Raw genomic sequence first — 57671 nt, 5'->3', positions numbered from 1 at the left:
GTCCTTATCTCAATCAGTTTAGTATTTTAGGGCTAATTCTATTTTTCACCTTTTTAAAGAGTATTTTAAACAATATCATCATTTCAGGGCCTGCACCAGTATCTATCATTCTGATCTCCAGTTTTGCACCAGTAGTCATGTCTTTGGGCTATAATCCAGTTGCCATCTTTATGCCGGCATTGATCCTGTCGCATCCTGCGACGATCTTGGGATCCAGCGCTTCATATCAGACCACCTATCAGTACGGTTACTGGGATATTACAGAGACCATACGCCCAGGTGCCGCGATGATGCTTCTCGGCCCCATCGTCGTCTCAGTGGTGTGTTATCTGCTCTATCCACTGCTCGGCATAAGCCTCATGCTCTAAGCAGACACACCTCTTTAAACGATGGCGCTATATTTCAATCACAGCGTTAGCAGCCCCACGCTTACTGACGCTATGGTGATGCTTTATCACATAACCTTAAACAAAAGAACTCGACAGCATCATTCGTCTTGAATCGCTGAAGGGTTCTTCGCTTTATATTGCGATCATTGTTTCCAAAAATGCCACATCAAAAACCGATTAGATCAACCACCTTTCACAGCGTGGCATTTCTCTGAATATTACGATAAAATAATGTGAGTGCATTAAGTTTCAGCAATCCTGGAGGTCATCATGGGAAACAATCGGTATTTTCATTTATCCAACATCAATTTAAATATCAACCAACTCAGTTACTTTATTACCGTTGCTGAAACGTTAAGCTTCAGCAAGGCTGCAAAACAGCTTTTCGTTCCGCAATCTGCCGTCAGTCAAAAAATCATGCAGTTGGAAGAAAGATTGCAAATGAAACTCTTTATTCGCACCAATCGCATGGTAAAATTGACAAGTGCCGGCAAACATTTCTATGAAATCGCTACGAAAATGCTCGCAGAGACCGAAGAGGCCATTAGTGTTATGAAAGCCGCAGATGCCGGCTCGCTCGGCACCGTTAACATTGGTTTCTTAGCAGGTCCTGTCATCAACTTTCTGCCCGATCTCCTCAATCATTTTAAACGGCGCTACCCGCAGATCGTCATTAACTTAAAACATTTAACATTGCCCGAATTAATCGAAGGTATCAAGGAAGAAAAACTCGATATTGTATTTGCAGTTCCCTTTGGGTTCAATGCAGTCGATGGAATCAATTCTGCACTTATTTACGGATCCGATATCGGTGTCTACATGAGTTCTGAAAATCCGCTGGCAAGCAAGACTTCACTTCGCATCCACGAGCTTGAAACCTCAGCTTTTATAATGCGTGAACGCTCAGAATTTCCACAATGGTATGACCACGTTATTAAACTCTGCGTCGAAGAAGGGTTTCATCCTCAAATCACTCACCAAGTAAAAAGACTCGAACCTTTGATGATCTTTATCGCTTCAGGAATGGGCATTACCATTATGCCGAGGTACCTGCATTACTATGCTCCCAATACTGTTCGGTTCGTACCGCTTACACTACCAAATGCGCAAATTGAAATACGTCTTTATCAAAATGCAGACTGTCACAATCCAGCCGCCAATGTTTTTTACGAGGAGGCCTTGCTTATGATTGAAAAACAAAGCGCCGCCGGTATTCTCGGCAGTTGAGCATCATGCTTTTTCGTTGACCATCGTATCACGGCTATCAGCGTTATTGTCAAACGATTGAAAAACCGCCGACATTTTGATCGATCCCTCATATGCATCAGTTTTCATTGGCGTCATTTGCGGGAAATCTCTATGCGGGCGGTTTTTTACTCTATAACACACATCTGAATAGTCAGCGTTTAATTGAAAGTTTCCTTTGTTTTCCTTTTGCGATTAAACAGTGTATCATAAATGACTGGAATCAGAATCAATGTTAATAACGTCGAAATAATCAGACCACTCATCAGAGCAATGGACATCGGCATAAACAGCGGCGATTTACTCGCAACCAGTGGCACAAGTCCCATAATCGTCGTAATAGAACTAAGCATAATCGGTCTAAAACGCTTCGCCATTGCATCTTTGACGGCGACATCTACCGCACTGCCGCTTCTTACTTCGGCACTGATAAAGTCCAGCAGGACAATTGCATTATTAACCACGATGCCAAAAAGGCTCACAATCCCAAATAGTGCCGTAAAAGAAAGCGGCTGATTAAACAGGTAAAGCCCTATAATCGAACCAATAGATGACAGTGGAATTGATGCAAAGATAATAAATGGATAGAGAAACGACCTAAACTGCAAAAGCAATATTAAATAGATCAGGAAAAGTGCAAAGACTGCCGACACGCCAATACTGCCGAAGTTCTTGCTGATACTCTGCTCTTCGCCATCAAAGACATAATGAACATTTTCAGTGTGCAACTGTGCAATGCGATCTCCTATAGCATGTTGAATATCGATGGAACTGTATCCATCGAGCACATCAGAGGTCACTTGGATTTCAACATCACCCATATAGGTTCTAATGACACTGTTCTTCTCTTTTAGCCGAACCGTCGCCACTTCTTTCAACGGAATCTTTTTATCTGTGAATGACGACTTGATTGATATATTTTCAAGTTCGGCCAAACTTTCGATGCCGCCGTCTACCATAATATTGTATGTGTCATCTGCCATTCTGAGTTCTGTCGCTTCGCGTCCTCTCAGTGCAATACTCACTTCATTTTGAATATCGTATTTTGTCAAGCCGTAATAACCGGCTTTCACATCATCTACTTCAACATAATAACCATAAGACTTGTCTTTGAGATTACTTTCAACATTAGTTGTCCCGGGAATACTGCTAAATATTTCAACGAGTTCATTGCTCACGCTTCTCAGTTCGTCAATACTGTCCCCCGTTACTCTGAGCTTAACAGGAGATCCAATTGGTTCTGCCTGTTCCAATTCCTTAACGAGGACTTTGCCACCTGAAATGCGGCTATCCATCTCCTTTTGAAGCATCGAAACAAAGGCCTTATTACTTACAAAGGCTTTATTGGTCGCATCCAGTTTTACAATGATCTGAGAAAAATCAGTCGATGCCGCATTAACCGGCAGTGTATAATAAAATTTTGGAAACGCTTCACCGATGGCAGCACTGTATGACAACACCAGCGGCTGCTCTGCAATAACAGCCTCCACGTGCTCAACGAGCTTTTCTGTATCTTCAATTGACGTATTGACATCATTGGTGACGTTGATATAAACCAAATCTGATTCTGCCGCTGGGAAAAACTGTAGTCCCAATGTCGATGCCAGCCTGACACCGCCTGTCACGGCCAAAATGACAACAGCTAGAATCACGAGTTTGTGTCCAAGCGCATACTTCAAAATGTTTTCAAAGATATGTCGTACACGGAATTTTGACTGCTTCTCTTTTGACTTCCTAAAAAAGATAAAGCCAAGTGTCGGTGTGACAAATATCGCAACCAAATAGGAAGCCGATAATGCCACCATGACAATAATCGGTAAACTCTTTACAAATTCGCCTGCAATGGAATCGAGCATCATGAGCGGTGTGAATACGGCAACTGTCGTCAAAGTCGACGTTAACACGGGGATGGCAACTTCTTTTACCCCATTGATACATGCATCCAGTTTGGGTTCATCATTATCAATATGTGCCTGGATAGCGTCGGAAACAACGATGGCGTTATCCACCAGCATGCCCAATGAAATAATAAGCGCGGCAATTGAAATCTGATGAATATCAATATCGAATAGTGTCATCGATGTAAATGTTATAATCACAGATAATGGAATGGCAAAGGAAACCACCAGCGCATTTCGAAGCCCCATCCCGATAAAGACGACGACGATTACAAATAAAATACCTTGGAGTAAACTCATCATAAAGCTGCTGACGCGGTTGTGAACATCCTGTGGCTGAAACATGATCTCATCAAAACTGACAGCTGACGGCAGTGATGCCTGGTAGTCGTCAATAAGCGCTTTCACTTCTTCTCCAATGGTTACAACATTTAAATCCTGCTTGAAATAACCAGCCAGAATAATGGCATTATCGCCATTCTGCTTGTACATAACAGCATCGTCATCCAATGCAAGTGCCACTGTCGCAATATCTTTCAGCCTTACGACAGCACCTGTTTCTTCACTAACGGCAACGATGACATTCCCCACTTCATCAACATCTTCAAAGCTGCCTTTTGTGGTCACACTGATCTTATTGAGCATTCCGTCTAATTTGCCGGACGGAATATCAATGTTCTGTGCTTTCAGCAAATTGATTACGTCACTGTATGAAATGTTGTATTGGTTGATATCTTCAGGTTTCAAAGTAATTTTAAGATTGTAGTCACGTTTGCCAACCAAGTCAACACGTGAAATACCGTCTACTTTTGAAAGTATATTTCGAAGTTCTTCACCAAATTGACCCAAGGTATCATAATCGAATTCATCGGAAGAAATACTAATGAGCATACCCGCCGTTTCCATGAGGTCGCTGTCTATGGTAATCTTGTCACAGGCATCTGGGAGATCCACTTGAATATCTTCCATTTTTGTACGCAGCGTGGCAATCCCTTCATCCATATTGGCATTGAACTCGAAATAGACAACCGTTACCGAAGCGTTTTCCATCGCCGTTGAATTGTACTCTTCAATACTTGGGATCTCTTTAATTTCATCTTCAATGACACTGGTAACACGACTCATTACTTCATCTGGTGAAGCACCAGGGTATTGACAGGTGACAATGACAACCGGTGCACTGACATCAGGAGATTCCTGTCTTGGAATAAGGCCAAAATTATAAATGCCATAGATGAACAACAGTGCGATAATAAAAATGAGAATACGTCGGTTGTTAATCACACCACATAAGAGCTTGTTCATTTTGCCTCCTCATTCAGTATATTGACATGATCACCGTCATTAAGGCGGTTAAAGCCTTTGACTACAAGTTGGTCTCCATCTTGAAGACCTGAAACAATCAGTTCATTTTTAATACGCTTTTCAATGGAAATCGACTGCTTAACAGCAATTCCGTCGCGTATGGTATAAACATAGTCTGTGTCGCCTTTTATAACGGCCTCCATCGGAATTTTGATGCCTTTATATGAATCGATGACAAACGTCCCTTCACCAACGCTGCCCAATGGTACGTCTCCGTTGATAGATACTTCAATTTCATACGTATGAGTCGCTGTATCCGGTGTATTGCCAATGGCCGTAATTTCGCCTTCATAGGTTTCCGAAGTAAACCTCATCGTTACCGGCTGACCAATACTGAGATGTTTTAAATCCCGTTGCGCAACACTGGCCTTAAAAACAGAATCTTCACTGCGAATAACAATAACAGGATACCCGGCTGCAACGGCTTCATTGGCTTCATACAGTGTCTCGACGACAACCCCTTCAATGCTTGCTGTCATTTTAAGTTCATTGACGGATTTTGATAGTGCCTCTAAATTATGCTGTGCCTGCTGATAACCTTCTCTCGCCGCATTGAGATCCTGTTCAGAGACATTGAAGTTAAGTTTTGCCTTTTCCAGCGCCGCTTGTGAAATACTGCCGGCGGCAAAGAGTTTTTCATAATCCTCGTAATCGCTTTTCGCATCGTTATAAGCTTGTGTTGCTTTATTCAAAGTCGCATAGATTGATTGAACACCAGCCTGTGCTGCCAACAGCTGAATATTGTAATCTGAATCATCCAATGCCGCTAGGGCCTCGCCTTTTTCGACGTAATCCCCCTTCTCAACGTACAGCGCCTCTAAAACACCTGCACTTTTAAAACTGAGTTTTGTCATTGAGCCAGATTCAACATAGCCGTAATAAACCATCTGTTCCTCTGTTATCGAAGTGGCCACTGCCTGCGTCTCCACTGTTTTAACACGTGATACGTCTTCAGACGCCGATTCTCTCCCACAGCCTGCCAATAGCAACAGGCTCAAGCCTATACAGCTAAGCCATATTTTATGTCGTTTCATTCATTAGCCTCCAACTCGATTATAATTAACGCTCGTTCATTATTATGCCAAAAAAAAGATGTCTTAAACCGTTTCACCATGATTATTACAGATCACGATCACTTGAAAACTTTAAAAGACACCGCAAAAAATTGTTTGACAAGTCTTTCAACATCTTCAGGCTCTGCATGCTCCAAGATATAAATAATGGCTTCAATCTGATTGCGCGCCATGATTTCATAGATCATGGGATCAATCGCAATCATCTCACTAAAAGACAGGCGTTTCATCTTTGCGATCACCGATTGTACCACATTGTCATAGTAAGCATTATAGAGTGTTCCCTTAAGGCCATTTCGCAATACATAAAACTCTCTTGGGAAATCTGTATACAACTTCGTGATGTTTACAGCGATAATTTCTCTCACTTCTACATGCCTAGAGATCCCCATTTCAGCGATATAGTCACGATTGACAAAAGCATCAATCACTTCAATCAGCGGACTCAAGCAGTGCTTGAGCAAGTCTTCTTTGTTTTTAAAATAACGATAGATATTGCCCACTGTAATCTGTGCACGCTGTGCAATTTCGCGCATACTCGCATTATTAAAACCCTTTTCAGCAAATTCATCTAATGCGGCATCAATAATGCGCGCCCTTACATCGTCTTTCAAATATTGCATACAATCCTCTTTCATCAAGATTTATTAATAATATACACTTGTTTATTTTTATTCGCAACCCTTAAAGCATAAAAAAATGATAATTTTTTGTAAATTATCATTTTGGATATATTTCTCTAAACTATTGTCCTTTAGTAATCTTCAGCGATAATGACGAGCATCTTTCCCTTATCGAAACGTATTGTCGCCTCTTCTGCTGAAAATTCATTGCTAATCCCCCAGGTTGAGCCGCGTTTGATAACAACGTCGTCAAGCGGATATTTGAATCCCTTCAACGTAACGCCTTCAACGCGTTCTGTTATTGGAATAAGCGATAGAAAACCCTTTCGCTGAAACAATGTTTTTTCGGCAGGCCCTTCTAAAAGTTTAACGCGATTATAGGCATCCAAAAGCATGATGTTCGGATAGTGTTCCAACAGGAAGACATTACCCAATAGATGATCCAACCGCCCACCGAAGGCACCAATAGCAATAATATCATTAAACCGTTTGTCTTGAATATAACTAAATGCCAGCTCGGCATCCGTCATATCCTTTTCTTTGTTAAAACGCATGATTTCAACATCCGGCCATACTTCTGCATAACCTTCGAGTTCAACCGAATCAAAATCACCGATCATGACGTTGGGAACATACCCCAATGCCTGCAAATGTTTTATACCACCATCTACACCAACGACAAAATGAATTTCCAATGTTTCCAAAATAGCACGAAGGGCTTCCATATCTTCAATTTTCCCATTTAGTGCTAGGAGCGCCCTCATTTTACAACCTCTCTAAAGGCCTGAACGGTTTCAATAATTGATTCACTGTTAAAAATTGCTGAGCCCGCTACGAGTATATCGGCCCCAGCCCTAACCACTTCTTTGGCGTTTGAGAGCTTAATGCCCCCATCGACTTGTATAGCGACATCAAGTCCGCGTTCATCAATCATTTTTCGCAGTCGCTTTATTTTTGCAGTCGTTTGCGGGATATAGCTTTGACCGCCAAAACCAGGGTTCACCGACATGAGCAATACCATGTCCACATCTTCCAATATTTCTTCAATGCTTGAAAGCGGCGTTGCAGGATTAAGCGTTACTGCCGCTTGTACGCCATAAGATTTGATAAGCTGAATCGTTCGGTGCAGATGGCGCGTCGCTTCGACATGAACGCCTATGCTGTCAGCACCTGCATCGACAAAATCTGCAATATACTGATCAGGATTTTCAATCATAAGATGAACATCTACAAATAAACTCGTTTTGCCTTTCAGCGATTTCAGTACAGGTGCGCCAAAAGAAATATTTGGCACAAAGTGTCCATCCATAACATCAACATGCAAATATTCGACGCCAGCCTCTTCAACTGCCTTGACGTCAACAAGCAAATTAGAAAAATCAGCCGATAGTATCGACGGTGCCAATTTTACCATTTTTTATACTTCCTCCCCAGTGTTTCGATTTCATGATAGATATATTGATAAGCTTCATAGCGTGATGCATGTATTTCTCCAGCTTCAACCGCTGCTTTAACCGCGCAGTTCGGTTCACTTAGATGCTTGCAGTTATCAAATTGACAGGCTGCTGATATGGATTCAAATTCTGGAAATAGACTGGACAGCCGATCCAGCGGAATTTCATGGAGCGACAGCGACGTAAAACCCGGCGTATCAACCACTGTACCACCGCTTTTTAGCGGCAGCAGCTCTGAGTGCCGCGTGGTATGCTTTCCGCGTTTAATTTTGTGACTCAAATCGCCTGTCTGTAATTTGAAACCATTTTCAATCGCATTGAGCAGTGAGGATTTGCCAACGCCAGACGGCCCTGAAAAAACAGATATCTTATTGTTTAAAATCGCTTTAAGCGATACGATCCCTTCACCTGTCTTTGGTGATGTACGAAGGATATCGTATCCGGCATTATTATAGATGCTGCGAAGCGTATCAAAACGCCCTTCATCATCTATATCACATTTATTGAAGCAGAGGACAACGTCCAAATTAGCGTTTTCCGCTAAAAGAATCATTTTGTCCAACAGCATCATATTGGGTTCGGGATTTTTGAGCGCAAAGACGATGATCGCCTGATCGACATTGCTGACATTCGGTCTGAGCAAAATTGATTTTCGAGGCAATATTGTCTCGATGACACCTGTCTTTTCCGCTTCGTCAACAATGTTAATCTGAACAAAATCTCCGACTGTCGGCGTCATATTGATATTTTTAAATTTTCCTCGTGCTTTGCATTCATAAAGCATACCATCGACCATGACATAGTAGAATCCGCCGATGCCTTTATAGATTGTTCCATTTATCATTGATCCCTAACCTTAAAATTGAATCGTTTCTTGTGAGACGAGTTGATCGCTGTAAAATACTTCAAGTGTTGCAAATCCGGTTCCGCGAATTTTTATCCTAAAATCGCCTTCTGCTTTTGTATGCGTGTTTTCGTAAACCACGGTACGCGTTTCACCTTGAATCATTTCGATGCGAATGTTTTCTGGATCGTGCATAAATGTCGAAGCAAAAATGGCAACTGATATTTCTGAATAGTTATCACCTGTTCCATCGCCATTCTCCGTACCGTCGCCATTTCCTTCACCGGTGCCATCACCATCGACGTTCTCCGGTCCATTGCTGACGACGACGGAAACCTCTGAGCCTTGCTCGTATGTTTGTCCAACGCCTTGATTGCTGATAATCATGCCTTCTTCAAATTCATCACTGAGTTCATATTCAATAGAACCCAATTTTAATCCTAATGCATTGAGTTCACTTTCTGCTTCGCGGATCGTCTTGCCGGATACATTTGGTACCAATACCGTTTTGATTTCCTGTCCTTGACTCACAACCAGATCAATTAAAGTTCCCTCAGCTTCTTTGACACCGCTTTTTGGCGACTGACTGATAACGGTTCCCGTCGGCAGATCATTAAACTCATATTTAATTTCACCCACTTCAAAGTTTTCATTTTCAATCATCACACGAGCTTTAACCAAATCCTGCTGTACGACATTTGGCACGAGCACCCTCACCGCGCCATTGCTGACCACGAGTTTCACGGTAAAACCTTCTTTTAGTTCTTCACCTTCAGCATAGTTTTGCGATATGACAATATCTTCATCAATATCGTTGTTGTATTTGCGTTCTGTGGTATCTGCGACCAGCCCTTTATCCTGAATCGCTCTGACGGCTTCGTCCACATCCATACCGACGACATTTGGTACCGTTACAATATCGACATTGAATATTTCTTTAAATTTATTAATGGCAACCAGTGAAAACACGAGCATTGAAACAATGAGCGCCGCCACGACCACTAAGGTAATATTTAATTTGCTCACCGGCTTCGATGCTTTTTGCTTCGTTGATTTTCGCGTTCTGTTTTGATCGTGTTTCATGATATCTTCCTCTGTAATCTTTGGCAATATTGTCGTTTCATCATTGAGATAGCCTTCTGTCTTGACGACAAATCGTTTGTCAACGCTGAGCCGCTTTAAATCTTCCATCAATTCATAAATACTCTGATACCGTTGGTTTAAATCCTTTGCCGTCGCCTTCGAGAGTATTGACGCAAATCCGTCCGAGACATTGGCATTAATGGTTCTCGGATCAGGCAAATGATCCCGAAGCTGCTTCAGTGCAACGGAAACAGGTGTTTCACCATCAAATGGCAGTTCTTTGGTGATCAATTCATACATCAGAATGCCTAGAGAATAAATGTCGCTTCGGGCATCAACATAGCCGCCCCTCGCCTGTTCGGGTGATGCATAATGAACGGAGCCGACGATTTCTTTTGTGTTCACCAGTGTACTCTTTGTCGCCGCCCGTGCAATGCCAAAATCTGCAACTTTAACACTGCCGGTTTCACTGACGAGAATATTTTGCGATTTAATATCGCGATGAATAATGTTATTTTGATGCGCATGCTGAAGCGCCGAGCCAATCTGCATGATAATATTGACAACTGCTTCTTCTTTCATGAACCCGTGCATTTTATTCAGGTACTCCCGAAGTGTATGACCCGTGATAAGCTCCATGACAATATAATGCATGTCGTGATCCATCCCAACATCAAAGACATTAACGATATTGGGATGCGAAAGACTAGCGGCTGACTGTGATTCTTTTTCAAATTTAGCGACAAAATCGGAATCCGAATTAAATTCCTGCTTTAATACTTTAATTGCGACCATTCTATTTAAAACGTGATCTCTGCCCTTGTAGACGGTTGCCATGCCGCCGCTACCGACCACCGATAATATCTCATATCGATTGTCCAATAACAAACCATTGATTTCCGACATGAAAATCCTCCTTATAATTCAATACATACGACGGTAATGTTATCCTGACCGCCAGAATCATTGGCCTCATTTACCAATGCATTTGCCGCTTCTTCAAAAGGCGGCTCTGTTAAAAGCGCCAAAATGCGTTTGGGGTTGAGCATATTGGTCAAGCCATCAGTACACAGTAAGATATGTGATACACCATCAAGCGGCACTACATCTGTAAAAACTTCAAAGCTTTCATCAACGCCAATGGCACTTGTTATAATATTTCTGTCTGGGTGCTTTTCAGCTTCCGCTTCACTGATACTGCCAATCTTCACAAGTTCTGCAACCAGCGAATGATCTTTTGATACCTGAACGAGTTTACCGTCCTTTACAATGTAACAACGGCTGTCACCAACATTTGCCACCAGTAAATACGGTTCAGAAAGCGCTGCAAGTACCAAAGTTGTCCCCATATTCCGGTATGCTTCATTCTCGGCAGCCATGGCCATAATCTTCGCATTTACATTGACTAAAACACTTCGAATGGCATCGGAAAAATTGTCTGCCGTCAGCGTCTCTATCTCTGCAATGGCGGCAGTAATATCCTCTGTTGCCGCCTGTGCGGCAATTTCACCGGCTTGATGCCCTCCCATGCCGTCGCATACAATGTAAACCCGCGCGTCCTCTAAAACGCTATAAACATCTTCGTTATTGGCCCGCATTTTCCCAACATCTGTTAAGGCTGTAATCTTCATGCGTTCACCTCTATTTAATCCTTTTCATCTTTGCTATATAAAAACCATCTGTCTGATGTTGATGTGGCAAAAGCGTCAGCGTTTCCGATTGTCCCGGTATAATACCTGCAAGTGAAACGCGTTCAAATGAATCATGATGCGCAAGAAAATCATTCACTTGCCCATCATTTTCGGCCTCGTTTAATGTACAAGTACTATAGATCAAAATGCCATCCACTTTAACGTATTCAGCCGCAGCATTTAAAATTTCTCGTTGAATCCGGGTGAGTGACGCGAGGTCTTCTGGCTGTTTATTGTATTTTATATCCGGCTTTCTGCGAATAATGCCGAGCCCTGAACACGGTGCATCTACTAAGACGACATCAGCAGACTGCCTAAGGGATTTATCAAAATGCCTTGCATCGAAAATAGCCGTTTCAATAATTGAAATGCCCAGTCGACTGGCATTATCTGCAATGAGCTGACATTTTTGTTCAGAGACATCCCGCGCCAGTAAACGACCACTGTTATGCATTCGTTCTGCCATATGGCAGCTCTTACCGCCCGGCGCTGCACAGACATCCATGACGAAATCTCCCGGCTTCACATCGGCAATATGGCCAATCATCATCGAGCTAATGTCTTGAATTTGAAAATCCCCTTCCTTGAATCGAGGGAGCGATGTGATATTCATTTGATTAACAGACTGAATCAAAATACCATCTGGATTCAATTTTGAAGGTGTAGCAACAATGCCCGCGGCATCCAGCACCTTTAAAAAATCATCCCGTGTCGTCTTCAGCCGATTAACACGGATACTCAGTGGCGGCGTCATATTGTTTGCCGCCAGTAAAGCCTTGGTATCATCGTAACCATAGGCATCCAGCCAAAGGTTTACCAGCCATTTGGGATGAGAATACTTAATACTGAGGTATTCGTCCGGATGCCTTCGTTCATCTGGAAGCGGCACTTCTTCATAAGCACGAATAAAGGCACGCAAAACCCCATTGACGTAATTGCCCTGAGCTGGGCTGATGCGTTTTGCCAATTTAACGCTTTCATTTACGGCAGCGGATTCTGGTACCTTATCCATGAACATGATTTGATAAATGCCAAGTCTCAAAATATTAACCACTTCGTGATTAATCTTGCCAAACCTGACTTTTGAAAATTTTCGAATATAAAAATCAATGAGCATTTTATGCTCAAGAACACCTAATATCAGATTACTGATAAAACGGCGATCAATGTTGGATACCTCATACGTTTCAAAAAAATGATTCAGTGCATGATGTGAAAAAACATGCTCCAATTCAATGTGATTCAGTATCTTAAGCGCCATTTTTCTTGCATTTATCTTCATATGGTCACGCGAGCTCCAATCTTAGCATTCCCCTCATTATACCAAATTAGCCCGCACAATTTAAGCGCAATCGATAAATATCATAGAATTGTAAACACTTCTTAATGAAGGTATTGACGATAATGCTGATCTGCGTTGACCAAGTGACCGATAATCACGTAATCTTTTAAATAATTCAACAACTCAACAGAATCGTATTCATGTTTTATCAGACCATCATACAATTTTTTGGTCGACTGATAAAGCGTTTCATGCAAGGCCGCATGCGCTTCCACTTGAGGATACGCTTTTTCTCTTAAATACTGTATTTCCATTTCAAAATGATGCTTGGTTTCATCCAGCAACTGTCCTGCAAGTCGAATCGTCTCATCAATGTTAGATGAATCGAATGAACTCATGACCAGTTCATTGCAGTATACGGTTAAATCACGATGCGCCTTATCAATTTCCGGGACACCGCAATCCCAAATCTGAAGCCATACGATGCGTTTCAAGATACGCGGATTATGCTGATGATTTGAAACGGCGTACTGATTTCTGCCATTGACTTTTGCCTGATACAGCGCTTCATCGGTTCGCCTAAACCAAGATTCCCAGAATTCAAAATGTGCGCGTTCTGCGATGCCGATACTGGCTGTAACGCGTTCACCGCCATCCATGGCCATACCTTCAATGGCTCTTTGAATTTTCTCGGCAACGACACTTGCACCTGCCAGATCCGTATATGGCAATAATATAATAAATTCATCCCCGCCCCATCTGGCAAAGATATCGTTCGCTCTTAGTTTTTGCTTGACAAGATCGACAACGCCCAACAGCACTTCATCCCCTCGCGCATGTCCATAGGTATCATTGATTTCCTTAAAATGATCCAAATCAAAATAAAGCAGCGATATTGGATTTTCACTACGATCCGAGCGCATAATCTCATCTTTGGCACATAGATTAAAATAATTTTTGTTAAAAATACCTGTAAACGTATCCGTATTGGACAACATGCGCATCTGTATATTGTCATCCATAACGGTAGTATATTTTGTCAACCATGCATAAATGCTGTGAACGATTAAGCCGGTGGCTATTAAAAAAACAAATGATAAAAACAGCCATATGGCGTGTGTATCAACCCAGCCATCCTTTGGCAGCATATAAGTATCCCAAAGCATCGCATTGGTATCGGCACCAAAACGCATTGGTTGTTGCTCTAAGATGGCAGGATCACCATAAATAACTTCTGACGGATTTCCCGTATGCGTCAGTAGTATTTTTACATGGTGCGCCGTCTCAAAATCACTTAAAAATTGAAATGCATGGTCTGCGTTGAGAACAACACTGCCCATTCCCCAATAAACATCATTTTTTTTAATCGGAATGCGCACGATAAATCCCTTGCCGCCTTGGACGAGATCAATCGGCCCATAAATGCCTGTTTCAAGGTTGTTCTTTACTTTTAATATCCCTTTTACCTGCTCCGGAATGGCAGCTAAGTCTACACCGATAATCGCTTCGTTGCCCTTTAATGGAAAGACCCACCTTACCGTAGTGTCTTCAATCACGCCAACGTTTCGAACTTCATCAAGGCGATCATCATAGAGAATGCGCAGAATTTCTTGAATCTCATCATCCGTATAGGTATCATTCATCTGAATATAGGCGCCCAATCCCTTAATTAGATTCACATTATCCATCATCATGTATTCGACGCTCTGCTGGATCGTCAGATATTTTTCTGCAACGACAATGTGCTCATTGATACTTTGATTTTCGAAATAGCCCATTAAGGTCATTTCCGAAATCATAAAAAACAGAATCCCTACGATTAGCGCAATTCCTATTCTAACAGATTTCCGTTCAATTTTCCGCCCCATATCGTCCCCATTTCACCATGCTTTACACACTCCAGTGACCTTTCCCTATCTTTATTCGTTAAACCATTTTAAAAATGTGCTGCAACACAGCTTAATCGACCAATATCATGATATCAAACTTCTATCGATCAGGTTATTGAATGCAAGGTATGTCTACAAGAACATACAATATTTCAAGATACCTCCTTAATGATAAGGTACCATCAAATTATTCATACCAAAAAATGAAGATTTTAAAAGCAAATTTTACAAACGTTAACATATTCAACATTAGACATGCTTTCTAATTTAAAAATGCCGCAGCATTCAATAATCACATTGACTGCTGCAGCATTTTAATTGAGTCTTTAGTTGTGCTATTTCTCAACCGCTATCGTCGATCCTATCTTCGCCTATTCGACAAGAGCAGCATTCTAACGAGTTGCCCAACAGCCATTGCCGCTGCTGCTACATAGGTCATCGCCGCTGCCTTCAATACTTTTTTGGCGTGTTCATTTTCTTCATCAACCAAAATGCCGTAAGCCTCCATATTTTCCAACGCTCTAGCACTTGCATTGAATTCAACAGGCAATGTTACCAGCTGAAAGAGAACTGAAAAAGTAAAAAAAAGAATACCAATTTGAATAAGTCCCGGTAGTGAAAAAATAATACCAATAAAAAACAGTGGCCATAATGCTTGAGAACCGAGTTGTGCCGCTGGCAAGATAGCCGTCCGAATAGCCAATGGTGCATACCCCTGCTCATGTTGAATCGCATGGCCGACCTCATGACACGCTACACTGACAGAAGCAACAGAAGCGTTGCTGTATACCGGATCTGACAGGCGCACGGTCTTCGTTCTCGGATCGTAATGATCTGTCAAGTTACCAGCGATTCTCTCAATGCGCACATCGTACAGTCCATTTTTATTGAGCATCATTTGTGCGGCTTCAGCACCGGTAATATTACGGGCACTACGTACTCTGTGATATTTATTAAATGTGGATTTAACGCCCATACTCGCCATGGAAGCAAAGATCATGAGCAATATAAGTATCAAAAAACTGCCTGATGAATCAAATCCCATATACATGTTAAGCCTCCTTTAAGATTTCACCGCATGTCAGTGTATGACCAAGCAAAAAACTTTTAACAGACATACGCTTCCCATTGCCGTATTGTATTTCGTATATTTTCAGTGCACCCTCGCCGCAGGCCACTTTAATATAAGTGGGGGCGACTTCGATGATTTCACCGGAGCGCTGAGGATTGCCCTCTGACGCAACAGCCTCTGCTTTAAAGATTTTCATCCGCGTCTCCGCATGCTGTGTATAGCAAATCGGCCACGGGTTAAAACCTCTAATGCGATTCATAATATCCCCTGCTGCTTCTGACCATTTAATATCACCCATCTTACGGCTGATCATCGGCGCATAAGAACTTTGTTGTTCTTCTTGCTTTTCAGGATTAAGCATTCCCGCTTCCGCCGCTTCCAGTGTCTTGAGCAGCAGTGCGGCGCCACGTACCATCAAGTGATCATGCAGCTCTCCAGCTGTCATTTGCTGATCAATCGGCACGATATCTCTCAGCAGCATATCGCCGGTATCAATACCGGGATCCATTTGCATCGTCGTAACACCGCTTTCCCTTTCACCATTGACAATAGCCCAATTAATCGGAGCGGCGCCTCGATACTTTGGCAGCAGTGACGCATGTACATTGATTGCACCGTATTTCGCAATCTCAAGAATAGCTTTTGATAAGATCTGTCCAAATGCCAATACGACGATAACATCCGGCGCCATGGCTTCAATTTTTCGAACCCAGTCATCCGTTTTTATTTTTTCCGGCTGATAAACGGGAATACCATGTTTTTCAGCAGTCACCTTAACTGCCGGCGGCGTCATTTTTTTGCCTCGCCCACTGGGGCGATCGGGCTGTGTAAAAACAGCGATGACCTCATGGTGTTCGATGCAGGCTTCAAGTGTCGGTATTGCAATTTCCGGCGTTCCCATAAATACAATTTTCATTATGACAGTGCCTCTTTCTCAACATTTACAACTTTATCAATATAGAGAATACCATTTAGGTGATCAATTTCATGACTCAGCACACGTGCCAGCAGTTCTTCACCTTCAATTTCATAGTGATCTCCCTGCAGATCTTGAAACCGTACTTTGATTTCGTAGGGCCTGTTGACGAAACCACGCTGTCCAGGTAGGCTCAAACAGCCTTCTTCTTCACATTGATTGCCGGACGATTCAATCACCTCTGGGTTGATTAGCGCCATCGGTCCTTCTTCATCATAGAGATCAAAGACAATCACGCGCTTTAAAATGCCGATCTGAGGCGCCGCAAGTCCAACGCCTTCGGCTTCGTGCATCGTTTCAACCATGTCATCAATCAGCTGCTTTAGTTTATTGTCAAAAACTTTAACGGGTTTTGAAGTTTTTCGCAAGATCGGATCAGAATCCGTTCTAATCGTTCTAATTGCCATCTTTTCCCCTCCTTTTTCCTAATCTTTATTATAATATATTTTTGGCGTTTAAATCTATATTAATTTTACAATCCGAGATGCTCACAAATCTGGTCTGCAACTTATCAACCCAGCCTTTTACAGCCTCATAGCCTTCACTTTGAACTTTCATCAGCACTTGAAACCGATAATTACCATCTATCTTCTTTAATAATGCCGGATGTGCCGGAAAGATTTCTACCATAGAATGTAAATCTTTCTTAAATAAATTCGCTTTTAGGTATTGAAAGGTTTTTTCTGCATAATCTTCTGCAGTCGCCTCTGAGCGACTTAAAAAGAGTAAATTGACCATCCTGCAAAATGGCGGATAATTCAGCCGCTGCCTGAGTGCTATCTCATGTTCATAAAATGCATGATAGGTCTCACAGTTGATTGCATAGTGTTCAGGCTGGTAGGTTTGAAGGATCACTTCCCCCGGTAATGCACCGCGTCCAGCTCTGCCAGAAACTTGCTGTACCATCTGATAAGTCATTTCACCCGCTTGGAAATGCGGCATATTCATCAGTAAATCGACTGAAATGATGCCTACGAGGGTTACATTTTCAAAATCTAATCCCTTTGCAATCATTTGCGTTCCAACGAGAATATCTATCTCTTCCGTTTCAACACGTTCTAAAATAGCTTCAAAAGAACCTTTTCTGCTCGTGGTCGTCCGATCCATTCTACCAATTGTCGCATGAGGGAAAAACTTTTTAAGCGTTTCTTCAAGCTTTTCAGTCCCGACGCCAAAGTGCTTAAAATAGGAGCTGCCGCATGATGGACAATTTCGCGGTACAAAACTTTCATACTGGCAATAGTGACAAGACATCTTGTTTTCGTGTTTATGATAAGTTAAGGTGATATCGCAGTTGGGGCATGTCAGTGTATAGCCGCAAGAACGGCATGTTACAAAAGTTGAGTGTCCCGTGCGATTTAAAAAAATAATACTCTGTTCGCCTCTTTCCAACCGTTCTTCGATGGCTTCATAAAGTCGACGGCTCAAAATCGTACGATTGCCTGCAGTGAGTTCCTGACGCATATCAATAATCTCTGGCTTCGGCGGTTCGTGAACATTATAGCGCTTCTCCAGCGCAAACATTTGCCGTCTGCCGTTTAAAACCTCATGAACGCTGTCAATTGATGGGGTCGCCGATCCTTCAATCAAGAGTGCTTTCTCTTGAAGCGCCCTGTATTTTGCGATTTCATACGTATCAAATTTAGGTCTGCGTTCAGATCGGTATGAATGCTCATGTGATTCATCAATGATAATAATACCGATGTTATCAATTGGTGCAAAGATAGCAGAACGTGCGCCGATAACGATGTCAACAGACCCTTCACGCATCGCTTTCCATTGATCAAACCGTTCACCTGCGGAGAGTTTTGAATGCATGAGCGCAATTCGCGACGCGCCAAAACGCTTGGCGAGCCTCGAAACCATCTGTGGCGTCAATGCAATTTCAGGAACGAGATAGATGGCGCGTCTTCCCACTTTCAGCATAGAATCAATAAGCGCCATATACACTTCTGTCTTACCGCTTCCTGTCACACCTCTCAGAAGTACCGGCATAGTTGGCGCCTCTAGAAAGTGTTTTCTGACAGCGCCAACGACCGTTGTCTGATCGGGAGACAATTGGACAGATTTCTTAGCTGAAACGGATTCCATAAAACTTGGCATCCTTCGATCTTCAACTTCTGTAACCTTGATTAAGCCGTCATGCTTTAGCCAGTCGATCACAGACTTTGATATTCTTGCACCTTCTCTCAATACAGATAATTTGCCATCAGGGTGTTTTATTAGATAATCCAGCGCACGATGCTTCGCATGATAATGCGCCGGAATAGACGCCCTCGTCTGATCCGTTATGTCTTCCGCATGGTATCGTGAAACATAACGGTCTTTCACCTTTTGCACGTAAACCGTTTTTTCGGATAGCACATTCAGTGCAACAAGCTGCTTGAGATTACGCTTCACCAGTGCTTGTGAGAACGGTATGTCGATCATGTTTTCTTCACAGACACCTGCGTCTTGGATCCAAGACGCAAGCTGTTTTATGCTAGGCGTTGCTTTTGTATGCGCCAGTGGTTCATCCGTTATAAACGTATACTGTTGGACTGCTTCGACCAAGGTTCCCGTTGGCAACAGCAGCTGCAACACTTCTGCATGTGTAGAGAGGTATGTCTCCTTCATAAAAGCGGTTACATTCAATAACGTTTCCGGCAAACTCAGCGTTGGTTCGAAGCAAAACAGTATCGCCTTCAGCTTCGCCGCCTCAACACTGGTTTCATGCGCCAGATGCCATACGACACCTTCCAGCGATTCGCCGCCAAAGGGCACCATAACCCTGCTGCCAACGGTAATAACCGCTTCCAGATTTAATGGTACCGTATATGTAAATAGTTGATCGAGGTTTGCATGATTCCTCAATACAATAATTTCTGCGTACATGGTCGTCCTCTTTATTTATTGGAAAATATAAACAGACTGTCAAACCAGTCTATCATCAGAAACGAGATGAGTAAAATAAAAGCCAAGTGATAAATGAAAGAGTAGGCGCGCCTACTCTTTTATCGTTTGTTGCTTCTTTAAATATTCAATCACTTTATCAAGTATAATCCCTGCAACGACATCTTTCCGAAGACATTCATAAGAACTTTTCGTTCCGTTTGCCTCAAAGATCGTCACAATATTCGTATCTTTATCAAACCCTGCACCTTCTGCTGTCACATCATTGGCAACAATAAAGTCAAGTTTTTTCTCCTGAAGCTTCTGCATCGCATAACCTTCAACGTTTTGTGTCTCAGCAGCAAATCCAACGACGATCTGATCTTTCACCAACGGTACAATCGACTTGAGAATATCAGGGTTTTTCACCAACTTCATATCAATCGATTCAGATCCCTTCTTAATTTTCTGATTCTGGTATTGCATCGGTTTATAGTCAGATGGCGCCGCTGCTTTGATAATAACATCTACCGCCATATTAGCCTGAACGGCTTCCAACATATCCGACGTCGTAACAATGTCAATGCGTTTAACGCCATTTGGCGTTTCTAGATGCGTCGGTCCTGAAATCAGTATGACTTCAGCACCTAAAAGCTGTGCTTGTTTGGCAATGGCATAGCCCATTTTCCCGCTCGAATGATTGGTAATATAGCGCACTGGATCAACGGGTTCCCGTGTTGGCCCTGCTGTGACCATAATACGAACCCCTTCAAGGGGTCTATTTTCTGTAAAATGCGCTTTGATGACATCGACAATATCTTCCGGTGCTGCAAGTTTTCCCGCTCCAACATCTCCGCAAGCCAATCGCCCGGCAGCCGGGTCAATAAAATGATAGCCGCGTTTTGCCAATTTTGCGATATTTTCCTGAACGATGACATTTTCATACATCTTTGTATTCATGGCAGGCGCTATAAAGACAGGCGCTTCAGTAGCCATGACCGTCGTCGTCAACATATCATCGGCAATGCCATTCGCGATCTTGCCAATGATGTTTGCCGTGGCAGGCGCGATGAGAAACAAATCCGCACGCTTTGCCAGTGCGATGTGTTCAACATCCCAAGTTTTGGGATCTTCAAACATATCCGTCACAACATAATTCTGCGAAAGTGATTGAAATGTCAACGGTTTAATAAATTCAGTACTGCCCTTCGTCATAATGACATAAACTGAGGCGTTTAATTTTTTTAAACGGCTGACAATATCAGCCGCTTTGTATGCAGCAATGCCTCCTGAAACACCAATGACAATATTTTTTCCAGTTAACATTGGCGACCTCACTAAATTTGATCTTTTGGCGGATTTGGCACGACGACATCAACTTGATCATGCATGATCTCAGTAATCGCGCGGCTGATCGGCTTTTCCAAATCGTCCATCATCTGTTCTTCATCTTCTGCAATCAGGTTCCTAGCCCTTCTCGAAGCGACAATACAAAGTGCATAACGGTTACCCGTCTTCTCAATCAATTCGTCAATAGATGGCTTAAGCATTTTCGGTTTCCTCCTTAAATTTACTGACAATTTCTTCAATGTCTGCATCAACACGGCACTTTTCGGCTGAAATAATCGCCTGAAGGACATCGGTTGCATGCTCGACAGTATCATTCACGATAAAATAATCATAATTCTTAATGTACTCAATTTCACTGTACGCACTTGAAAGTCTTTTTGTGAGAGATTCCTGCGTTTCAGACCCTCTGCCGACAATTCTGCTCTTTAGCTCTTTCATTGAAGGCGGCAAGACAAAGACAAAGATACCCTCAGGGTATTTTTTCTTAACTTGCAAAGCGCCCTGTATATCGATTTCAAGCAATACGTTTTCGCCTGATGCAATTTTATCAATAACAAATTGCTTCGGCGTTCCGTAATAGTTATCGTATACGGTTGCATATTCTAGAAAACCATCATTATCAATCATTGACAGGAATGCTGCCTTGTCATAAAAATGATAGGCAATGCCATGCTCCTCGCCATTGCGCGGTTCACGCGTTGTCGCTGAAACTGACACGACAATAGACGGATCTCTTTTTACCAGTGCTTTGCAAATCGTTCCCTTCCCCGCTCCAGACGGACCTGAAACAACAATCAGTAAACCTCTAAAATTCATATACCTAGCCCCTATTCAAGATTTTGAATTTGTTCGCGTATTTGTTCAATATCGCTCTTTAAAGCAATCACCAGATTCGAAATGTCAATGTCCGGCGATTTCGACCCAATGGTATTTACTTCTCTATTCAGTTCTTGAATTAAAAAGTCCAGTTTTCGGCCAATCGGTTCCGAAGCAGTCAAAATGACTTTTATCTGCTCTAGGTGAGAGTGTATTCTTACAATTTCTTCATTAATATTTGTTTTATCCGCATAAACCGCCAATTCATTGGCAACGCGGTTATCATCGATTTCTGCATTATAGCTTTCAAGCAGTTCGCTTAACCGGTCTCTCGTCCGCTGCTTGTAATGCTCTAAAATCTCCGGCGACATCACTTCGAGCTGCGTCAGCAGCTGTTCAATATGCGCCACTTTTTCCAAAATATCGCGTTTAAGCTTTTCGCCTTCCGTTTCACGCATTGCTTTGATCCGCGACAGCGCTTCCGTCAGTGCAGGTTCAATGGCTTCCCAGTATTCATCTTCACCGCGTTCCAGATAAGAAACATCGATGCCGTCTTGAATTCTTGTCACCATACTCAAACTAATACTTTCATCCAGCTGATACCGATTAATGAGATCCCGGTAAACGTTGACATATTTATCGAGAATTTCATAATTGGCAACGACTTCATAATTGTCGTAAGCTTTCTCCTCAATATTGATATAAACATCAATCCTACCTCTGGCGAGATATTGCTTAACCGTATTTTTAATACGCTCTTCGAAAACATTCAATTTTTTCGGCATCTTGACGATGATATCACAATACCGATTATTCACCGATTTGATTTCAAGCGTCACAGCGAAAGCGTCGTTTGAAAACTCTCCACGACCAAATCCCGTCATACTATAGATCATACAATCCTCCAATATTTTCGCATCTATCAATTATAGCATACACGCACCTTGCGTTTCAACATTTGTTAATAGCTCTTAACAGCCGCTTGACAGGCGATTACCAATAAACCAGCCGATCCAGACGATGTTAAATCTATTATATAATAATTTTATTTAATATGATACCATCGTGCCACTTAATTTTTTATGCGGTCTGCATCGGCATCCAGCCCTCATCGCTTTATCTTTAAGACAATAAATGCTATACTTTAGATTGCAAATAACTGAATGCAGACAACACGCTGCACATACCTTATTTGTCGACGAAAGCAGTTTATTATCCCCACAATCGCATTGGAGGTTCTCATGTCATTTGACGGCATGTTTATACATTATCTATGTCAAGAAATTGCGCCGAAACTCGTTGACGGTCGCATTGATAAAATACATCAACCGGAAAAAGATGAGCTTACATTATCTATTAAAGGAAGAGGCGGAACACATACGCTCTTTATTTCCGTTGACAGCAGTATACCCTATTTTACACTTACAACCCAGAAAAAAGAAAATCCACAACAGCCGCCGATGTTCTGCATGCTGTTGCGTAAACATCTTCTCGGCAGCCGGATATTGGCATTTAAACAAATCGGTTACGAACGCATCATTGAAATCGACATTGAAGGCCGCAACGATTTTGGCGAAATCGAAACAAAAAAACTCTTTCTTGAAATTATGGGTAAGCACTCAAATCTCATTTTAACGCGAGAGGACGATACCATTATTGACAGTATCAAACGCATCTCACTTGATATGAGCCGGATTCGAACAATTCTACCGGGAGGGCGTTACTGGATCATTCCGAATCATAAAATCTCACCGGAATCAACTAGCGATGTGTTTATCGAGTCGCTCCGCAGTCAGTTGCCAAATCAAAAATTGGTAAAGGGGCTTTACAGCGCCGTTGAAGGCTTTAGTCCCTTCTTTGCCAATATCCTCATCAGCCAGACCGCTTGCACTGCCGACATACCGCTGCATACTGTCCCCGATGAACAGTTAAAAACAATTTGGCAGATACTTCAACCATTGCTTCAACTGTCAGCGCCGAGCGGCTATCTTGTCTCTGATCCCTCTAAAGGACCTGCAAGTGTTTATTTTGTCGACACGCATTTAGATTATCAGGTCCTGACCGTTTACGAGACCCTTGGTGAAGCGCTGGAACAATTCTACGGCAAGACAAACCGTACACTAAAAATGCATCAGCGACTGACAGATATCCGCAAAACCATTCAAATCAAATATGATCGAAGTGCTTCAAAACTTATCAAATTGCATGAAGAACGCAACGAAGCCGACCATGCAGAAAAATACAAAATCATGGGTGAACTGCTCTATGCTAACCTTTATCAACTCTCGAAAGGCATGAATAAAGCAACTTTACAAAACTATTATGATGATGCCGACACTGATCTTGAGATCCCCTTAGATGTCAGGCTTGATCCCAATGAAAATGCACAGCATTATTTCAAAAGATATACAAAATTAAAAACGGCTCAGAAGTTATTGGACACTCAAATCTCAGAGACAGAAGAAATGATGCACTATCTCGAGAACGTCTTGACCCATATGGAAACAGTCGAATCACAGGCTGACATCGCCGAATTGCTCGCGGAACTAGCTGAACAGGGATTCATTCGGAAAAAGTATTCGAAACGTCCTTCTAAATCTCAAAAGCCAGAGATTAAAACATACCGCTCAAGCGATGGCTTTGAAATTCTCGTCGGCAAAAACAACTATCAAAATGATTATTTAACTTTAAAAGTCGCCTCCAATAAAGATCTTTGGTTTCATACTAAAATTATACCGGGCTCTCATGTTATCATCCGCACAAAAGGTGTCGAAGTGCCCGAACAAACGCTGATTGAAGCCGCTACCATTGCCGCTTATTACAGCAAAGCCAAACAGTCTTCAAACGTACCAGTTGACTATACCCTCGTCAAACACGTTACAAAACCAAACGGCGCAAAGCCAGGGATGGTCATTTACACACATAACCGAACACTCTATGTTACGCCGGATGTCAAAATGATCGAATCTTTGAAGAGCATTTAGAAGACCATTTAACGGAGGTTATATGAAAACAAAAGTCATAATCGGACTGATCTGTCTTACAGCCATCGGCTCAATTGTTTTTCAGGCTCTCTTTGCCGGTTCCGAGCCGTCGCAGTCAATAGACGTACACTTTCTCAATTATTGGGCTAATGTACCCCTTCGTGAAGTCACCGACGTTAAGGTGGACAATACAACACTGCCTGTAAAGGCTGTGGCCTATGATGATTTAAACACGCTTCTCGGAGCCGCCGATCAAACTGATACTGCACTTATTATTATTGATGCATTGACTTTTCTCGAATATCACGACATTTTCACCGATTATGCAATCTATGCGCTGCGCCCAAAAGCATCTTATTTAATGGTCGATCCTAAGCATACGTCGATTGAACATGTAAACGACATCAAAGGTGCTGTTTTGGGCATAAACGGTAAGGCATCAGATGAATACGTCTTCCGTACCGTTATTGATATGGAGGGCATCATCGGCTTATCACTAGATGAAATAGCCTGCACAAATCTCTATGATCAGATAAATTTGCTGACAGACAGCATGATTAATTATGCGGTGTTGGAAGCGCCGTATGATCAGTATGTCCTTTCAAGAGGCGCACGCAAGCTCTACACATTTGATCATATGTTTGATGCCGTCTTGGTGCCAAAATCATTAGATGATCACCAGTTAGAGCAGGTCACCAGCTACCTAAATGAAGCGGTAGCTGTTTCTCAAGACGACAAAACCGAAAAATGGCTGGATGCCTATTTCCCAACGTTAAGAGATTATCTTTCTACCGATTATATGCCGTTTGAATCATTTGAAAGACCGGATCCCGAAGTTATCAATCAAATGATTACTTATTTTTATGCTACCAACCGTATTGATACCAAATACGCGTTAAATGAGATTGTCATCGAGGGGTTTAAATAAACTTCTTACAGGATTGTTAATACAATGTTCACAACTCTTCGCTATAATAAAGTTAAACGATGCACTGGCTGTTAGTGAATACATCCAGCGCGAATCCAGTATCATTAAAACGTAGGTGAATGAAAATGGCACGACAACATAAATGGAATCCATTACAGTATTTTGGTTTGGTGATGAGCGTCATCGGATTACTCTTCGTTGCATTCCCCGGAACCGTTGGGACGATTTCAATTCGAATGATAACATTTCTCTTTTTTGTTATGGCCGTCATTGGTCTTTCAATTTCATTGGCCATTCGAAGCAAAGCATCTATCATTTTAAGCATCGCGGTACTTCTAATGAGCCTCTATACATTTGCCAACCCGGATTATCTGCTGTTGATTATCGGTCTTGGCTTTGTCATTAACGGAATCAACGGCTTATTTCTCTTTTTTATAAAGAGTAAGCAGGTCGGCGATAGTACTGTCATTACGTCTTTGCTCTTTATTCTGCTAGGGGTTTTCGCTTTTCTGAATGCTCAGGCGGCACTTTCTACAATCGTTTTGATCTTCGGTATACTCATGACGGTCTTTGGTGTTGTCCTCTTTATCTCAGGTAAGTCTTTTAAAGCCTTTCGATCTTTTGAATCAAGCGGTTTTACTGCTTATCATACGAAGCCGTCAAACGGCAGGCGCATTGTCATTGACATTCAATCTGACGATGCCGAAGAAGTTGATTTCCGGGAAGTTAAATAAGTTACATCACATTATTATAATGGGCTGCCTCAAACGATTGCAAAATCCTTTTGGGCAGCCCATTTTATATTTGTATAATGATCACTTAAAAAGCCTGCGATTATTTTTGGTAAATGCACACTTCATCCATGCCATCGATCTCGACAATTTTTACTTTGACGTTTTCCTTACTTGATGTCGGAACATTCTTGCCGACAAAATCAGGCCTTATTGGCAGTTCACGATGACCTCGGTCGACCAGTACAGCAAGTTGAATCTGACTCGGTCTTCCCTGCTGCATTAATGCATCCATTGCCGCCCTCACTGTTCGTCCCGTATAGATCACGTCATCAACGAGAATAATCGTCTTGCCGTCAATAGGTATATTAAGTGCTGATTCTTTGACTTCCGGCCGATCCGACTTAAGCGTTAAGTCATCTCGGTACATTGTAATATCCAATTGATCTACGGGAACACGCTGATTCTCAATTAATGCTATTTTATCACAAATACGATTGGCCAATGGGATGCCTCTGGATTTGATTCCAACCAGTACAACTTTCTCAATGCCTCGATTCCGCTCAATTATTTCATGTGCCAGCCGCATAAGCGATCGATCGATTGCCTTATTATCCATTATTTTTGCTTTAAATTCCATCACATTACAACCCCCTGCATTTTGATAGGATATTTTCAAAATACGCCGGAAGCGGCGCTTCAAAAGTCATCAGTTTCCCAGTTGAAGGGTGTATAAACCCCAACATTCTAGCATGCAGCAACTGACCGTCATGTTTTACTTTTTCCTGCTTAATACCATAGAGCGGATCACCAACCAGCGGATGTCCAAGTGATGCCATATGGACGCGTATTTGATGTGTCCTACCCGTTTCCAACCGCAATGTCAAATATGAATGGTGTTTCATCTGTTCAATCACCGTGTAATGCGTCACTGCATCACGTCCGCTTGAGATAATCGCCATCTTCAATCGATCATTGGGGTGTCTGCCAATTGGTGCATCAACAGTGCCGCAATCATCCTTAATCACACCGTTCACAATGGCAGCATATTCCCGAAGAGATGTTTTTGCTTTGAGCTGGGCAGCCAGTGATTCATGAGCATGATCATTCTTCGCCACCATCAAAAGACCAGAAGTATCTTTATCAATGCGATGCACGATGCCGGGTCTAATTTTACCATTAATAGAGGATAATTGTTTTGCATGGTACATCAATGCATTGACAAGTGTTCCCGTGTAATGCCCGGGCGCTGGATGAACCACCATTCCCTGAGGCTTGTTGACGACGATGACATCATTATCTTCATAAATGATTTCAATGGGGATATCTTCCGGAACAATATTCAACACTTCAGGTTCCGGCAATTCAATGATGATTTCGTCACCAGTGATGACTTTTTCCTTTTTTGATTGAAGAATCGCCCCATTGACACAAACAGCACCTGTTTGTATGAGCTTTTGAATGTAATTTCGCGACAAATGATTCAATTGCTGACTTAAGTAAGCATCCAATCTCGATGCATCTTCATCAGCAACAATTTCAATGATTTCTTTCGACAAGGCTTCATACTCCAATCTATGCGCTATATGTTTTTCGTAATGTGTTTTTATTTTATCAGAAAAAGGCATGAAAAAAAAGCGGCAATCCATTTTGGATTCGCCGCTTTACCTCTATGTTCATTTCTGTCTTCTTCAGGCAGCAATCAAGCAGCAGCCAGACGCCGCCAACAATTTATCAACCTACCTTTGATCAACAAGTTGTCAATTTATTGATCCACAAGTTGTCAATTTATTGATCCACAAGTTGTCAATTTATTGATCAACAAGCTTAAAAAATCAATTTTAAAATTGTCACTAGACCGAGAATAATGGCAATTGGCAACAGGAAAACCAATCCAATTGGCAATAGTACAAAGGCAATCGCCAAACCAATTACCGAAAATATAATCTTCATAATGCCAAATCCTAATGAAAACAAAAATTTTATTAAAAATAAGCCAATAATAATTACTAAGAATAATTCCAGCATTTTAACACCCCTTTCACTTCTTTTACAAAATTATCATTATCATCTTAATCGATGATTCGATATAATAAGGATAGCCAGTCAACGGCTGTTCATACATTGCCATGAATGGTCGTTCTGTTATAAACAGTATATGACGATAACCTTTAGAGTTGATTAAGCAAAGATTAGAATCTTATTAATATGGGAAGGCATTTATGACAAAAGAAAATAGACTCATTAAATTAGCACTCACTACTGGCCGCGTCCTGCTCACAAATGGCGCAGAGACTTACCGTGTTGAAGACACCGTTAAACGCATGCTCGAATCACGAGGCATGGAAGAAGTTAATGTCTTTGTCATTCCGACAGGCATTATTATGTCTACTTTAGACGAAGGCCGAAATTACAGCTTTTTAGAACGTGTTAATCCCGCCGGGATTGATCTAGAAGTCATTGATCGTACGAATGACTTTTCACGTCGTTTTACCAGTTCGAAAATGTCTCTTTCTGATGCTGAACAGCAACTTGAAGCATTGCTAGCAACACCGAGTTACGGGCGGGTTATCCGTTTCATCTTTTGCGGTATGGCTGGTGGTTTTTTTATTTTCTTGTTCGGTGGGACAATTGTCGAGTTTTTGATTGCTTACTTAGCATCGTCTTTGACCGTTCTTTTTTTTGACTATTTGACTAAATATAAAATCAACTTTTTCGTCAAGCATCTGCTGGCTGGTGCGGCGGCATCAGCACTTGGCGTCCTTTCTATTTTGGGAGCACACGCAATCGGCGTTCAGGCGGATCTCAATATGATTATTATCGGACCGCTGATGACGCTCGTTCCCGGCGTACCATTGACAAACGGCATCCGCGATCTTATTTCTGGCGAGCTCTTGTCTGGAAGTGCAAAAATAATGGAAGCTCTATTTGTTGCCATTGCCATTGCATTCGGCGTTGGCATCGTCCTGCAACTTGGTCTCGGCATCGCCGCTTAGGAGGTAAGCATGTATTATATTCAACAGTGTTTTTATTCATTATGCTGCGTTATCGGCTTCTCAGTTATTTTTAATCTACCTAGGAAACTGCTGATGCCCGCCGGGATATCCGGTATGGTCGGCTGGCTCGTTTATGTTCTCATCCAGCCATTGACCACCAGCTTTATCATGCCCTCATTAATTGGGTCAATCGTAGTCGGCATTATTGGCGAAAGCTTTGCCTACGTCAAGAAACATCCTGCGACAATGTTTACCATCCCCGGCATCATTCCGTTTGTTCCCGGGTACGGCATTTATTATACAATGCTTCATATTGTTGAAGGCGATGTCGATCAAGCGCTGATGACAGGTGCACAGTCGCTGTTTATTGCCGTTGCCATCGCCTGCGGCATTATTTTGGCAACAACCTTTATGCGAAAACTAAAGCCATACTTGCTGCATTTATTGTAAGTTTTAAAAAACCCCTTTGCTTTGTCGGTTAAAACAACTCTGATACGGGTATATAAAAAGTAGTTAAACTCGAAGATTGGAGGGGGTTCTATGTCAATCATTTATCTGTTATGTATCCTCATGATCGTCAAGGCTGTTGAGATAAGATTACATCTATATCTTCCATCAAAAGACGCCTACCTCGTCAATTATCGTAAAGATTTTATTATCTACGATGCCAATGGCTTTTTAAAATTCTTAAGCTATGTTTATGCAATTGCAGGTGTTCTCTTTATGTCTTGGAGCATGATTGCGAGTATCATTTCCAGTTATGCCACCATTATCATTCACTTTGGCCTCGTTTTAATGCTAGTTCAAATCATTCTTACGAGTATTGGCAAAAAATACTTTAAAAAGCGATTCTCTTAGGGTAAAATCATGTTGTAGTGACGATGCTGTGCATCATGCTGAACAACCACTGAAAGGAAATGACAACAATGAAGCGACAATTTATCCTAGCAATTGGAATTGTTTTAATTTTAGCTGCCTGCGGCAACGATCCCGTGACCGAAGCCCCTAGCAATGATACCAATATTTCGCAGCCAGCCAATACAGAAACGACATCGGATAACCATTCATCCGACAGCGAAACAACTGTCGATGAACCAGAAACGCCAAGTGGTGAAACTGCTCTTATTACAGAATCATATGAGATCGTTGATCAAACTTTTATTTTAGAATCACTTAACACCGCTCTGACATTGCCGGAAGTTCAAGGTCTTACCAACAGCAGTCTTCAGGAAAACGTCAATGCAATTATTGCAGAGGCCGCCAATGAGATCACAGATACACTTGACGGCACCAATCCCGTCACCATTACGTATGAACTCGGCATGCAGTCGCCAACGCTTCTCAGCATCCTTTTCAAGGCTGAAATGCAAATTGAGGAAGGGACTATTGAGTTCTGGAATCCTGTCAGCATCAGTATCATTTCAGCAGCCAGAGTATCGACTGAAACGCTATATGACAATAATACGCCAACAGCAGTATCAGACTTCAATCAGCTCTTTTCACAAATGGCTCTAGAAGCTGGATTTGAATTTGAAAAACCGGAACCTTGGATGTCGTTCTATTTTACAGATAATGCACTTGTCTATTTTTTTAAGGAAAATGATTTTTCAGAGCACTATATTGAAATTCACATGCCGTTAGAAGCTTCTGCTTCAGCAATAAACCCATTATTGCTGCCATAACTTAATTGAAAAACATTAGTCCAGTTCATTTAGAATCTGGGCTTTTTTTGTATTCGTTTAACAGATCACACGATTAATATTTTTTTCCAATTTCAGCGACTTTTCAATAGAAAGCTGTTAAAATGCCATTTCATGTTCCAGCATTTTGTGGTAGCATAAAGAGTAATAATACTATATGGAGTGTACAAATGACTTTTAAGATTAAAAAATTACTGATTGGTGCAATTGCCCTTACATTAACCGCACAACCAATTGCATTCTCTGTTGACGATATTCCCGTTCAAAATATCCATGCCTATGCTCTCTATGATAGAGATGCTGATCTCTTCATTGATACAATGAACGCATCAACGCCTATGGGGATCGCCAGCATCTCAAAACTCATGACAGCAAAGTTGGTTATGGACGACTTAAAAAATGGCACAATTGCACTAACCGATCAAGTACCTATTTCATCAAATGCACAAAGTCAGGATGGCGATGGTATGCGCCTGCGCGCCGGTGAATCCGTTACATTGGATGATCTTTTTCATGGCATGTTGATTTGTTCATCCAACGATGCTGCCGTGGCACTTTCAGAGTATGCCGGCGGCTCAGAAAGTACCTTTGTCAATCGTATGAACAGCGAAGCGAAATCGCTTGGCCTCGCATCTGCGCATTTTGTCAATCCGTGCGGTCTTACCGAATATGATGAAAACCACGACACAAAACCCGATCAAAACAATATGTCCTTAATGGATATCAACCGTCTTGCTGATCAACTGCTGACAAATTACCCCGAACTGACAAAAATCACTTCCATTGAACATTGGCAATATGAAGCAAAGGGATTGGATAAAAAAAATACCAATCAACTGCTGTGGCTCTACGACGAAGTTGATGGCTTAAAAACCGGTTATACCGTCTATGCAGGCTATTGTCAGATTGTATCTGCGACGCTTTGTGAACTGCAAGTTGACAACGGTCCTTTTCAAAGCATTTATGGTGCAGCGCCATTATCCACTGTTGATGACTCACGCCATATTTTCGCATCCGTTTTAGGAGCCATCAACAAAACGAATCGCAACAATACGCTGAAAGCAATCATCAATCATGCAAAATCAGATATGCGCGTCTACCCTATAACCGATTCTCAGATACCGCTCTACACGGATACCAGCCGAAACTTCAGCATCGTCCCTACTGAAAACATTAGCTTGTTTTTACCTAAAGACGCTGAAATTTCCTTCCAGCTCATGATTGATCCAATCTGGCAAACCACGAGCCTTATCGCAGAAAACACCAATGTCGGCAAAGTCATTTTTTATAATGATCAGGCTGTCTATACTGAAGTGCCGCTGACGATCAGAATGCTGGCACCAGATACAGCCGTTTTAGGAGATGATTGATATCAAATCATTCTATCAGCCATTTAAATTATTAGGTCAAAAAAACAAAGTGGACAGCTCTATGCTGTCCTTTCTATATGCTTAAAGCAATCCACTTTGTATATTGAAATTAAAGTTTTGGTGTACTGATTGGCAGATCCCTATGTGCCCTCTCATCTGCCGACTAAATCAAATCGAACTTAATCCCTATTAAGCTTTTTTTGGAGGCATCGCGGTTGCTTCGCCTTCAATGACAACTTCATCATTTTGATTATAGCAAGTTGTTTTTAAGATAACTCTGTTTTTCTCTTGATCAGCAGATATCACTTCAGCAACTGCTGTAATCGTATCGCCAAAACGAACTGGTTTTTTAAATTTTAATGTTTGACCAAGATAAATTGTGCCAGGGCCTGGTAAGTAACATCCAAGTACCGTCGAAATAAAGCTAGCTGTCAACATACCATGTGCAATTCTGCCTTTGAACATTGTCTTTTCTGATTCTACTTGGTTAATATGCGCCGGATTTAAGTCACCGCTGATACCTGCATAAAGGTAGACATCGGTCTCAGTAATTGTCTTTGTAAAAGATGCCTTATCGCCTACTTTTAATTCATCAATGCTTTTCCCAATCATGTTGGCCTCCTAGTGTAAATTGAAGTTTACAGCACCTCATATCTGTAAACAATTGTTTACGGGTGCTTTTTAATTAGCGATGATTGAAGACCAAACCGGTGCTGTTTTTTTACCATCCACTGGATGTTACAAGGCGTTTTTATCACAATTCGGCATGCATGGCGACGCTGAGCACCTTAAAATATCAGGTACTTTTGCAAGTCCACGCTGCCTGTAACCAACGCTCTCCAAAAGGTAGGTTTCTCTGTCTAAGGCATTGCAATTACTGCAATATTACTTAGCTACAGCACCAGGTCATTTCGCCCTCACAATCCTTATTCGATGGCGTCGTTCCCTGGCAGTGACATACTGCTTTATCACACGGCATGCTCTATAGCGTGTAAAGGCTCGTGTGTTTGCATCTTTACGAACGATATATGTCACAGTGTCCACTATGGTTTACAGCTAGACAATCCATCTGTACAAACTCTGGACGATTGAAGATGGTATTATACTATTCAGTCATTGAATTTTTATCTCTGTGATTTATGTCTTTAGCGATCGCTCCCTCTAAAACAATCTCTAAAGCCCTTTAAAATCAATGACTTCAGCATTTCCCATGATGGTTGTTACGAAATCCCTTACCGTAACTTCAGATGTGTCTTCGATCATCTTGAACCATATGAATACCCAAAATCGGTTATTCACCATTATATATTGCAAGTCTTATGCCAAAATGTAATTTTGAAATAAAATAATGCAACTACAAATCATTTTTTATTTGCTTAACCCCTTTGATAACGGGGTAAAAATGCAACAATAGCAACAGAGAGAAAAAGGAGGTCATACCATGTCCATGGAATTCCAAACAAGTAAAGCCCAAATCTTACGACAGCATTTTATCAATTCTGATCTGCCATCTATTGAACTATTTGTTGCCGGAATGGGCTGGCTCGTACTATTGAGAGAAAACATTGAAATCGTTTCTGACAATTGGTTCGCATCATCAAAATACATTGCTTCAGAAATTCTGGTACCCGATGACGCACCTACCGTACTCAAATGTAAAAATGTTTATCAAGTTAATCTCAGCTACACAGATAATCCCAACAACGTCAAGTATAACCTTCTCTTTGAAGAACTTTCTATCTTTGTCGATCAAATCATTGCCTTTCACTAAAATGTTAAAAGCCTCGCATCACATTTATTTGTGCTTAGAGGCTTTTTTAATGCAGTGAATTGGCAGATTGATTATATTGGACAAACAGCAGGTGCATCATTGAGTCGTTTGATTGCCTCTTTATAAATTCGCATACAAGCAATCATTTGTTCCACGGCAATGTGCTCGTCCGTTTGATGCGCTAAAGCATTCATTCCCGGCAGTCTAGCGCCAAAAGCGACGCAATTTTTCATAGATCGCGCATAGGTTGCACCTCCTGTTGACAATGGTGTTCCATCAAGTCCCGTCACAGCTTCATAGGCCCCAACGAGGTTTTGAATAAGTGCTGATGATACCGATACAAAATTGGGTGCTAGATAGTCAAGTTCCGTAATCTCCAAATGATATTTCTCGGCATTTCGCATCATGGCATCCATGATAAATTTTTTTGAGAATGTCACTGGAAAGCGAATATCAACGCCAATAGACTGCCCGTATTTGCTCATGTCAATTTTCCCAATATTTAGTGTGAGACGACCCGAAACATCATCTCTGCAATTGCCAAATATATAAGCGCCATTTGTCGTCAAACCAATGCGCTCATTGAGAAAGTGTATCAACTCGCTCTCTTCTGAAATGGCTAATGCCAGTCTTGATATTGCGTTGATACCGCTTTCAGGTTTCGCAGCATGCGCCGATCTTCCAATAACAATAAGTTCGTCACCTTCGTTTTCGAAATCAAACCCCTGCCTCTTTAACGCCTGAGAAATTCGAACCACATCATCACCAGCATAGATCGCCGATTCCGGCACTGCATTTAATGAAGTACCGCCACTGATATGAAAAGGAACGCCTTTTTTGCTTTCGATTTTCAGCTGCAGCAATCCCTTCTCAGCATATACTACTGGGAAAGCCGAATCCGGTGTAAAACCGCAGCATGGCACTTCCTGTTCATGCATGTAGCGACAAATCCCTCGCCAATGATTCTCTTCATCCGTTCCAAAGATAAAGCGAAAACGCTTATGAAGCGTCAGTCCCTCCTCCAAAAGCCATTTCATGGCATAAAGAACGGCTACAATTGGTCCTTTATCATCTTGAGCACCCCTGCCGTAAATTTTATCGTCTGTAAAGGTTCCGCTGTATGGCGGATAACGCCAAAGCGCTTCATCCCCTTCCGGTACGACATCGATGTGACCGAGTATGCCAATGAGTTCTTCACCCTCGCCAATTTCCGCATAACCATAATAGCCATTTGGATCATAATAAGTTCGATAGCCTAAGCGTTTGGAAATTGAGAGTATTTGTTTCAGTGCCAAATCAATGCCGTCTCCAAATGGTCTCTCACCATTTTCTTCATCAATGACACTCTTGATCTGAAGCATTGAAATTAAATCATCAATCATAGCCTGCTTATTCTTTTGTGATATCATAGCGCGCCTCCTATCGCAAATGTGATTTTCGCTTCATGAGCCTACATTTTAATCCTCAGTAATGCCCGAAAATTGTTATGCCTTTATTCTATTTATGTGCAATAATAGCTGTTTCAATCATGAATTTCACCGACACTTATTGAAATGACAAAAAAAGAACGGTCAATCACCTCATTGTAAAGATGATTGACCGCTCCATTTTGGGGAAATATAAACTGTTTAAAAGTTAACAGCGTGGTTGCCTTTAAGAGAAAGAATTTGTCTTGCTTCTTCTGGTGTCGCCACTTCATGTCCGAGCACTTCTAATGCCTTACGAATGCGCTCAACTTGTTCACTGCTGTGCTTAGCTAAAACACCTTTTTCAAGGTATAAGTTGTCTTCAAGTCCCACACGAACATGACCACCCATTGCCAGTGCAGCAGTTGTCAGCGCGAACTGATCTTTGCCAGCAGCTGCTACCGACCATTTAAATGTATCACCTAAGAGCATATCAGCGGTTTCAACCAAGAAATTCAAATTTCTGACTGTTGCCGGTAGACCGCCTAAGATGCCCATAACAAACTGAATGTACACAGGCGCTTTGATAACACCTTCGCGCATCATATACGCAATGTTATTAATCATGCCGACATCGTAGACTTCAAATTCCGGCATGGTCCCGTTTGCATACATGGTTTCCACATACTGTGATAAGCCCTTGAATGTATTTGAAAAAATTAAATCTTGCGTACCGGATAAGAATTTTTCTTCCCATTCGTATTTAGGTTTCAATCTCTTCAGTGCAGGTGTCAACACGAAATTAAGTGATCCTGCATTACACGATGCAAGTTCTGGCTTCATATCCGGAACTGCTGCAATGCGTTCTTCAATCGACATGCCGATCTGACCGCCTGTAGTGATACAAACAATCACATCGCTTTGTTTTTTGATCGCAGTTACAATTTCTCGCATAATACTGAGATCAGAAGTCGGTTCGCCGTTTTCTGGATTTCTTGCATGAATGTGAACCACGGCTGCGCCGGCTTTCGCCGCACCGACGGCATCGTTCACGATTTCATCAGGCGTAATCGGCAAATATGGCGACATGCCAGGCGTATGAACGGCACCTGTTATGGCTGCGGTGATTATTTTTTTCATTTGTCACCACCATCATTTAAAAAGCTGATTGATTCTTTTAATGTCTTAAGTCCAGAAGCCATAACGGTAATATCTGAACCATATGCGATATAAGTTGCACCTAAATCAACATATTTCTTGACAGCGGCTTGGTTGCCGCAGTAAATACCAACAGCTTTACCTTTTGCCAATACTTTTTTGAAGACTTCTTCAATGACAGCAACAACTTCAGGGTCATTCATTTGACCTGGCTTGCCCATTGACTGACTAAGGTCAGCCGGTCCAACGAAGACGACGTCAATTTGTGGGACTTCAAGCAATTTATCAATTTGATGTGCCATATCGATATTTTCAACATGTACAACAACCAAAGAATTTTCATTGCTATGTTGATAATAGCTCTCTTTACCTTGCCATACACTGTAGTTTGCAGCTCTTTGCGTCAAAGATAAACCGCGATTGCCTTCCGGAAAATACTTTGTAGATTTACAAACATCAAAAGCCGTGTCAACAGATTTGATACTTGGAATTTGAACACCATCTGCTCCTGAGTCGAGCGCATGCAATACATCTTCAGCTGTTGCATCTCTCAATCGAATGATGCTGCTCATTTGTACGCACTCAGCTGCACGGATAAGACCTTCTACTTCACCAGGTGCGTAGTTTGAGTGTTCGCAGTCCACAATGATGAAATCAAACCCTGCATGGCCTACCATTTCAACAATCGCCTGACTGTTAAATTTATAAAATAAACCGACGAGAACTTCCTTGTTGGCAATTCTCTTCTTTAATGAATAAGCTTTGTTCATAATAATTGACCTCTCTTTGGTACAGGGCGCCTTTACAGGCGCCCCAGACCATTGCTATATGCCTAAGAGCGTTGGTATCCACATGACGAGCGGTTCAGCGAATGCAATAATAATTGTAATGACAAACGCTACCGCAACGAACGGCAATACCTGACCACTCAATTTATTAAGTGAGATTTTGGAGATATTTGATGTGACAAACAAAACCATCCCTACTGGTGGTGTTACAAGGGCAATTGTCAGCATGATACAGAAGACAATCCCAAAGTGAATTGGGTTCATACCAATTGCTGTTGCAATTGGGAGCAATACCGGTGTAAAAATAAGCATTGCTGCGGTCGCTTCCATAACACAGCCAACGAGAACCAACAAACCGAGCATGATAAAGATAATAAGCGTCTTGCTCGTCGTGAACCCTAATATAGCCGCCGAAATAGCTTGTGGTATTTTGTCAATCGCCATTGACCATCCGATAATGTTCCCGAAACCAATGATGAGGAATATACCGGAAGTTGCAATGGCAGCTCTCGTAAAGATGCCCGGCAACATGGACAGCTTAAATTTACGATAGAATAAACCCGCTAAGAATGCTGCGAAAACGGCAACAGCACCAGATTCTGTCGGTGTGAAGGCACCCGACATGATCCCGCCGACAATGATAATCGGCACGAGCAATGCTGGCAGCGCTTGAAATGTCGCTTTCAGCAAACGCTTAAATCTGAACGGCTCACCCTTTGGCAAATCAAACTTTCTAACTTTAAAGAATATAACCGTTGCAAAACCAAGTCCCAACAAAATACCAGGGACAATACCACCCATGAATAAGCCATTAACCGAAACGTTTGAGAGAACGCTAAAGTAGACAAAAGTAACACTCGGCGGAATAACCGGCCCTAGTATCCCGGACGATGCAATCAAGGCACCGCTAAATTCTTCCGGGTATTTATCCTTACTCATTTCCGGTATCATAACCGCACATAAAATGGATGCAACCGCATTTGCCGATCCCAAAATTGCCGATAGGATCATGGCAATAAAGACGACGGCGTATGCTAGACCACCTCTAAAGTGTCCAATAAGGCTCCTCGTAAATTCGAGCAGCTTACCTGTTACGCCACTGGCATTCATCACTTCACCTGCAACAATAAAGAACGGAATACAGGTTAAACCCATGATGTCCATGCCCGCGAACATTCTCGGGACAATGACGTTAAAGAACGAAGGATCCCCAATTTGCACGAGGTGTGTAACACCTGCCAAACCGAGCACGAAAGCAATGGGGACGCCTGCAAATAAAGCAATTACAAATACGATGACTGCAAATGTCATTTGTTGTACCCCCCATTTTTATAAGTTGCATAAATTACCCTGTAGTGATAAAGACCAAACAAAATCATCAAACCCAAACCTACCGGTATTGCCAAGTATGGATAAAGCATCGATATCTGAAGACCTATACTCTTCTGTTTGACGATAGAAGGTTTGTTGATTACCTTTAAGGCATAGGAAAAAATGTAACTGACAAAGATGAGAGAAACGGTGTTTGTCAACATCAACAACACATACTTAAACTTGCTGTGCAGTTTGTCGACAATCATATCAAAGAATACGAGATTCTGCTCCTTGTATGCTACCGCGCCGCCCAAGAACGATACCCATATGATGAGATAGCGTATGAGCTCCTCAGACCATGGAAAGGATAATCCAAATAGATATCTCCTAAATACCTCAACAAGTGCAACAACCAGCATAACGCCCAACATGACGGCGATTACTCGTTTTACGACAGCAGCAATACCATCTAAAATAGATTTAATGACTTCCAAAACACACCTCCGCGCGTTACTATTCCAACGATTTCATCATTTCGATGAAAGCTTTCATATCAGGGTCCATGTCTTCATACTCGTCATAAACCGGTTGAACGAGATCCCTGAATGCTTCTTTATCTTCAATGGTATTAAATTCAAGACCAGCGTCAATACATGCTTGTTTTGCTACGATTTCATAGTTCGGCAAATACGTATCGAAGAGTGCCTCTGTACCGCTTGCAAAACCGTCTAAAATAATTTGTTGATCTTCTTCAGAAAGTGAATTCCAGTAATCTAAGTTGAAGACTACAACGGCTGCAAAAGGATACATACCAATTTCAGAAACATATTGAATCGTTTCATAGTGTTTCATCGCATAAAGTGATGTGATGTTGATTTCTTCGCCGTCAATAACTTTGTTTTGAAGCGCTGTGTAGATTTCACCATAGTTAAGCGGCGTAGGATTCGCACCTAAAAGTTCCATAGATTTTTGGAGCATTGTGCTTGGTACAATTCTTATTTTTAAGTCTTCAAGGTCTGCAGGTGTTTTAATAGGACGTTTGTTGTTTGCAAAGTGACGGATCCCGTTTTCCATGTAACCAACAATTTTTAATCCTAATTCTTCTGCCGAACCAAGAAGCACTTGTCCTTCAGGACTTGTGAACGCAGTTTGTTCTTTTTCATAATCTGTAATGAGGAATGGTAATTGGAACACTTCCATTTTTGACGTAAATTTACTAAACGTACTTGTGCCAAGTGTTGCCATTTTCATCGTGCCATCCATGAGCTGTTGAATCATTTCAGTTTCATTACCGAGCACGGCATCTGGTGTATAAGTAATGTTAATTCTGCCGCCAGATTTGTTTGTGATGTAGTCAATCGCAGTACGATAACCGTCAGCAGTCGGCATTGCGCTTGAACCATAATCTGCAAACGTAATATCAATTTGTTCTTGCGTATCTGCCGGTGTCTCGCTGCTTGAACTTGAGCTTGATGAACTGCTTGATGAACTGCTTGATGAACTGCTTGAATCTGACGAACCGCCGCAGCCTGTTAACGCTAATGATAATATCAATAAACTCACTAATACTTGCATGATGCGTTTGTTCATAATATCCTCCCCTAATCCCATAAATCATATTTTTGCCTTAACGCTTATTAAATTATAACATCAAAACCTTATTTTTCTTTCTTAACTTCTTCTAAAAATTTAGAATACGATTCTGTGTACTCAGGTCTGTCTGGTGTAAAGATATCCATTTGCATGCACGGTACAGGGCTGTCATATACGTGAATGTAATGTTCTACGTTTGATGGTACTGTTACCCAAGAACCTGGTGTCAGTCTGTAAGGAACGCCGTCAACATAGTAGTCGCATTCACCTTCAAGCACTAATGCAACTTGTTCATTTGGATGTGTGTGCGGTTTTACTTCATTGCCGTTTTCAACACGGCCAATGGTACAGCAAACGCCATCTGCTTCCATACCAAATACAACACGTGTAATACCTTTTCTTACTTCTTGCCATGGTGATTCATTCCAGTTGCCTGATGCAATCTTTGCCATAATAATCCTCCTCATATCAATCGTATAGATTAAATGCTCCGCTTTACCCCGGTTGTCTTTTATCATGTCACCGCGTCAACGTAGTCAAGTGACATTAGCCTGATGATGTCGATATTTAAAAACGAAACATAAATCACATTTTATTGGCGCTCTAAGCGCAGTCTTATTTTATTCATTTGCAGTGCTTATTTTCGTCCGGCTTATTTTCAATTTTCACTTTTATAAGTTAAGCAGTTTTGCCGGATTGACTTTTGTCATAATGTTGATTTCTTCTTCTGTGATATTAAAATCGTTCATGAGCGTTTCAATAAACTCATAAAGCCCTTCAACAGGATCAATATTGCCCGCTTGACCCAAATCTGAGTCAATGATAATTTGATCAACGCCGCATGTGCGAATCATCTTTTCAGCATAATCCATGTCAATTTCGCCAAATTTCGAAGAGCCTTTAAAGACGCAGGCATTGACTTCAATATATGCCCCGCGATCTGCCCACGATTTCATATCTTCTAGTGAAGCATTGACATTATAATGCGGGTGATTGACGAGAATACGTTTAACACCCAATGCCAAGGCCGTGTCCACTAGACATTTAACTTCTTTTAAGTTGCCATGTCCCGTACCAAGTACCATGTCATACTCTGCCATGTATTTCAAAATTTCTACAGCCATTGGGTCAATATTGCCATTTTCATCAACGTATTCAATCGGCGTTTCCGGTACTGTCGGCTTGCCTGAACCTACAAATGCCGCCTTTTTGTGATCGTCAATATGCTTTTTAGTTGATACAGTTGGGAAATAGATAATCTTTGCATCCATTTGACGTGCTGTATCAAGTGCTTTCATGTTAAAAAGTCCCACTGAATTATTCAGCGCAATCGACCCGTAGACTTTACATGTGCCATTCCCTAAATGCTTTTCGATCATTTTTGTACCCAACATACTTGGAAAATAATGATCCTTTACTAAAAAACCTGCATAGCCAGCTGCTTCAGCTTTTTTTAACATTTCTGCCGCGTCAACGGCGCGATTTGCCACCGATGGGCCGGCATGTACGTGAATGTCAATTAATCCCTTGAGTATTTCTCTTCCCATTAGCCCTCCTTACCTATTAATAGATCTGCGATGTTTTCTCCCAAATCAATAAATGACTGAATACCTTCGTCATCGTTTAAGATATCACCCGGAAGTTTACCGTATGCTACATTCCAATACGATGAGCCCACCATGATCATCTGGGAGATGCCAAACATATACTGTATGGCTGCATAAGCGACATTTGCACCGGTTTTTGTGGCCACAACAACCGGCGCTCCAATTTTGCCTTTTAACATGAAGTCGTTAACCTTGCAAACAAAGTTTACGCGGTCTATAAAGGCTTTTACCTCTGATGTAACATTTGAGGTATAAACGGGAGAACCGATAATCATGCCATCTGCTGCAACTAATGCTTCAATATATTGATTGACATCATCAGATTGTATAATGCATCGACCATTTTTAAGTTCGGCACACTTGCGACATCCCAAGCACGGTTTGATAGGCGTCCCACCAATTTGAATGATCTGCGTTTCAATGCCGCGTTTATTCAGAACACCCGCAACTTTACCGAGTGCGATTGCCGTGTTGCCTTCTTTATGAGGACTTCCGTTAAACAGTAAAATGCGCTTCATTTTTCACTTCCTTGCTCTTATTGTCATGACGTCTATTAATATTGCAAAGAGTGTGCCAAATGTTAAACATTTCGCAAAAAAAAGATAATTTTTTGACAATGTTTTTTGAAATCTTGTAATTTCAATAGTTTCAAGGCATATTTTTTTTTCGAAAAATCTCAGCGACACATGCGATTTCGACCGTTAGAATATCATCCATAAGAAAAAGATGCCTTTTTTAACCCATTATTGAGTTGCGAACCCATTTTTAAATTAAACTATCGTTATCTCGTGGAATATGTGGTATGATTATGATGAAAGGATGTGTACAAATATGACCACAAAAATAGCACAACCCATTTTTGGGTTGCAGACAATCCCTGCCATAGATGCATTTGATGTTTTGGACCTCGTTGCCATGCCCATTCATATTATAAACAAGGATGGACAAGTACTATTCGTCAATAAGGCTTGGAGCAACACTTACAAAGTAACCCGCGAGAATGCCCATCTTAAGCCGATTGAAGAACTTATGAAAGATCAGCTTAATTACTTCATGGCAATAGCCGATCCCGCTAATATGTTCGATGATAACAATACACCTAAATGCAAGTACAATCATCTTGACAAGTCCTTGTCGGAATCAACTGCCATCAGTGCGATTAAGGAACGTAAAAAAGTTTCAATGGTAACGGATGCACCCGATCACAGCAAACTCATCGTTACAAGTTCACCAATTTTTGATACAAATGGTGACATTCAGTACGTTATGACTGTGGTACAGGATCTGGCCAAAATGTCTGATTGGAAAGAACGCCTCGATGTTGAAATAGAAAAAAATCGATTGCTCGCCAAGAAGCTGGCCTATTATGTGGATAAGTTCACAACCTCTTCATTTATTGGTCAATCCAAGAAAATAACAGATATCAAAGAAATGCTTCCAATGGTTGCAAAGACTGATGCTGCCGTTTTGATTCTCGGTGAAAGCGGCGTCGGAAAGGAAGTCCTCGCAAAAGAGATCTGCGAACAAAGTGAACGTAAAGACAAACCTTTCATTACGGTCAACTGCGCCGCCATTCCTGATCATCTCATTGAATCCGAGCTATTTGGTTATGAAAAAGGCGCTTTTACCGGTGCGATTAAGTCAAAAGTGGGTTTAATGGAACTTGCTAACGGCGGCACGATCCTGCTTGATGAAATTGGATCAATGCCATTAAATCTTCAGCCAAAACTACTGCGGGTTATCCAAGAAAACGAACTGATGCGCGTTGGCGGTTTAAAAAAGATTCCCATTGATGTTCGCATTATTTCTGCAACAAATGAAAATCTATTCAGCCTTATTAAGACAGGCGGCTTTAGACAAGATTTGTATTACCGGCTCAATGTTATTCCAATTAAAATCCCACCACTCCGTGAACGGCAAGACGATATAAAATTGCTTTGTCAAAAGTTTTTGGAAGAGTTTAATGCAAAATATAATAAAGAAAAATTCTTAAATGACCGTGCACTCTTCTTACTCGAACAGCATGATTGGCCCGGCAATATCAGGGAGCTTAAAAACGCAATTGAAAGGCTTGTCATCATCGGTGAGAAAAACTGTATTAACCATACACAAGTGAAATATGTCACACAACCCCAAGCAGAAATTGAAGGCGATCTCATCTATGCCGACAATACGGCTGATGACAGTAAGCTGCCGCTCAAAGAAGCCGTTGCTTCATATGAAAAACATTTAATAGAAGCTGCCTTAAAAAAGCATAAGACAACTTATAATGCTGCCGTTGCACTTGGCAGCAACCAATCGACCATTGCCCGAAAAGCAAAACAGTACGGTTTAACTTAGGTTAAAACCTTTTATAAATCAGCACGATAAAAAGCCGCTATCCTACATGGCATAGCGGCTTTGATTATTGTAAACACTTAATCTTCACCTTTTAATCGCGTTTCCTCTTAAACTTATACCTGTTCAACAAAGAGTTTAACGTCATGGCCATTTAAATTGAAGACTTCAGCCTCTTTAGCATCAGAACCTTCAACGCTGACGGCAAGTGTCTCACTCATAATATAGGCTTTATGCGCTTCCACTGCCTCACTGAACACATCATCACTTGCATAATAAATGCGAATATTAGCCATCATTTCAAAATCATTGGCTTTGCGCATCTGCTGTATTCTCGAGATCATTTCACGGGCATAGCCTTCACTGATGAGTTCATCTGTTAAATGCGTGTCCAAAATAATAAAGCGGTTGTTCTCCATCTTGACAGTAAAACCTTCCTTTGCCGAGATGTTGATGAGGACATGTGATTTATCTGCTTCAAAAGTTTCATCCCCTAGCTCAAGGCTAACCGTTTCACCGTTCTCTAATGCAATTGCATATACCTGAGGATCCAAAGCACTAAGCGCTTTGGAGAACGCACCCATTTTCTTGCCGAGCACCGGCCCCAACACTTTAAAGTTTGGCTTGAGCTGAAATGCCATATACGTTGGCAAATCATCTGCAAATACGACTTCTTTGACATTGAGTTCTTCCATGATCAAAGGAATGAGATCTTCAATTAGCGATTTGCTCTTACCATCGACAATAACGCGTTGGATAGGCTGACGCACTTTAATTTTAACGGATTCACGAGCGGCGCGGCCAAGGGTTACGAGGTCTCTGATGAGATCCATACGCGCTTCGATATGTTCACTGATATACGCCGTATTGACTTTTGGCATATAGCTGATGTGGACGGATTCGCCACCCGTGAGGGCTCGGTAGATTTCTTCTGTAACAAATGGTGCAAATGGTGCTGCCAATTGACAAACTGCGGTCAGCACTTCATAAGTCGTCTGATAGACAGATTTTTTATCCTGTGTCAATTCTGATTCCCAGAAACGTCTTCTAGAACGTCTAATGTACCAATTCGAAAGATCTTCACTGACAAATTCCTGAATTTTTCGAACGGCTTTTGTCGAATCATAGACATCCATATCCGCTGTCACACCAGCAATTAATTGATTGAGTTTAGAAATGATCCACTGGTCGAGTTCCGGACGATCACCCACTGGTACATCAAAAGTCGAAACGTCCACACCATCAGTGTTCGCATAGAGTGCAAAGAAGTTATAGACATTTTTAAGGGTACCAAAGAACTTTGAATTCACTTCAATAAGCCCTTCTTCATCAAATTTTGTTGGCGTCCACGCAGGCGATACATAATAGAGATACCAACGCACAACATCGGCGCCATATTGATTGAGAAGCTGAAAGGCATCGACTGTATTGCCTTTGGATTTTGACATTTTCTTGCCGTACTTATCGAGAATCAAATCATTGACCAATACATTTTTATAAGGCGACATCCCCATGACGAACGTCGAAATCGCAATGAGTGAATAGAACCATCCACGCGTCTGATCTATCCCTTCACAGATAAAGTCCGCAGGGTAAAGCGAATCGAAAATATCTTTATTTTCAAATGGATAATGGTGCTGCGCAAATGGCATTGAACCACTGTCAAACCAGCAGTCAATAACATCCGGTACACGTGTCATCGTCCCACCGCACTTATCACATTTGAGATGAATATCATCAACATACGGACGATGCAGTTCAATGTTCTCGTCAATTTCTTCGATGGCGCGGTCAGCAAGTGCTTTGCGTGATCCAACAGATGTCAGTTCCCCACATTCACATCGCCAGATATTTAATGGGGTTCCCCAGTATCTACTTCTAGAAATTGCCCAGTCATTTAAATTTTCAAGCCAGTTGCCAAAACGTTTTTCACCGACAAAATCTGGGAACCAGTTAACGCTGTTGTTATTGGCGATGAGCTGGTCTTTCAGTTTTGTCATTTCAATGTACCAGCTCGGTTTTGCATAATAGAGAAGCGGTGTCTTGCAACGCCAGCAGTGCGGATAGTTATGCTCCATTTTTTGACGTTTATACAGGCTCTTGTTTTCTGCCAGCCATTTGACAATTTCAGGGTCGGCATCAATGACAAATGTGCCTTCCCAAGGTGTCGTCGTATACTTGCCTTCTTCATCTACGGGCTGAAGTACCGGCAGATTATAACGCACGCCGGTTTGGTAGTCATCTTCACCAAACGCAGGCGCCGTATGGACGATCCCCGTTCCATCTTCTACCGTAACATAGTCGGCGCAAGTAACGAAAAACGCTTTGCGATCCGCTTTTACGAAAGGCATTAACTGTTCGTATTCGACGTATTCAAGGTCTTTACCCTTCATCTCTGCCAGTATTTCATATTCGCCTTCCAGCACTTTTGCCGCAAGGCCTTTTTCAACATATAACACTTCGCCATTATTGCGTACTTTGACATACGTTTCATTCGCATTAACAGTCAATGCAACATTGGAAGCCAGCGTCCAAGGCGTCGTCGTCCAAACGAGAAAATAAGCCTCTTCATCCTTGAGTTTAAATTTAACATAAACAGTAACGGTTTTGATTTCTTGATAGCCTTGTGCCACTTCATGTGATGCAAGTCCTGTTCCGCAGCGTGGGCAGTAAGGCAAAATTTTATGGCCTTCGTAAATATAGCCTTCTTCAAAAAATTTGTTTAAAATCCACCAGACTGATTCAATATAATCGTTCTCCAGTGTAATATAAGGATGATCTAGGTCAATGAGATATGCCATCTTCTTTGTCATTTCACGCCATGTATCTTCGTATTCAAATACGGAATTTCGGCACTGTGTGTTGAATTTCTCAATACCGTAAGCTTCGATTGCCGTTTTGTCATTGAGGTTTAGTCGCTTTTCGACTTCAATTTCAACGGGTAAACCATGTGTATCCCATCCAGCTTTCCGTTTGACTTGGAAACCTTGCATCGTCTTATAGCGACACACGGCGTCTTTAAGCGCTCTCGCTAAAACATGATGAATACCCGGACGACCATTTGCCGTCGGAGGGCCCTCAAAAAAGATGTAAGGCGTTTTGCCCTCACGCGCTTCCACACTGCGCTTCAGTAAATCAATTTCCTCCCAATAGGCCCTGACTTCAGCTTCGTTTTCCGAAACAGCACCTTTCTTGAGCTCGTTATAACTCATAAACTTCATCCCTTCCTATCTTTCTACTCGTTTGCACGAGTTATTCTCTGTCTTACCGATATCATTGCATTTAATGTTGCATTGTCTTTGCAAAAGTGACGATCCCTACTGATCCACAAAATAGAAAATCCCACGGCTAAAAGCCATGGGACGAATAATCCGCGGTACCACCCAAATTACATGAGAATCATGCCACTTAAAAATGATAACGGTATCAAACCGGTTCAAATTACTCATTATTTCATTTGAACTGCTATGGGTGATATTCAAACAATTGTCTCATCGGTTTTCACCAGCCACCGACTCTCTGTATCTCCGCATGCTTTACTCGTCCCAGTCATTGCAATTTATAAAATTGATATCATATTTAACAACATGTGCATCCATTATAACTGATGAATGCAGTATACGTCAAGCCTTTTCACCCTTTATATCGTACGCATCAATCCCTTTGAGTTCACCTTCCAACAGCACTTTGAACTTTGTTACGAACGTCATATAGTCGCGAACGGCTTCTTCTTTACGTTTTATCGCTTCAAGCACTTCTATATTTGCAGTATTCATAATCTTTTCGGCTTCAGTCTCAGCGCGTTCCAAAATGTATTTCGCCTTTTCTTCAGTTGCCTTGATCATTTCGTCAGAGGTTTTCTGAGCAAGAATCATGGCATCATTAATTGTTTTTTCCATTTGGACATAGCGCGTCATATCACGCTCAAGCATTTTGACTTGAGCAGTAATTTCAATATTCGTTTGAATCAATTCTTCCATGCTCTTTACAATCATCGCTAGGTATTCATCAACTTCTGTCGGGTTGTAGCCGCGTACGGTTTTCGTAAACTCTTTATGTTGAATTTCAATCGGTTTAATCATCACAAACCTCCTATGTGTCAAAATGTGATAAGGTAATACGTATACGCGCTTTTTTTGTCTCGCCTTCAACCGATTCAAGCATAAACCGGCCTTTACCGCGAACGGATACGAGATCGCCTTCTAAAAGCAAATGACTCGTTTGAAGCATTTCCCGGTAGTTTACTCTAACGCTGCCACCCTTGATCAATTGCTGCGCTTCCTGTCTTGAGAGGTGATACGCAGAGGCAATAACTGCATCCAATCGTAGTGATTTTACTGTGTCGTCAACGCATCGCATGACAGGTGTATGCTCTCTCAGCGCATCCAGTTCAATTGGTGCAATGCGAATACCCGCTCTGCCAACTTTATCAAGGTTAGCAGAAATATAAACAGCCATTGAGGCATCAACGACAATATCAATATGCTCTTCAAGCACGACAATATCGCCGATTTTCTGGCGTGATATCCCCAGCCCCATTAAGGCGCCAAGAACATCGCGATGCCCCAGCTTATTAAACTTTTGCTGGTACGTCAACCTGAGCGCCTGAATATATTCCGAAGAATCAGAAGCTGAAAGATAGTCCGGAAACCATTCTAAACGGCAACGCTCAAAGTGTTTAAAGCCGCTGTGTACAACTGTTTCAACATCCCGTTCATACTTGACAATCTCTTCAAGTACCACGCGCATTTCTGGGGTAATAAAAGGCGTTGCCGCGCGTTCATAGTACTTTATGCACTTTTCGAGCTGTTCAATACTCTTTAAAAAAACACCCTCTTTATCGACGATGTTTTTGTGAACCATTAATATTTGTTGTTTATCCATGATTATAATACGTTGATCACCAGCGCCATTAAGAGCTGTACAATGAGCAGTGCTACCAGCGGACTGAAATCAATCATATTCCCGCCGATATTAAAGCGCGACAGCAATTCTCGAATAGGCTTTAAGATAGGTTCCGTCAAACTTACCAAAATGCGCATAATTGGATTATTATAATCTCTGATAAACCAAGAGAGCACCGCTCTACCAAAAATAAGGTACATAATTAATTGGAAAAAATAAAATAGTGCAACTTTTACGTAAATCATGTAGGCAATCCTTTCACTAATTGTTTTTTTAATGATGAAAACAGACTAAACAGTCGCAGTCTTTAATCATCTGATTTCAGCCAGTCATTCATCTGGCTTTCAAGGCGGGTTATTGCTGTATCACCAGTAACGTCTACATTTGGCGGTGCCAATACATAAATGCCCTTTGACACGAGGTTAATGTGACCATCCAGTGCATATAGCGCACCGGAGCAAAAGTCAAAAATCTTTCTTGCTAAATCATTATCGAGATCCAAAATATTCATAATGACAGGACGCTTGCTTTTAAGGGTATCCACGATTGCAGTTGTCTCTTCAAATGACTTAGGCTGATAGAGTACAACATTCATCTGTGCATTGGTGTGAATATTCAAAACTTTATTTGAAGTTTTGATGGTATTAATCGATTTTTGCGTCGTTTCGGCAATAGCATTGACCGTTTCTTCCGCTTCCAAATCCGTTCGCTTCATTTCATTATAAAAATCATCATTTAACAATTGCTCGTCTTCTCGAGAATCAACACCCCAAAAAAACTTGAGCTTATCAATAAACTTTTCCCCCATGAGAACGCCTCCTGCCTATTTTTACTTTATCAATAACTTCGCTGTCGCAACAGTCGTCACGACCGAATGCTGTCTTCAAGAACGATGTCACCTATCTTAATTATACCTATTATTCTACCATATTTAAAGCCTTAGCGCTTAAGAATAATTGCGCTTGCCATAAATTGAGGTGCCAACGCGCACCATTGTTGCCCCTTCTTCGATTGCCAGTTCAAAATCACCAGACATCCCCATGGAAAGATGTGTTGCCGTCACATTCGAATAGCCATAATCAGGCAATGTCTCAAATAGCATTCGCATTTTTTTGAAATGCGATCGCAAAAGTGCTTCGTCATCTGTAAAAAGACCGATATTCATAAGGCCCTGTACCCGAATATGCGGTAATTTCGAAATCAATTCCAACAGCGCCGGCAAATCTTCCGGTGCAATCCCCGCTTTCTGGTCTTCTCCCGCTACATTAATCTGTATGAGAATATCTTGTATTTTATGAATAGCCGCCGCTCTTTTTTCGATTTCCATTGCCAGCTTTTCACTGTCCACCGATTGAATTAAATCAACCTTATCAATGATATATTTTACTTTATTCGTTTGCAAATGTCCAATTAAATGCCATGCCACACCTTCCGCAACCGCGTCGTATTTGCGCATGATTTCCTGAACTTTATTTTCACCAATGGCTTGAATACCATAAGCAATCGATTCATTGATAATATCCGCTTCATAGGTCTTCGTTACACCAATGAGCGTCACAGGGTGCGTCCACGGACGTTTCACGCTGTCAATCGCTTTTCTTATCTGCTGTATATTCGTTTTTAAATACGCGTATGTCAAAACACATCCTCCCTTATCATTCAATTAAGTCGCCTTCTTTATACGCTGCTGCATTTCGTACAATTTCCTGATTGGCAGAAAGCGTTCGAACAACCCCTTCATCGCTTTGGTAGAATTGGCCGCTCTGCACAATGGCATAATCTGCATCATAACCAATCACTTCAATTGGCACAAACTGAAGTCTGCGATTTGACATAACGCGATAGACGCCAATGGTGCCATCGAGGTTAACAATCGTATCAACGTTGATCTTCAGTCCTTTATAGTTCTCATTGATAACGGTGCAGGCCACATGCCGCTTGCTATAGAAAGACTCATTGGCTTCATGTAATCTAATCACAGCAACCGTTCCGGACCCATTTGAAAAAACATCATAAATTTCACCATCCATATTGACGTCGCCAGTATTGACGACAACATGCTTGCCAACCTGATAAGTCGCTGCAACATCTGCTTTCAGCTCAATGACAAAGTAATAAGTAGATTGGTCAATAAGTTTGAAAATCGGCGCATCGGCATCAACGCGATTCGTTTTAACCGATTGCGGCACAATTGATGTCAAAGCCAAATCATCATAATTAATATTATAAATATTATCAATCGTCAAATAATCTTCATAACCATCAATATTGAAGGTCAAGATGCCTTCTGCAGGTGCAAATAAATTAGCTTTTTCCCCTACTGCCAGCCGCCCTTCACCAATTGTTTTTTCAGTATAAGACGTCGTACGATTAGATAAAAACTTATTTTCGCCTTCCAATTTTTCCCGTGTGTCAAGCTTGAGTATCAATTCGCTTTTCAGTGCGGGCACTTTATCATATTCCTTTTGCGATATGGCAAAGAGAATATTGTTCTTTAAAGTCATAATATCATATTCAAGGACGGTATAATCAAACTCAATTTGTTTTTGGCTGACTTCTAAAGCAGTTTCCTCTGACGACTCCGATTCTACGCCATCGTTAAACACTTCAGCAATCGGTTCTCCTTTGACTACCGCCACGCCCTCATCAGCATAATAAGTTATTTTGCCGCTGTAATTCGTATTGACGACAATTTCATTTTGGATAACCAGCGCATTGTAATCCGCTTTTATGTCCAAATTGCCGTAATCTACTAAATAAGTCTCATGTTCTCTGAAAAAAAGGTCAAAGCCTAACTTGCCTAGTAAAAACAAGAGTCCCAGAAAAAAAACAATGCTGAAAAAAATACGTCCGTATTTTGGCCGTCGCTTGCGTCTCGTTGTCCTCGCAGTCATTTCATATCACCTTTACTGCCAAAGCTCCAATTTTTCCGCGTTCTCATCAATTTCATGCTTCTTTTGACGCGTCATCAAGTAATTGACAGCTTCCCTTGCATTTTTTCCTTCATAGAGCACTCTGTAAAGCACCTTTGTGATTGGCATATCGATCTTTAGCTTTGTCATCAAACGATAAGCGGCCTTAACTGTATACGCGCCTTCAACGACCATGCCAACTGATTCTATCGCATTGTCAAACGACAAGCCTTCACCAATGAGAATACCACAGCGACGATTGCGGCTGTGCTGGCTTGTACAAGTGACGATAAGATCGCCAACACCGGCTAATCCTCTAAATGTAGACGTCTCTGCACCAATCATTTGTCCCAAAACAACCATTTCGTTAATGCCCCTTGTGATTAAAGCCGCTTTGGCATTATCACCATAACCGAGGCCATCGCTGATTCCGGCACCAAGGGCAATAATGTTTTTCAGCGCTCCGCTAATTTCGACGCCAACGACATCGGGATTTGTGTAGACGCGCATATAATCATTCGAAAACAAATCCTGTACGATTTCTGCCGCCAAACGATTTTTTGAAGCTGCCACCAGTGCTGTTGGCAATTTAAGCGCAACTTCTTCTGCATGCGATGGTCCTGATAGAACGACAAAAGGCTGCGTCGGATAGTATCGCATCACCATTTGAGAAGGCAATTCCAAACTTCCCATATCAATGCCTTTCGATACATTCACCATAATCACACGATGTGACAAGGTTATTTGCTCAGCCATTTGTTCTAAAACATTATTGAGTTGTTGTGTCGGAACCGACAGAACAATTACCTCTGTATGCTTTACTGCCTCTTGCAGCGATGAGGTAAACTGTATATTTTCTGGGATCGCAATATTGCGTAAGTATTTATCATTTCGACGTGATTGTAGAATGTCCTGCACTTGAGATTCGCGTCTCGCCCAGACTGTCACATCGTGCCCATTTTGTTCAAGCACCAGTGCGAGTGCGGTTCCCCAGCTTCCAGCTGCAATAACTGTAACTTTCAAAATTAAATGCCTCCTAAATCTTTCTCAAGGCTAATTATAACACAAAGTAGCCGCTCTTGAATATGAGGCGAATGAACTGATCATCCATTTATCAATATAAAAGGTTAGGTATTCTTTACGTATTCAATAAAATCGCTTGTGGTGAGGAGTGATACACCAAGCTTTTTCATTCTACTGTTGACAGAATCAATGATTCTATTTGCCTGAGGCGCAAGATTGCTGTGCGCATCTTCAATTAAACTGACATCATATCGCTTGTGGACAGCCCCCATTACAGTTGCCTGTACACATCCATGTGAAAAAACACCAGAGATGTATACATGTCTAATGCCAAGTTCATTTAATGCTTGTACAAAAGCTTCCGCTTCAAAGGCATCACTGCAATACTTGTCAATCAAAACATCGTTTTCTTCAAAATGCAGTTCATTGATAATATCCCAGTTTTCTGTTCCCGGTGTCAACACATAACTGCCGGTATAACGCAGAAAAATAACGGGAATGCCTAGAAGATGGCATTTATCAATCATATGGTTAATGCGGCTAATCAACACCTCATCATCATATACCCTTATATGTTTTTTATTAAAAATTCCCTTTTGCATATCCACGACAACCAATGCATCCATCGCAATCATCCTTGATTTTTATTGTCCGTCCTCTTCGTTTAAAACGGGTTTGACAATGACGACTCGATTGCCGTCAGGGTCCTTAAAAAGTCTGCCGCGTTCTTCCCAGTAAGGATTTCTCGGTGCAAACTCCAAATGTCTTAATTGACTTACTCTTTCGATAGTACTATTATAAACTGCCATACTGTCAAAGTATAGTATGATTAAATCATCTTCATCCGAACAGCATTTTGGCAAATCCTCTGATGTTGTAAATTCGATTTCCCACGTGTCGGAATCATCGCAAAAAATAACGCCTTCATAGCCAGTTTCCGATTTAAAAACGGATTTTAATCTCAGTCCGAGCAAATCGACATAGAAAGTAACCATGCCATCTAAATTCATCGTATGATGTGCAATTCTCATTCTCATTAAACACCTCATCATCTGCTTCCAGCATCTCGAATCCCTTATTGTTATCATAGGTTTCCAATTGAGTTTATGTTATAATATGTCTATACTTTTTCAAGGAGAAATCATGTCGACACTTCAACATCACCGCGTATGGAATCAAGCTGCTTATGATGCTTGGCTCAATAAATACGGCGAACCGGAAGTCTACGCATCCAAACTCGCTCAAAAACCATTAAAGGCACTCGGAACACTTATACCCCATTTTGGTGACATACACGGCAAAAAAATTTTAAATTTAATGGGCTCAAATGGTGCGAAAGCACTTTGTCTTGCGCTCTTAGGCGCCGATGTCACAGTCGTCGATTTTTCTGAGGCAAATCGTCAATACGCCGAGGCCATGTGCAAGTCTCAAAATGTAGCCATTCACTACATCGTTTCCGATGTCTGCGCATATGATGATGTAAGTGCCAGTCAGTCCTATGATATTGTTTTTGCCGAAATGGGCATCCTACATTATTTTACAGATTTATCAGACTTTTTGCAAATTCCCATGCGCTATTTAAAACCCGGCGGGCATTTTATTATACGCGATTTCCATCCTGTAAGCACCAAACTCATTGTCTCTAGAGGCAGCACTGCTAAAATTCGCAAACACAAGGTCGAAGGCGATTATTTCAGTTCCGAACTCACAGCACAGCCAAGTGCACTTTCAAAATATAAAACCAGTGATTCACGACAAGCTGATACAAATCCAGATGACGATCAAACAGTATGGCTCAGACACTGGACACTCGGCGAAATTGTGACAGCTGCTGCAAAATCCGGCTTATGGATTCAACAATTAATAGAAGAGCCTAATTTGTCCTCAGAGCAATTTGACCGAGGCATTCCAAAGACATTTATTTTAACGGCGAATAAGCCAAGTCAATCTTCAGAAAGGATTTAGCATGCCAATGAATTGCCTTTGCATACACGATATTCCGATATTTAAAGGAATTCCAAGAGAATCATTTGTTGCCTTTTGTGATGCCTCTCAGAAGATCACACTTTCCAAAGGTGATTATTTATTTCATCAAGGTGATGATGCCGACGTTTTATATGTCGTAAAGAGCGGTACATTAAAATTAACACGTCTAATGGAATCAGGGGAAGAAATTATTATCAAACTGGTCTATGCACGTCATGCCATAGGTGAAAACAATCTTTTCTCTGAGGATCCCGTACACGAAGTATCAGCTGTTGCACTTGAAGAAACGCAGCTTTGCAGTCTAAATCGCTCGAACTACGAACGCGTGCTTTTAGGTAATCCAACACTCGCCAGCGAAGTCATCAAAAGCTTAGGTGCATCGCTTAACAATCTCAGAATGCAGATTGCAGAAAGTGCAACACAGTCATCAACCGATCGTGTTTTGTTTGTGCTTAGACAGCTAGCAGAGCAAAATGGCGTGCAGACTGAAGCCGGTACATTAATCAATGTGGTCATCACCCAGTCAGAATTATCTTCAATGGTTGGCTTATCAAGGGTTATGACGTCTCAAATTCTAAAAAAACTTGAACTGGACGGTTTTATAAGCCGTGATAAAAGAAAATATGTCATTCTCTAATGATCTTTTAAAACCAATTCATGATTATAAAATGATAAAGATAGAAAAGTCCCCAGTTTGTATTGGGGACTTTTCGTATTTCCGCCAAGTCGATACAGCTGGCAGAATCAATTCGGACTTCCTGAATCAGCTACTATAAAGCTACTCTTATCACATTAGCGCATAACATTGTTAACCATTTACACAATCGTTTTCTAATCATTTATTTCAAATATTTAACCAACTATAATTTAAGTGCTAAAATGACTTTTTCGGCTTTTTATAATCAATCAACGCACGGCTTCATTCATTTTCGATCCATTTTGCATAAAGCGTCATTCTACTTCCCGGCATCGTATTTGTTAAAAAGTCCCATAGATTTTCAAATGTTTTATCATCTTGGTACCATCCCCCAAAAGTATAGCCGCTGCGGGTTGGATCAATCGGCTCACTGAGCTTCGCGAATTCCCTTCTTGAGTTATGCCTAAAAATCAATTTGAAATTATCATTACATAAATCCCTTGACCATGACCTTAGGGATTGGTTTATGATAGACTTAGAACAATAAGTACTATTTCGGAGGTAATTCATGCTAATCAAAGAAGTCTGCAATCGATGTAATCTGACAAAAAAAGCAATCCATTATTATGAAACACAGGAATTGATTCATCCCATCATCCTTGAAAATGGCTATCGGGATTTCAGCAATGACGATTTAGTGATCCTAAAAGAGATATCGATCTTGCGACAATGCGGCATCAGTATCGCCAGCATTAGAGATATTGTCAACAGCTCAAACAAGTCGGCGGCACTAACCAAATATCAATATATTATAAAACTGCGTATACAACAGCTGAATGACAAACAAGAACTGATGAATCAACTAATTGACGATTACAACATCAATCAAATGTTTGATCGTCTTCAGCGACACAAGAAAGCACTATATACCATCAAGGAAAAACTCGTTCTCGCTTTTCCCGGCAATTACGGTCTTTATGTCGCCATGCATTTTGGAAGGTTTTTGAACGGAACCATTGAAACTACTGAACAGCAAAACGCCTATGATGCAATCGTATACTATTTGGACAATGTCGATTTACATATGTCTGAATCACTTTCTGAATTTTTTGAAACGCTCTTTGCTTCGGATAAGGAGAAGGACATCACCATATTTGAAACGACAGTTCATCAGCATCTGAGTAAAATGATCGCGGATCCAGAAACCTATTTAGAGCAAAATCATGAAATGTTCGAGAAACACATCACATATAAAACTTCTGATGCCTATAAACAGTCACCTATTGCAAGTATTCAAAAGAGTATGTTAGCGTTCCAAAGAGAAAGCGGTTATCAGGAAACCTTTATAACAAACATGAAAATTTTGAGCCCTGCTTACGCCGAATATTTAAAGAAGATTGAAGTTGCAAATGACAAGATGCTGAAAATATTTCCAGATGCAAAAGCAATGGCAAACATTCATTAATCGTTGATCTACATGTTTTAATCGGGTAGGAGAGAAAGTTAAATAACTTTCCCGACCTCCCACAGCACCGTACGTACGGGTCTCGTATACGGCGCTTCCCAAGTTTATGCATTAACAGTTTTGTATTTGTCAGAAAAGA

Annotated in this window: 57 protein-coding genes and 1 other annotated feature (1 of these 58 running past the window's edge); of the genes, 15 read left to right on the top strand and 42 right to left on the bottom strand. The window is 41.5% G+C overall.

What is annotated here, in order from left to right; all coding sequences use genetic code 11:
* Both KHM83_RS12235 and KHM83_RS12230 read left to right on the top strand, forming a co-directional pair.
* Positions 1 to 368: the 3' end of an SLC13 family permease gene (locus KHM83_RS12235; RefSeq protein ID WP_213237304.1), read on the top strand. It extends 1081 nt beyond the left edge of the window; only the last 368 of its 1449 coding nucleotides appear in the window; its start codon lies beyond the left edge, outside the window; the stop codon is at positions 366 to 368.
* 291 nt (positions 369 to 659) lie between these two features.
* Positions 660 to 1616, top strand: coding sequence for a LysR family transcriptional regulator (locus tag KHM83_RS12230; RefSeq protein ID WP_213237303.1), 957 nt, complete (start codon positions 660 to 662; stop codon positions 1614 to 1616).
* Between the two features lie 179 nt (positions 1617 to 1795).
* Here the strand turns inward: KHM83_RS12230 and KHM83_RS12225 are convergent, their stop codons facing one another.
* The 18 genes from KHM83_RS12225 to KHM83_RS12140 all read right to left on the bottom strand — a co-directional run bounded on the left by KHM83_RS12225 (position 1796) and on the right by KHM83_RS12140 (position 22817).
* Positions 1796 to 4837, bottom strand: a complete 3042-nt coding sequence (locus KHM83_RS12225; protein WP_213237302.1) for an efflux RND transporter permease subunit — start codon at positions 4835 to 4837, stop codon at positions 1796 to 1798.
* The gene (locus tag KHM83_RS12220) at positions 4834 to 5931 is read right to left on the bottom strand and encodes an efflux RND transporter periplasmic adaptor subunit (RefSeq protein ID WP_213237301.1); all 1098 of its coding nucleotides are present in this window, start codon (positions 5929 to 5931) and stop codon (positions 4834 to 4836) included. Before KHM83_RS12220 ends, KHM83_RS12225 begins: the two co-directional genes overlap by 4 nt.
* 98 nt (positions 5932 to 6029) lie before the next feature.
* A complete protein-coding gene (locus tag KHM83_RS12215; protein ID WP_213237300.1) occupies positions 6030 to 6593 on the bottom strand; it encodes a TetR/AcrR family transcriptional regulator in 564 nt (187 codons plus the stop codon).
* 131 nt (positions 6594 to 6724) lie between these two features.
* Positions 6725 to 7357, bottom strand: coding sequence for a thiamine diphosphokinase (locus KHM83_RS12210; protein ID WP_213237299.1), 633 nt, complete (start codon positions 7355 to 7357; stop codon positions 6725 to 6727).
* Positions 7354 to 8007 carry a ribulose-phosphate 3-epimerase gene (gene rpe / locus KHM83_RS12205; RefSeq protein ID WP_213237298.1) on the bottom strand — a complete coding sequence of 218 codons (654 nt, stop codon included), beginning with the start codon at positions 8005 to 8007 and terminating at the stop codon, positions 7354 to 7356. The genes KHM83_RS12210 and rpe overlap by 4 nt, the downstream gene beginning before the upstream one ends.
* Positions 8001 to 8891: a ribosome small subunit-dependent GTPase A gene (rsgA, locus tag KHM83_RS12200; RefSeq protein ID WP_213237297.1), complete on the bottom strand. Its 891-nt coding sequence runs from the start codon at positions 8889 to 8891 to the stop codon at positions 8001 to 8003. Before rsgA ends, rpe begins: the two co-directional genes overlap by 7 nt.
* 12 nt (positions 8892 to 8903) lie before the next feature.
* Positions 8904 to 10880, bottom strand: coding sequence for a Stk1 family PASTA domain-containing Ser/Thr kinase (pknB, locus tag KHM83_RS12195; protein WP_213237296.1), 1977 nt, complete (start codon positions 10878 to 10880; stop codon positions 8904 to 8906).
* Positions 10881 to 10891: 11 nt separating this feature from the next.
* The gene (locus KHM83_RS12190; protein ID WP_213237295.1) at positions 10892 to 11605 is read right to left on the bottom strand and encodes a Stp1/IreP family PP2C-type Ser/Thr phosphatase; all 714 of its coding nucleotides are present in this window, start codon (positions 11603 to 11605) and stop codon (positions 10892 to 10894) included.
* 10 nt (positions 11606 to 11615) lie between these two features.
* Positions 11616 to 12947 carry a 16S rRNA (cytosine(967)-C(5))-methyltransferase RsmB gene (gene rsmB, locus KHM83_RS12185; RefSeq protein ID WP_213237294.1) on the bottom strand — a complete coding sequence of 444 codons (1332 nt, stop codon included), beginning with the start codon at positions 12945 to 12947 and terminating at the stop codon, positions 11616 to 11618.
* 101 nt (positions 12948 to 13048) lie between these two features.
* Complete coding sequence (locus KHM83_RS12180) at positions 13049 to 14815, bottom strand: diguanylate cyclase (protein WP_213237293.1); 1767 nt, start codon at positions 14813 to 14815, stop codon at positions 13049 to 13051.
* Between the two features lie 382 nt (positions 14816 to 15197).
* Positions 15198 to 15887, bottom strand: coding sequence for a zinc metallopeptidase (locus tag KHM83_RS12175; protein WP_213237292.1), 690 nt, complete (start codon positions 15885 to 15887; stop codon positions 15198 to 15200).
* Position 15888: 1 nt separating this feature from the next.
* Positions 15889 to 16824 (bottom strand): methionyl-tRNA formyltransferase, encoded by a 936-nt coding sequence (fmt, locus tag KHM83_RS12170; RefSeq protein WP_213237291.1) that lies wholly within the window; start codon positions 16822 to 16824, stop codon positions 15889 to 15891.
* The gene (gene def / locus KHM83_RS12165; protein ID WP_213237290.1) at positions 16824 to 17291 is read right to left on the bottom strand and encodes a peptide deformylase; all 468 of its coding nucleotides are present in this window, start codon (positions 17289 to 17291) and stop codon (positions 16824 to 16826) included. Before def ends, fmt begins: the two co-directional genes overlap by 1 nt.
* Before the next feature lie 28 nt (positions 17292 to 17319).
* The gene (priA, locus tag KHM83_RS12160; protein WP_213237289.1) at positions 17320 to 19758 is read right to left on the bottom strand and encodes a replication restart helicase PriA; all 2439 of its coding nucleotides are present in this window, start codon (positions 19756 to 19758) and stop codon (positions 17320 to 17322) included.
* A gap of 111 nt (positions 19759 to 19869) precedes the next feature.
* Positions 19870 to 21081, bottom strand: coding sequence for a bifunctional phosphopantothenoylcysteine decarboxylase/phosphopantothenate--cysteine ligase CoaBC (gene coaBC, locus KHM83_RS12155; RefSeq protein WP_213237288.1), 1212 nt, complete (start codon positions 21079 to 21081; stop codon positions 19870 to 19872).
* Between the two features lie 11 nt (positions 21082 to 21092).
* The gene (rpoZ, locus tag KHM83_RS12150) at positions 21093 to 21305 is read right to left on the bottom strand and encodes a DNA-directed RNA polymerase subunit omega (protein ID WP_213237287.1); all 213 of its coding nucleotides are present in this window, start codon (positions 21303 to 21305) and stop codon (positions 21093 to 21095) included.
* A complete protein-coding gene (gene gmk / locus KHM83_RS12145) occupies positions 21298 to 21921 on the bottom strand; it encodes a guanylate kinase (RefSeq protein WP_213237286.1) in 624 nt (207 codons plus the stop codon). The genes rpoZ and gmk overlap by 8 nt, the downstream gene beginning before the upstream one ends.
* Positions 21922 to 21932: 11 nt before the next feature.
* On the bottom strand, positions 21933 to 22817 hold the full coding sequence (locus KHM83_RS12140) for a YicC/YloC family endoribonuclease (protein ID WP_213237285.1): 885 nt from the start codon (positions 22815 to 22817) through the stop codon (positions 21933 to 21935).
* Between the two features lie 345 nt (positions 22818 to 23162).
* Between KHM83_RS12140 and KHM83_RS12135 the strand changes: the two genes are divergently transcribed.
* From KHM83_RS12135 to KHM83_RS12125, 3 genes are all read left to right on the top strand, one after another.
* Positions 23163 to 24905 carry an Rqc2 family fibronectin-binding protein gene (locus KHM83_RS12135; protein WP_213237284.1) on the top strand — a complete coding sequence of 581 codons (1743 nt, stop codon included), beginning with the start codon at positions 23163 to 23165 and terminating at the stop codon, positions 24903 to 24905.
* A 22-nt stretch (positions 24906 to 24927) separates the two neighbouring features.
* On the top strand, positions 24928 to 25833 hold the full coding sequence (locus tag KHM83_RS12130; protein ID WP_213237283.1) for a hypothetical protein: 906 nt from the start codon (positions 24928 to 24930) through the stop codon (positions 25831 to 25833).
* A gap of 125 nt (positions 25834 to 25958) precedes the next feature.
* Positions 25959 to 26567 (top strand): DUF308 domain-containing protein, encoded by a 609-nt coding sequence (locus tag KHM83_RS12125; RefSeq protein WP_213237282.1) that lies wholly within the window; start codon positions 25959 to 25961, stop codon positions 26565 to 26567.
* A gap of 100 nt (positions 26568 to 26667) precedes the next feature.
* Here the strand turns inward: KHM83_RS12125 and pyrR are convergent, their stop codons facing one another.
* The 3 genes from pyrR to KHM83_RS19875 form a co-directional block, all read right to left on the bottom strand.
* Entirely contained in the window at positions 26668 to 27204 is a 537-nt protein-coding gene (gene pyrR, locus KHM83_RS12120) for a bifunctional pyr operon transcriptional regulator/uracil phosphoribosyltransferase PyrR (RefSeq protein WP_213237341.1), read from the bottom strand.
* A gap of 4 nt (positions 27205 to 27208) precedes the next feature.
* The gene (locus KHM83_RS12115; RefSeq protein WP_213237281.1) at positions 27209 to 28123 is read right to left on the bottom strand and encodes an RluA family pseudouridine synthase; all 915 of its coding nucleotides are present in this window, start codon (positions 28121 to 28123) and stop codon (positions 27209 to 27211) included.
* A 268-nt stretch (positions 28124 to 28391) separates the two neighbouring features.
* A complete protein-coding gene (locus KHM83_RS19875) occupies positions 28392 to 28517 on the bottom strand; it encodes a hypothetical protein (RefSeq protein ID WP_281415054.1) in 126 nt (41 codons plus the stop codon).
* Positions 28518 to 28786: 269 nt separating this feature from the next.
* On the opposite strand from KHM83_RS19875, the gene KHM83_RS12110 reads away from it, so the two are divergent.
* The 5 genes from KHM83_RS12110 (at position 28787) to KHM83_RS12090 (ending at position 32630) form a co-directional block, all read left to right on the top strand.
* Positions 28787 to 29560: a threonine/serine exporter family protein gene (locus tag KHM83_RS12110; RefSeq protein ID WP_213237280.1), complete on the top strand. Its 774-nt coding sequence runs from the start codon at positions 28787 to 28789 to the stop codon at positions 29558 to 29560.
* A 9-nt stretch (positions 29561 to 29569) separates the two neighbouring features.
* A complete protein-coding gene (locus KHM83_RS12105; RefSeq protein WP_213237279.1) occupies positions 29570 to 30010 on the top strand; it encodes a threonine/serine exporter family protein in 441 nt (146 codons plus the stop codon).
* A 90-nt stretch (positions 30011 to 30100) separates the two neighbouring features.
* Positions 30101 to 30418 carry a hypothetical protein gene (locus tag KHM83_RS12100; RefSeq protein WP_213237278.1) on the top strand — a complete coding sequence of 106 codons (318 nt, stop codon included), beginning with the start codon at positions 30101 to 30103 and terminating at the stop codon, positions 30416 to 30418.
* Positions 30419 to 30486: 68 nt separating this feature from the next.
* Positions 30487 to 31242 carry a hypothetical protein gene (locus KHM83_RS12095; protein ID WP_213237277.1) on the top strand — a complete coding sequence of 252 codons (756 nt, stop codon included), beginning with the start codon at positions 30487 to 30489 and terminating at the stop codon, positions 31240 to 31242.
* A 188-nt stretch (positions 31243 to 31430) separates the two neighbouring features.
* Positions 31431 to 32630, top strand: coding sequence for a D-alanyl-D-alanine carboxypeptidase family protein (locus KHM83_RS12090; protein WP_213237276.1), 1200 nt, complete (start codon positions 31431 to 31433; stop codon positions 32628 to 32630).
* A 189-nt stretch (positions 32631 to 32819) separates the two neighbouring features.
* On the opposite strand, the gene KHM83_RS12085 is transcribed toward KHM83_RS12090, so the two are convergent.
* The gene (locus tag KHM83_RS12085) at positions 32820 to 33242 is read right to left on the bottom strand and encodes a MaoC family dehydratase (protein ID WP_213237275.1); all 423 of its coding nucleotides are present in this window, start codon (positions 33240 to 33242) and stop codon (positions 32820 to 32822) included.
* Between the two features lie 829 nt (positions 33243 to 34071).
* On the opposite strand from KHM83_RS12085, the gene KHM83_RS12080 reads away from it, so the two are divergent.
* Entirely contained in the window at positions 34072 to 34401 is a 330-nt protein-coding gene (locus KHM83_RS12080; RefSeq protein WP_213237274.1) for a hypothetical protein, read from the top strand.
* A 71-nt stretch (positions 34402 to 34472) separates the two neighbouring features.
* On the opposite strand, the gene KHM83_RS12075 is transcribed toward KHM83_RS12080, so the two are convergent.
* The 9 genes from KHM83_RS12075 to KHM83_RS12035 form a co-directional block, all read right to left on the bottom strand.
* The gene (locus KHM83_RS12075; protein WP_213237273.1) at positions 34473 to 35810 is read right to left on the bottom strand and encodes a Sapep family Mn(2+)-dependent dipeptidase; all 1338 of its coding nucleotides are present in this window, start codon (positions 35808 to 35810) and stop codon (positions 34473 to 34475) included.
* A 219-nt stretch (positions 35811 to 36029) separates the two neighbouring features.
* Entirely contained in the window at positions 36030 to 36947 is a 918-nt protein-coding gene (locus KHM83_RS12070) for a beta-keto acid cleavage family enzyme (protein WP_213237272.1), read from the bottom strand.
* Positions 36944 to 37735: an HpcH/HpaI aldolase family protein gene (locus tag KHM83_RS12065; RefSeq protein WP_213237271.1), complete on the bottom strand. Its 792-nt coding sequence runs from the start codon at positions 37733 to 37735 to the stop codon at positions 36944 to 36946. Before KHM83_RS12065 ends, KHM83_RS12070 begins: the two co-directional genes overlap by 4 nt.
* A 54-nt stretch (positions 37736 to 37789) precedes the next feature.
* Entirely contained in the window at positions 37790 to 39064 is a 1275-nt protein-coding gene (locus tag KHM83_RS12060; protein WP_213237270.1) for a TRAP transporter large permease, read from the bottom strand.
* A complete protein-coding gene (locus tag KHM83_RS12055; RefSeq protein ID WP_213237269.1) occupies positions 39061 to 39561 on the bottom strand; it encodes a TRAP transporter small permease in 501 nt (166 codons plus the stop codon). Before KHM83_RS12055 ends, KHM83_RS12060 begins: the two co-directional genes overlap by 4 nt.
* A 19-nt stretch (positions 39562 to 39580) precedes the next feature.
* Positions 39581 to 40657 (bottom strand): TRAP transporter substrate-binding protein DctP, encoded by a 1077-nt coding sequence (gene dctP, locus KHM83_RS12050; protein WP_213237268.1) that lies wholly within the window; start codon positions 40655 to 40657, stop codon positions 39581 to 39583.
* Between the two features lie 68 nt (positions 40658 to 40725).
* Positions 40726 to 41112 carry a cupin domain-containing protein gene (locus KHM83_RS12045; protein WP_213237267.1) on the bottom strand — a complete coding sequence of 129 codons (387 nt, stop codon included), beginning with the start codon at positions 41110 to 41112 and terminating at the stop codon, positions 40726 to 40728.
* Positions 41113 to 41331: 219 nt separating this feature from the next.
* On the bottom strand, positions 41332 to 42207 hold the full coding sequence (locus KHM83_RS12040) for a DUF6282 family protein (protein WP_213237266.1): 876 nt from the start codon (positions 42205 to 42207) through the stop codon (positions 41332 to 41334).
* Positions 42207 to 42785 carry a flavodoxin family protein gene (locus tag KHM83_RS12035; RefSeq protein ID WP_213237265.1) on the bottom strand — a complete coding sequence of 193 codons (579 nt, stop codon included), beginning with the start codon at positions 42783 to 42785 and terminating at the stop codon, positions 42207 to 42209. The genes KHM83_RS12040 and KHM83_RS12035 overlap by 1 nt, the downstream gene beginning before the upstream one ends.
* Positions 42786 to 43098: 313 nt before the next feature.
* Between KHM83_RS12035 and KHM83_RS12030 the strand changes: the two genes are divergently transcribed.
* Positions 43099 to 44607, top strand: coding sequence for a sigma-54 interaction domain-containing protein (locus KHM83_RS12030; RefSeq protein ID WP_213237264.1), 1509 nt, complete (start codon positions 43099 to 43101; stop codon positions 44605 to 44607).
* Positions 44608 to 44720: 113 nt separating this feature from the next.
* Here the strand turns inward: KHM83_RS12030 and ileS are convergent, their stop codons facing one another.
* The 10 genes from ileS to KHM83_RS11980 form a co-directional block, all read right to left on the bottom strand.
* Positions 44721 to 47816 carry an isoleucine--tRNA ligase gene (gene ileS, locus KHM83_RS12025; RefSeq protein ID WP_213237263.1) on the bottom strand — a complete coding sequence of 1032 codons (3096 nt, stop codon included), beginning with the start codon at positions 47814 to 47816 and terminating at the stop codon, positions 44721 to 44723.
* 143 nt (positions 47817 to 47959) lie between these two features.
* Positions 47960 to 48166, bottom strand: a binding site (T-box leader).
* 61 nt (positions 48167 to 48227) lie between these two features.
* Positions 48228 to 48686, bottom strand: coding sequence for a DivIVA domain-containing protein (locus tag KHM83_RS12020; protein WP_213237262.1), 459 nt, complete (start codon positions 48684 to 48686; stop codon positions 48228 to 48230).
* A gap of 10 nt (positions 48687 to 48696) precedes the next feature.
* Positions 48697 to 49488, bottom strand: a complete 792-nt coding sequence (locus KHM83_RS12015; protein WP_213237261.1) for a YlmH family RNA-binding protein — start codon at positions 49486 to 49488, stop codon at positions 48697 to 48699.
* A gap of 2 nt (positions 49489 to 49490) precedes the next feature.
* Positions 49491 to 49754, bottom strand: coding sequence for a YggT family protein (locus KHM83_RS12010; protein WP_213237260.1), 264 nt, complete (start codon positions 49752 to 49754; stop codon positions 49491 to 49493).
* A gap of 62 nt (positions 49755 to 49816) precedes the next feature.
* A complete protein-coding gene (locus tag KHM83_RS12005) occupies positions 49817 to 50317 on the bottom strand; it encodes a cell division protein SepF (protein ID WP_213237259.1) in 501 nt (166 codons plus the stop codon).
* A gap of 138 nt (positions 50318 to 50455) precedes the next feature.
* Entirely contained in the window at positions 50456 to 51148 is a 693-nt protein-coding gene (locus tag KHM83_RS12000) for a YggS family pyridoxal phosphate-dependent enzyme (RefSeq protein WP_213237258.1), read from the bottom strand.
* Positions 51149 to 51164: 16 nt separating this feature from the next.
* Positions 51165 to 52403, bottom strand: a complete 1239-nt coding sequence (locus tag KHM83_RS11995) for an HlyD family efflux transporter periplasmic adaptor subunit (RefSeq protein WP_213237257.1) — start codon at positions 52401 to 52403, stop codon at positions 51165 to 51167.
* 12 nt (positions 52404 to 52415) lie between these two features.
* Positions 52416 to 53447, bottom strand: a complete 1032-nt coding sequence (locus KHM83_RS11990) for an NAD(P)H-dependent glycerol-3-phosphate dehydrogenase (RefSeq protein ID WP_213237340.1) — start codon at positions 53445 to 53447, stop codon at positions 52416 to 52418.
* Between the two features lie 101 nt (positions 53448 to 53548).
* Entirely contained in the window at positions 53549 to 54070 is a 522-nt protein-coding gene (locus KHM83_RS11985; protein ID WP_213237256.1) for a cysteine hydrolase family protein, read from the bottom strand.
* A gap of 18 nt (positions 54071 to 54088) precedes the next feature.
* Positions 54089 to 54481, bottom strand: a complete 393-nt coding sequence (locus KHM83_RS11980) for a VOC family protein (protein ID WP_213237255.1) — start codon at positions 54479 to 54481, stop codon at positions 54089 to 54091.
* A 106-nt stretch (positions 54482 to 54587) separates the two neighbouring features.
* On the opposite strand from KHM83_RS11980, the gene KHM83_RS11975 reads away from it, so the two are divergent.
* Complete coding sequence (locus KHM83_RS11975; RefSeq protein WP_213237254.1) at positions 54588 to 55409, top strand: class I SAM-dependent methyltransferase; 822 nt, start codon at positions 54588 to 54590, stop codon at positions 55407 to 55409.
* 1 nt (position 55410) lies between these two features.
* A complete protein-coding gene (locus tag KHM83_RS11970) occupies positions 55411 to 56067 on the top strand; it encodes a Crp/Fnr family transcriptional regulator (protein WP_213237253.1) in 657 nt (218 codons plus the stop codon).
* 282 nt (positions 56068 to 56349) lie between these two features.
* Here the strand turns inward: KHM83_RS11970 and KHM83_RS20030 are convergent, their stop codons facing one another.
* Positions 56350 to 56637 (bottom strand): InlB B-repeat-containing protein, encoded by a 288-nt coding sequence (locus KHM83_RS20030; protein ID WP_425513874.1) that lies wholly within the window; start codon positions 56635 to 56637, stop codon positions 56350 to 56352.
* Here KHM83_RS20030 and KHM83_RS11960 point away from each other — a divergent pair.
* Entirely contained in the window at positions 56636 to 57532 is an 897-nt protein-coding gene (locus tag KHM83_RS11960; protein ID WP_213237251.1) for a MerR family transcriptional regulator, read from the top strand. The two genes, KHM83_RS20030 and KHM83_RS11960, sit on opposite strands and share 2 nt — an antisense overlap.
* The last annotated feature ends 139 nt before the right edge of the window (positions 57533 to 57671 follow it).

It is taken from the genome of Fusibacter paucivorans (assembly GCF_018390735.1).
GTDB classification, from domain to species: Bacteria; Bacillota; Clostridia; order Peptostreptococcales; family Acidaminobacteraceae; genus Fusibacter; species Fusibacter paucivorans.
Note: the sequence above shows the minus strand (reverse complement) of the source record. Positions and strands in the feature narration are given on the sequence as shown.

Coding starts and splice junctions, on each gene's coding strand:
- KHM83_RS12015 (WP_213237261.1), bottom strand. CDS start 49,488: ATGGATAAACAACAAATATTAATGGTTCACAAAAACATCGTCGATAAA.
- pyrR (WP_213237341.1), bottom strand. CDS start 27,204: ATGGAATTTAAAGCAAAAATAATGGATAATAAGGCAATCGATCGATCG.
- KHM83_RS12095 (WP_213237277.1), top strand. CDS start 30,487: ATGAAGCGACAATTTATCCTAGCAATTGGAATTGTTTTAATTTTAGCT.
- KHM83_RS11985 (WP_213237256.1), bottom strand. CDS start 54,070: ATGGATGCATTGGTTGTCGTGGATATGCAAAAGGGAATTTTTAATAAA.
- KHM83_RS12215 (WP_213237300.1), bottom strand. CDS start 6,593: ATGCAATATTTGAAAGACGATGTAAGGGCGCGCATTATTGATGCCGCA.
- KHM83_RS12060 (WP_213237270.1), bottom strand. CDS start 39,064: ATGACATTTGCAGTCATCGTATTTGTAATTGCTTTATTTGCAGGCGTC.
- KHM83_RS12100 (WP_213237278.1), top strand. CDS start 30,101: ATGTCAATCATTTATCTGTTATGTATCCTCATGATCGTCAAGGCTGTT.
- KHM83_RS11980 (WP_213237255.1), bottom strand. CDS start 54,481: ATGAGAATGAGAATTGCACATCATACGATGAATTTAGATGGCATGGTT.
- KHM83_RS12030 (WP_213237264.1), top strand. CDS start 43,099: ATGACCACAAAAATAGCACAACCCATTTTTGGGTTGCAGACAATCCCT.
- KHM83_RS12110 (WP_213237280.1), top strand. CDS start 28,787: ATGACAAAAGAAAATAGACTCATTAAATTAGCACTCACTACTGGCCGC.
- KHM83_RS12220 (WP_213237301.1), bottom strand. CDS start 5,931: ATGAAACGACATAAAATATGGCTTAGCTGTATAGGCTTGAGCCTGTTG.
- KHM83_RS12045 (WP_213237267.1), bottom strand. CDS start 41,112: ATGGCAAAGATTGCATCAGGCAACTGGAATGAATCACCATGGCAAGAA.
- KHM83_RS12225 (WP_213237302.1), bottom strand. CDS start 4,837: ATGAACAAGCTCTTATGTGGTGTGATTAACAACCGACGTATTCTCATT.
- KHM83_RS12130 (WP_213237283.1), top strand. CDS start 24,928: ATGAAAACAAAAGTCATAATCGGACTGATCTGTCTTACAGCCATCGGC.
- rsgA (WP_213237297.1), bottom strand. CDS start 8,891: ATGATAAATGGAACAATCTATAAAGGCATCGGCGGATTCTACTATGTC.
- KHM83_RS12175 (WP_213237292.1), bottom strand. CDS start 15,887: ATGTATATGGGATTTGATTCATCAGGCAGTTTTTTGATACTTATATTG.
- ileS (WP_213237263.1), bottom strand. CDS start 47,816: ATGAGTTATAACGAGCTCAAGAAAGGTGCTGTTTCGGAAAACGAAGCT.
- priA (WP_213237289.1), bottom strand. CDS start 19,758: ATGTACGCAGAAATTATTGTATTGAGGAATCATGCAAACCTCGATCAA.
- KHM83_RS12075 (WP_213237273.1), bottom strand. CDS start 35,810: ATGATATCACAAAAGAATAAGCAGGCTATGATTGATGATTTAATTTCA.
- gmk (WP_213237286.1), bottom strand. CDS start 21,921: ATGAATTTTAGAGGTTTACTGATTGTTGTTTCAGGTCCGTCTGGAGCG.
- KHM83_RS12070 (WP_213237272.1), bottom strand. CDS start 36,947: ATGAAAAAAATAATCACCGCAGCCATAACAGGTGCCGTTCATACGCCT.
- KHM83_RS12210 (WP_213237299.1), bottom strand. CDS start 7,357: ATGAGGGCGCTCCTAGCACTAAATGGGAAAATTGAAGATATGGAAGCC.
- KHM83_RS12065 (WP_213237271.1), bottom strand. CDS start 37,735: ATGAACAAAGCTTATTCATTAAAGAAGAGAATTGCCAACAAGGAAGTT.
- KHM83_RS12035 (WP_213237265.1), bottom strand. CDS start 42,785: ATGAAGCGCATTTTACTGTTTAACGGAAGTCCTCATAAAGAAGGCAAC.
- KHM83_RS12090 (WP_213237276.1), top strand. CDS start 31,431: ATGACTTTTAAGATTAAAAAATTACTGATTGGTGCAATTGCCCTTACA.
- rpe (WP_213237298.1), bottom strand. CDS start 8,007: ATGGTAAAATTGGCACCGTCGATACTATCGGCTGATTTTTCTAATTTG.
- KHM83_RS12180 (WP_213237293.1), bottom strand. CDS start 14,815: ATGGGGCGGAAAATTGAACGGAAATCTGTTAGAATAGGAATTGCGCTA.
- KHM83_RS12125 (WP_213237282.1), top strand. CDS start 25,959: ATGGCACGACAACATAAATGGAATCCATTACAGTATTTTGGTTTGGTG.
- KHM83_RS12005 (WP_213237259.1), bottom strand. CDS start 50,317: ATGGGGGAAAAGTTTATTGATAAGCTCAAGTTTTTTTGGGGTGTTGAT.
- KHM83_RS20030 (WP_425513874.1), bottom strand. CDS start 56,637: ATGAATTACCTCCGAAATAGTACTTATTGTTCTAAGTCTATCATAAAC.
- KHM83_RS12040 (WP_213237266.1), bottom strand. CDS start 42,207: ATGGGAAGAGAAATACTCAAGGGATTAATTGACATTCACGTACATGCC.
- KHM83_RS11975 (WP_213237254.1), top strand. CDS start 54,588: ATGTCGACACTTCAACATCACCGCGTATGGAATCAAGCTGCTTATGAT.
- coaBC (WP_213237288.1), bottom strand. CDS start 21,081: ATGTTAACTGGAAAAAATATTGTCATTGGTGTTTCAGGAGGCATTGCT.
- dctP (WP_213237268.1), bottom strand. CDS start 40,657: ATGAACAAACGCATCATGCAAGTATTAGTGAGTTTATTGATATTATCA.
- rpoZ (WP_213237287.1), bottom strand. CDS start 21,305: ATGCTTAAGCCATCTATTGACGAATTGATTGAGAAGACGGGTAACCGT.
- KHM83_RS12190 (WP_213237295.1), bottom strand. CDS start 11,605: ATGAAGATTACAGCCTTAACAGATGTTGGGAAAATGCGGGCCAATAAC.
- KHM83_RS19875 (WP_281415054.1), bottom strand. CDS start 28,517: ATGAAGATTATATTTTCGGTAATTGGTTTGGCGATTGCCTTTGTACTA.
- def (WP_213237290.1), bottom strand. CDS start 17,291: ATGGCAATTAGAACGATTAGAACGGATTCTGATCCGATCTTGCGAAAA.
- KHM83_RS11960 (WP_213237251.1), top strand. CDS start 56,636: ATGCTAATCAAAGAAGTCTGCAATCGATGTAATCTGACAAAAAAAGCA.
- KHM83_RS12010 (WP_213237260.1), bottom strand. CDS start 49,754: ATGATTTACGTAAAAGTTGCACTATTTTATTTTTTCCAATTAATTATG.
- KHM83_RS12230 (WP_213237303.1), top strand. CDS start 660: ATGGGAAACAATCGGTATTTTCATTTATCCAACATCAATTTAAATATC.
- KHM83_RS11995 (WP_213237257.1), bottom strand. CDS start 52,403: ATGACTGCGAGGACAACGAGACGCAAGCGACGGCCAAAATACGGACGT.
- rsmB (WP_213237294.1), bottom strand. CDS start 12,947: ATGAAGATAAATGCAAGAAAAATGGCGCTTAAGATACTGAATCACATT.
- KHM83_RS12135 (WP_213237284.1), top strand. CDS start 23,163: ATGTCATTTGACGGCATGTTTATACATTATCTATGTCAAGAAATTGCG.
- KHM83_RS11970 (WP_213237253.1), top strand. CDS start 55,411: ATGCCAATGAATTGCCTTTGCATACACGATATTCCGATATTTAAAGGA.
- fmt (WP_213237291.1), bottom strand. CDS start 16,824: ATGAAAATTGTATTTATGGGAACGCCGGAAATTGCAATACCGACACTT.
- pknB (WP_213237296.1), bottom strand. CDS start 10,880: ATGTCGGAAATCAATGGTTTGTTATTGGACAATCGATATGAGATATTA.
- KHM83_RS12140 (WP_213237285.1), bottom strand. CDS start 22,817: ATGATCTATAGTATGACGGGATTTGGTCGTGGAGAGTTTTCAAACGAC.
- KHM83_RS12020 (WP_213237262.1), bottom strand. CDS start 48,686: ATGATTAAACCGATTGAAATTCAACATAAAGAGTTTACGAAAACCGTA.
- KHM83_RS12105 (WP_213237279.1), top strand. CDS start 29,570: ATGTATTATATTCAACAGTGTTTTTATTCATTATGCTGCGTTATCGGC.
- KHM83_RS12085 (WP_213237275.1), bottom strand. CDS start 33,242: ATGATTGGGAAAAGCATTGATGAATTAAAAGTAGGCGATAAGGCATCT.
- KHM83_RS12080 (WP_213237274.1), top strand. CDS start 34,072: ATGTCCATGGAATTCCAAACAAGTAAAGCCCAAATCTTACGACAGCAT.